This is a genomic window from Reella acinonychis (genome assembly GCF_052828705.1).
In genome coordinates this window covers 1,555,452-1,613,122 of record NZ_CM128256.1, presented here as the reverse complement: position 1 = coordinate 1,613,122, position 57,671 = coordinate 1,555,452, and the positions used below count along the sequence as shown (strand labels likewise).

The window sequence follows — 57,671 nt, the reverse complement described above, 5'->3', positions numbered from 1 at the left end:
AGATGGCCAGCTTGATCATAGTTATGCTCTAATTCCAATCCATCAAGCGCAGCAATATCTGGGCTATAATGATCAGCAAGTGTCCGGTATAGAAATGAAAGTTGATACTCCTTTCAATATGAATAATCTTGATTTCTCCGCACTCTATGATTATCCGCAGCGACTTAATCTACAAACCTGGATGAGTAAATTTGGCTATATGTATCGTGATATTCAATTAATTCGAACAGTGATGTATATTGCGATGGTGTTAGTGATTGGTGTAGCTTGTTTTAATATTGTCTCAACATTGATTATGGCGGTAAAAGATAAAGCGAGCGATATAGCTATTATGCGAACGCTAGGGGCGAATAATGGTTTTATTAAGCGTATTTTTGTTTGGTATGGATTACAAGCTGGTATGAAAGGCTGTGTGATAGGAATTGCTTTAGGCATTATTTTAGCGCTAAATTTAACCGCACTTATTCAAGGTTTAGAGCAATTATTTGGTTGGAAATTATTATCTGATGGCATTTATTTTGTTGATTTCCTACCGAGCGAATTACATTGGCAAGATGTGCTTCTCGTATTAGTTGCAGCCTTATTGTTAAGCCTAGTAGCAAGTTGGTATCCTGCGAATCGGGCGGCTAAGTTAGATCCTGCTCAAGTATTAAGCAATCATTAAATGAAATAATTGTACTGTTTTACCAGTGCAAAAATATGTGTTAAATTAACCGCACTTTATAAGATTTGTGTGGTTCGTCTTTTGGATAACATCGGGAAGCAAAAAGAGAATTAATATATGACAAAGGCAAAAAGTAAAAATGAAATTCGTATCGCCAATGACGATACGCGTATTGAACGAATTGAACAGTTGTTGCCACCTGTTGCGCTATTAGAAAAATATCCAGCAAGTGAAGTGGCGATAAAAACGGTAAAGAATGCACGCCAGAAAGCGCATGACATTATTCATGGCGTGGATAATCGTTTGTTAGTAATTATTGGACCTTGTTCTATTCATGATCCAAATGCGGCGCTAGATTATGCTAAACGCTTGAAGGCATTGCGTGATAAATATAAGGACAACCTTGAAATTATTATGCGTGTTTATTTTGAAAAACCACGCACTACAGTAGGTTGGAAAGGTTTAATTAACGATCCTTATTTGGATGATACCTATGCATTAAACGACGGTTTACGTATTGCGCGTAAATTATTAGCAGATATTAATGATTTAGGTTTGCCAACTGCGGGGGAATTTCTTGATATGATTACACCGCAGTATTTGGCTGATTTTATGAGTTGGGGTGCTATCGGTGCGAGAACTACTGAATCGCAAGTTCATCGTGAATTAGCTTCAGGTTTATCTTGTCCAGTAGGATTTAAAAATGGCACAAATGGTGGAGTGAAAATTGCACTAGATGCTATTGGTGCTGCAGAAGCATCGCATTATTTTTTATCAGTGACTAAATTTGGTCATTCTGCCATTGTAGCAACAAAGGGTAACCAAGATTGCCATATTATTTTACGTGGTGGCGATAGTGCAACCAATTATGATGCAGAAAGTGTTGCCGAAGTTTGTCAACATATTGAGAAAACAGGGCGTATCGGTCATGTTATGGTGGATTTTAGCCATGCTAATAGCCATAAACAATTTAAACGTCAAATGGATGTGTGCCAGAATGTGTGTACTCAGTTATCTAATGGCTCAAAACAGATTTTTGGAGTGATGGTAGAAAGCCATCTGGTTGAAGGTCGTCAGGATCTTGTGGAAGGTAAAGAACTTGTTTATGGACAAAGTATCACTGATGCATGTATTGGCTGGGAAGATACCGAAAGTTTATTGCAACAACTTTCTGATGCAATTAAACAAAGAAATAATGATTAAAAAACAAAGCCTCATGAAAAATGAGGCTTTGTTGTTATGCAGGATTTGGGATATCAATAAATTCAATATCAAATTGATATTCGGTTTTTAACCATTCTCCTAACGCTTGAATACCACAACGTTCTGTCGCATGATGTCCACAAGCGAAATAATGAATACCTTGTTCTCGAGCGGAATGAGTAGTTTGTTCTGAAATTTCGCCACTGATGAAAGCATCACAGCCCTGTGAAGCTGCTAAATCAATATACCCTTGTCCGCCACCAGTACAAATGCCCACTTTTTGAATAAAGTGCGGTGCATTTTGCGAAAGTTCTGCCGCATTGCAAACGGTAGGTTCGCGACCTAATACATTGCCAATACGTTGCGTAAATTCCTCTAAAGAAATCGGTTGGGATAATTCGCCCCACATTGGAATACTAATACTGCTTTGTTCTAATGGTTGTAAGTTTTGGATACCAAGTAACTTCGCTAATTGTGCATTATTGCCTAATTCAGGATGAATATCTAAAGGCAAATGGTAAGCATATAAATTAATATCATTCACTAATAATTCTTTGATTCGTTTGCCTTTCATTCCTCGAATACAAGGATTTTCACTTTTCCAAAAATAACCATGATGAACCAATATTGCGTCAGCTTGTTGTTTGATCGCATAATCAATTAATGCTTGCGATGCAGTGACGCCAGTGACAATTTTGCGTACTTCCGATTTCCCTTCAACTTGCAATCCGTTAGGTGCATAGTCAGAAATCTCATGGATATTGAGTTTTTGATTGAGAAGCTGCTCGAGCTGAAAATTATTCATTATTTCACCGCACTTTTTAATTTTGAATAGAGTAATGCAAGTGCAAAGAATAATGCTTGTAATAAAATAATACAAGGGCCAATGTCTGCATTGATATGATAACTCAATATTGTGCCGAAGAAATTAGCTAAAACAGAACTGCATATTGCAATAATAATCATCCTTTCAAAACGTTTTGTGAGGAGATAAGCGGTAATGCCGGGTGATATTAACATGGCGACAACCAAAATGACCCCGACTACTTGCATCGCCGCAACGATGGTTAACGAAAGTAAAATGAGCAAACCATAATACAGTTTTTGTGGTGAAAGCCCGACAACTCTTGTATGGCTAGGATCGAAGCAGAAGAGTAATAAATCGCGATGTTTAAGTAAAATTGCTACAAAAACGATGCCAGAAATCACCGCAGTTTGTATAAAATCAGCTTGGCTGATGCCTAATAAATTACCAAATAAGATATGCATTAAATGATGTTCGGTTTCTATTTTAGTGAATAAAACCAAACCGAAAGCGAACATCCCTGAAAAGACAATACCCATAACAGTATCTTCTTTGATTCGGCTATTATTTTTGAGATAGCCCACGCTGAGCGCGCAAAATAAGCCTGAGAAGAATGCACCAATCATTAAGGGTAGATTAATGAGGTAAGCGATGATAATCCCAGGTAAAACCGCATGAGAAATGGCATCACCAATTAATGACCAGCCTTTTAATACTAAATAGCAAGAAAGCAGTGCACAAATAATGGATACAATAATAGCGGTTGTTAATGCTAATTGCATGAAAGGGTATTGGAATGGCTCAGTTATCCAATTCACTAAATTCATAAGTCCGCCTGTAATTTAACGCGTCTTTGCGCAATTAATCCATATTTTGGTGAGAAGATGAATGCCAAAATAAATAATAATGCTTGTAAACAAACGATAATACCGCCCGTTGCACCGTCTAAATAATAGCTTAAATAAGCACCAGTACTGCAAGTAAACATGCCTAAACAGACAGCTATTTTTATTAATGTACTGAATTTATCGGTGAGTAGATAAGCTGTTGCTCCAGGCGTAATGACCATGGCAATCACTAAAATGGCACCGACAGTTTGTAATGCAGCAACAATGCAAGCACTTAATAGGCTAAAAAAGAAAATTTTATATGTTTGTGGAGATAATCCCACTGAAATTGCCTGAATTTCGTCAAAGAAAACTAATAATAAGTTTTTCCACGAAAGAATGAGTAACAAGGCTGAAATCACAATAATAATCGCAATCTGAACAATATCTTCATCACTGATAGCAAGGATATTACCAAAAATAATGCTTTGCACGTCAACAGATGTGGGATTGAGTGAAACGATCAATAGACCCGCAGCAAAGAATGTGGTGAAAATGAAGCCAATAATGGCATCTTCTTTCAGTTGAGTGATAGATTTAACCCATAAAATAGAAAGTGCGGCTAAAATGCCTGAGAAAAAGGCGCCAACAATGTAGGGGAGAGAAAATAAGTAGGCAAGGGCAACACCCGGCACAACAGAGTGTGTCAGTGCATCACCGATTAATGACCAACCTTTGAGCATTAAATAGGTGGATAAGAACGCACAAATACCACCAACTGCAGTACTTACTAAGATGGCTTTTATCATATAATCATAAGTGAAGGGTTCCAATAATATGTCAAACATCATTAGTTCCTTTGCGTGTTAATGATAAATTTTTTGTGCTTGAGGTTGGTGGATCGATTTTACTTTGTCCATAGAATACGGCAGGACGCTCATCATCGGTTAGGACAGTCACCGCACGTTCATCTTCATCATTATGCAGTTCCATACCTGATAATTTGATATGACGTAATACCCCACCAAAAAGTTGCTCTAAATTATGTTGATTGAAGGTATTTATGGTTTCGCCTGAAGCTATGATTTTACGATTAATCATTACCACATGATCACAAAAATCAGGCACAGAACCTAAGTTGTGAGTGGAAACGAGAATAAGATGTCCTTGTTCTCTCAATTGGGTGAGCAATTCAATAATCGCGTTCTCTGTTTTTACATCAACGCCTGTAAAAGGTTCATCCAATAAAATAATTTTACTTTGTTGTGCTAAAGCGCGGGCAAGAAAAACACGTTTTTTCTGACCACCAGATAATTCGCCGATTTGACGTTCAGCTAAATGTTCAATATCCACACGCTGCATAGCTAATTGAACTTTTTCTTTATCAAGTGCGGTGGGAATTCGGAGAAAATTCATATAGCCATAGCGTCCCTGCATAACAACATCATATACAGAAACAGGGAATTGCCAATCCACATCTTCACTTTGTGGCACATAAGAAATCAGGTTTTGCTTAAGTGCTTTTTGAATAGGTAGATTACAGAGTGAGATTTTCCCTTGTTGCAAGCGAATTAATCCCATTAAACTTTTAAATAGCGTTGATTTTCCGCCACCGTTGACGCCAAGTAAGGCACAAATCATACCGCCTTTGAGATGAAAAGAAACATCTTCAATTGCGGTATGACCATTGTTATACCTTACAGTCGCATTCTCAACTTGAATTGCAGCTGTATGTGTCATGTTATTGTTCAAATCCTTTTACAACAGTAGAAACAGTTGTATTTAATAAATCAATGTAGGTTGGAACTGGGCCGTCTTGTGTCGATAATGAGTCAACATAAAGTACGCCACCGTATTTTGTACCTGTTTCTTTCGCTACTTGCATCATTGGTTTTGGAGAAATGGTGCTTTCACTAAATACCACAGGAATTTTATTCTTTTTAACCGCATCAATGACTTTTTTCACTTGTTTAGGTGTACCTTGTTGTTCAGCGTTCACTGCCCATAAATAAAGTTCATTGAGGTTATAATCTTTTGCTAGGTAGCTGAATGCACCTTCACTTGTTACTAACCAACGTTTATTTTCTGGTAACTGATTTAATTTTTCACGTAATGGTGCATCTAATGCTTTGATTTTTTCAGCATAAACTGCGGCATTTTTTGTGTAAGTTTCTGCATTGCTTGGATCATATTTAATAAAAGCATTTTTGATATTCTCAATATAAATTAATGCATTAGATGTTGACATCCAAGCGTGAGGATTTGGTTTACCTTTATATTCGCCTTCATAAATCGAAATAGGGGTAATACCTTCACTCACTGTTACAGAAGGTACATTCTTCATACTTTGGAAGAATTTTTCAAACCAAAGTTCAAGATTTAGTCCATTCCATAAAATAAGATCGGCAGATTGCGCTTTTACTAAATCCTGTGGTGTTGGCTGATATTCATGAATTTCCGCACCAGGTTTGGTAATGGAATGGACTTCAGCCGCATCGCCAGCCACATTTTGAGCAATGTCTTGAATAATAGTAAAAGTTGTGACGACTTTAAATTTAGCATAGCTTGGTGTCGCTGTAAAACTTAATAATGAAAATAAAATAAGATAGAGTGATTTTTTCATAGACTTTCCTTAATAGTCAATAAAACCATATAAATAGTAAGTCAAATATCATTAGTTGTCAAGTGATAATTATTATTATTTACAAGCATTTTGCAGGTTTGGGTAATCCTGCGAGTTTTGTAGCCTGTTTTGCGGGGCCATCAGGGAATAATCGTTGCAAATATCGGCTATTTCCTTTATCTGCATCGAGTTTCTCTGCCATTGCTTTCACTAACATTCTAATTGCTGGCGAAGTATTATATTCTTTGTAGAATTGACGAACGAAGTAAATGACTTCCCAATGCGCTTCTGTTAAATGGATATTCTCTTGTTCTGCAATAGCCAAAGCAATTTCTTCATTCCATTGATTTGAATCTAGAAGATAGCCAAAAGCGTCGGTTTCGATAACCACATTATTAATTTCAAGCATAGGTAAATTTTTCTAAATTGAATGTGGGACAAGTATAACAAAAAACGCCCCATTAGGGGCGTTCTTTACAGAGAATGGGCTATTTAGTCATCACCACGGAATAAACCAAGGATATTCAACAAGCTAATAAATAAGTTGTAGATAGATACAAACAAGCTGACTGTTGCACGAATATAGTTGGTTTCACCATTGTGAATAATATTGCTGGTTTCAAATAGAATACCTGCTGCAGAGAAGATCACAAATAATGCGCTCATTGCGATGTGAATTGCTGGCATGTTTAAGAAGATGTTTGCGATCATACCCACTAATAACACGATAAACAGTGCGAATAGCATACCAGAAAGGAAAGACATATCCTTTTTAGTGGTTAATACATAAGCTGAACAAGCGAAGAATACCGCAGCTGTTCCGCCTAATGCCAACACAACAGTATCACTTAAGCCTGCACCAACATATAGATTAAGAATTGGACCAACGGTATAACCTAAAAATCCTGTAAAAGCGAATACCGCTAAAATACCTGCTGCACTATTAGCTAATGCATTTGTTAAAAAGAGTAAGCCATAGAAACCCACTAACATCACAATAATATTTGGACGCGGCAAGTTCAATGACATTGAAATATAAGCCACAATAGCAGAGAACGCTAAGGTTAAACCCAATAAGAAATAAGTATTACGTAATACTTTATGGGTTTGCAGTAGTGAAGTCGAATGTTCACGAGAGTCGAAAACAATACGAGATTGTTGCATAGTTTTTCCTTCTATTTAAATGAAAACATTATGGTTAAATATATGTTAAATTAATGGAAAGTCAAAGTATTTTTAACTAATTTGTATTTATAATAAGCAACTTGGGCGAAATATCGTCTTCCAATTGTAAATAGTGAGAATCTAGTTTACTCAATATAAAAACTATATTATATTTAACCGCACTTATCCGGAGGAATGGTCGAGTGGTTGAAGGCACCGGTCTTGAAAACCGGCGAGGGTTTACGCCCTCCGTGAGTTCGAATCTCACTTCCTCCGCCATCAAATTTTTAAGCCGTAAGTTTCCATTTGAAAATGGGGCAATTTACGGCTTTTTAGTACTTTTAAATACCCCGTCTAATTTTTCATTTGCATTATCGTAGGGCTTTATATTGTCATTTATTTAATAACCAATAAAAAACGAACTTCTTTTGAGAAGTTCGTTTTTCATCAAGCAATTAATCCGTTGTTGATTTTAGTTATGGCTATCTATCTGGATTCTCAACTGCAGGTGGTTCTTCATCATCTTCCCCTACCTGCTGATCTCCTGAACCACCACATGCACCGCAAGGTTCTCCTGCCGTATTTCCTCCTGTGCCAGGTTGTTCAGTGCCAGGTTGTTCAGTGCCAGGTTGTTCAGTGCCAGGTTGTTCAGTGCCAGGTTGTTCAGTGCCAGGTTGTTCAGTGCCAGGTTGTTCAGTGCCAGGTTGTTCAGTGCCAGGTTGTTCAGTACCAGGTTGTGTCGCAATATCTCCCCCTGTAGCGCCTCCTGTAGCACTGCCGCCCCCATCATTACCACCATCTTCGGTAGTCGTGCCTTGGTTTTCAGTTGGGGTGTTACTAGCCCCATCATTACCACCACCTTCGGTAGTCGTGCCTTGGTTTTCAGTTGGGGTGTCACTAGCCCCATCATTACCACTTACTTCGGTAGTAGTGCCTTGGTTTTCAGTTGGGGTGTTACTAGCCCCATCATTACCACTTACTTCGGTAGTAGTGCCTTGACTTTCTGTTGGAGTATTTGTAGGATTATTACCTCCATCATTACCACCTACGGTAGTAACTTGGTTTTCAGTTGGAGTGGTCGTAGTATTTCCATTTCCTATATCTGTATTTGGTGTATTAGTAGGGGTGGTATTGATATTCACTCCTAATAATCCTGTAGAACTATCTTGATCATTTTTATACCAATCGCTCACACATTCGCCACCATGTCTGTGCTTATATTCTTCTGTGTTTTTAAAACGGTAGTCATCACAATCATCACGATGTTTTGTTGGTGTTTGGCAAGCGACTAAGAAAGCCGAAACCGCAACAGCTAATGTTGTTTTTACTAAATATTTTATTGTTTATCCTCAATAAAAAATAATCTACTTTGTGTAGATCTAAACTACATAGGTTAAATTTAGTACAGCGGATGGATTTTAAATGATATAAACCCAAATGAAAAGTGCTTTATTGTAAAAAAATGTAAAGAAATGCTCAAGAGTGGAAGATGTATTGCTAATTGTTTTAGACATAAAAAAGCCGCTTAAAGCGACTATCTTATTGATTTGATTATGTGTTTTAAATGGTGCCCGAGGCCAGACTTGAACTGGCACGCCTCGAAAGGCGAGGGATTTTAAATCCCTTGCGTCTACCGATTCCGCCACTCGGGCACAACGCATTTAAAATGGAGCGGGAAACGAGGCTCGAACTCGCGACCCCGACCTTGGCAAGGTCGTGCTCTACCAACTGAGCTATTCCCGCATTGTTTACAGCAACGCTGTCAACGGATGTGCATTTTACGGATTTAATAACGTTAGTCAAATATTATTTTAATAAAAAAAGTTAAGCGTTTAAAAATAAGTCGATTTGCTAGCTTTGTAAGCAAAGTGCGGTGTTTTTTTACAAAGTTTCATCCAATAATGGACCTTTGGCGGCTTTTAAATATTGCATCATTGACCAAATCGTTAAAATTGCTGCTATGTAGAGTAGGATAATCGCAGCTGTTTCCATTAAACTGTTATAACGCCATAAAAGTCCACCAAGAGCAAACATTTGCGCAGTTGTTTTTACCTTACCAACCCAAGAAACTGCGACTTTTGTGCGGCTGCCCAATTCCGCCATCCATTCACGCAAGGCAGAAATAATAATTTCGCGTGCGATCATAATAATAGCAGGAATGGTGATCCAAAAAGCGTGATAATATTCCACCACAAGCACGAGGGCGACAGCCACAATCACTTTATCTGCAACGGGATCTAAAAATGCGCCAAAAGGAGTGGTTTGTTTTAATTTTCTAGCTAAATAGCCATCAAACCAATCTGTTACAGAAGCGATAAAAAAAATCGCGGTGGCAGCAAAAGGCGACCAACTGACAGGCAGATAAAAAGCAATAATAAAGAATGGAATTAATACCACTCGGAACAGCGTAAGAAAGATTGGTAGATTTAGTTTCATAAAACGAGAAATGAATAAAGAATATGCGTTATTTTAAAATATATTCGGACATTTGGGAACGTGAAAAATGCATATTCTGTGATTTTCCTAATAAAATTATGGGTAATAAAAAAGCTAGGTGTTATTCCTAGCTTTTATTTCATTTATTCCACAATTTCAATTTTCACACCACTATGTAAACCGCGTGGTAGAGAAGAACCTTTACGACCTCGTTCTGCGCGGAATTTTTGCAGTTCATCGGTTTTTAAGGTGATTTTACGTTTTCCTGAATGGAAGACCAAATGTGCATTTTCGTTTATCAAGAATAAGTTAACGATATAATCAGTGCGTGCTTTGGCTTCTGTAGCTGAAATATTGATGATCTTATTGCCTTTCCCTTTGCTTAAACTTGGCAAATCTTGCACAGGGAACATGAGCATACGCCCAGCTTGTGTTAATGCGACCAAAAGCGCGGTGGAATTTTGGATAGTTTTAGGCGGTAGTACCTGTGCATTATCTGGCAAGCTTATCAAGGCTTTACCCGCTTTATTGCGAGAGATTAAATCTTCAAATTTACAAATAAAACCATAGCCAGCATCGGATGCCATCAGCAAGCTTTGATCTTCATTTTCCATTAATACATGTTCAATAGTGGCGCCAGCTGGTAAGTTCAGTTTGCCGGTTAATGGTTCGCCTTGTGAACGAGCAGAAGGCAGACTTAATGGCTCTAAGGCATAGCTTCGTCCTGTGCTGTCAATAAAGACGACTGCTTGATTACTTTTCCCATAAGCATGTGCTTTGTAGCTATCGCCAGCTTTATAGCTTAAACCTTGCACATCAATATCATGACCTTTGGCGCAGCGAACCCAACCCATTTTAGACAGAATAACGGTAACAGGTTCTGCTGGCAGCATTTCTGTTTCAGAAATGGCTTTGGCTTCTGCACGTTCCACTAATGGTGATCGTCTTGGGCTTGCATAGGTTTTAGCATCTTGCTGGATTTCTTTTTTTATTAGCGTATTTAAACGTCGTTCAGAATTGAGTAAAGCTTCTAGTGTTTGACGTTCTTCTTCTAATTTAGCTTGTTCTGCTTGTAATTCATGTTCTTCTAATTTTGCGAGATGGCGTAAACGTAAATTTAAAATAGCTTCAGCTTGTTCATCACTCAGATTAAAACGAGCCATTAATACTGCTTTCGGTTCATCCTCATTGCGAATAATGTCGATGACTTCATCAATATTCAGAAAAGCAATCATTAAGCCAGCTAAAATATGTAAGCGAGATAATACCTTATCTAAACGGTAATTCAGGCGTCGTGTCACTGTTGTGCGACGGAATTGCAACCATTCATTGAGAATTTGCAATAAGTTTTTTACAGCGGGTTTATGATCAAGCCCGATCATATTCATATTTACACGATAGCTTTTTTCTAAATCGGTGGTGGCAAATAAATGTGCCATTAAGGCATCCACATCAACACGATTTGAACGAGGCACAATCACTAAGCGAACTGGATTATCTTGATCGGCTTCATCTCGGACATCTTCTACCATTGGCAATTTTTTCGCAGTCATTTGATCTGCGATTTGTGTCATAATTTTGCTTGGTGAAGCCTGATGAGGAACAGCGCTAATAATAATTTCGCCATCTTCTTTTTTCCAAATCGCGCGCATTTTGATTGAGCCGCGACCTTGTTCATAAATTTTACGAATATCCGCTTTTGGCGTAATAATCTCGGCTTCTGTTGGATAATCAGGACCTTGCACAACAGTTAGAATATCGTCCAAGCTGGCTTGTGGATTATCTAACAACATCACTGCTGCATCGGCGATTTCATTAATATTATGAGGTGGAATGTCCGTTGCCATACCAACAGCAATCCCAGTGGTGCTATTTAATAAGATATGCGGTAGGCGAGCAGGCAGATATTGCGGCTCTTCGATTGTGCCGTCAAAGTTAGGTTGATAATCCACCGTTCCTTGCCCTAATTCACTTAACAAAATCTCGGCAATTTTGGATAAGCGAGATTCCGTATAACGCATAGCTGCAAAGGATTTTGGATTGTCCGGATCGCCCCAGTTACCTTGACCATCGACCAACGGATAGCGATAAGAGAAAGGTTGTGCCATTAATACCATAGCTTCATAGCAAGCAGAATCGCCATGAGGATGAAATTTACCTAACACATCCCCCACTGTGCGCGCAGATTTTTTGTATTTTGCTGCTGCATTGAGTCCCAGTTCGGACATAGCATAAATGATACGTCGCTGTACGGGTTTCAAACCATCGCCAATAAAAGGCAACGCACGATCCATAATTACATACATGGAATAGTTGAGGTAAGCCTTTTCACTAAAGGTGCCAATCGGCATTTGTTCAATGCCTTCGTAGTTAATTGTACTCATTTTTCTGTTTGTTTATTGAATTTAAAATAATGTTGGATGAGATATAACAAGTTAAACGGAGAGTTCAACTAAATCACCATTTGTTTGTAACCAATTTTTACGATCTTCTGCTCGTTTTTTGTTTAATAACATATCCATGAGTTCAAAAGTCGCATTTTCTTCTTCATTTTCCACCGCACTTTCTTCTGGTGTTTCATAAGTAAGTTGCACTAAACGACGAGTATTTGGATCCATGGTGGTTTCTCGCAACTGGCTTGGATTCATTTCACCTAACCCTTTGAAGCGTTGAACATTTGCTGTACCACGTTTATGTTTTAAACGATCTAAAACAGCTTCTTTTTCACTTTCATCTAAGGCGTAATAAATTTCTTTTCCTAAATCAATACGATAGAGTGGTGGCATTGCTACATAAACATGTCCATTTTGGACTAATTTAGGGAAGTGTCGCAAAAATAATGCGCAGAGTAGTGTGGCAATATGTAAACCATCACTATCCGCATCGGCAAGAATACAAACTTTCCCGTAGCGGAGCTGGCTTAAGTCATCGCTATTGGGATCAATACCTAAAGCAACTGCAATATTGTGGGCTTCTTCAGAAGCAAGTACGCGATCTGATGATTCTTCCCAAGTGTTTAGAATTTTACCACGCAAAGGCAGAATTGCTTGGTATTCGCGATTGCGTGCTTGTTTGGCAGAACCGCCAGCGGAATCGCCTTCCACTAAAAACAATTCTGTTTTGTCTAAATCTTGTGAGCTACAATCAGCTAATTTACCAGGAAGTGCAGGACCGCTCACTAATTTCTTACGCACGACTTTTTTCGCTGCATTGAGACGACGTTGTGCGGAATTAATCGCCATTTCAGCTAATAATTTCGCTTGTTCAATATGTTGATTGAGCCACAAGCTAAACGCGTCTTTTAAAACGCCGCTAATAAAGACCGCACTTTGACGTGAAGACAAGCGCTCTTTGGTTTGGCCTGCAAATTGTGGATCTTGCATTTTAAAAGAAAGAACGTAGGCGCAACGATCCCAAAGATCATCTGCAGTAAGTTTAACATTGCGAGGCAATAGATTATGAAATTCACAAAATTCACGCATTGCATCCAGTAAGCCTTGTCTTAATCCATTGACGTGGGTACCGCCTTGAATGGTAGGGATGAGGTTTACATAGCTTTCACCTAATAATTCACCACCTTCTGGTAGCCATAATAATGCCCAGTCAACCGCCTCCGTATTGCCGCTAAATTGTCCGACAAAAGGTTTTTCTGGCAAGGTTGCGAAACCATTTACTGCTTCACTTAAATAATCAGCTAAGCCATCTTGATATAACCAAATATCTTCGGTGCCATTGATTTTATCAATAAATTTAATTTCTAAGCCTGAACAAAGGACGGCTTTTGCACGCAATAAATGGCGTAAACGGCTGACAGAAAATTTATCACTATCAAAATATTTTGCATTCGGCTTGAAATGTACAGTGGTACCTGTTGTGCGGCGACCACAAGAACCAATAACTTCTAATTCTTTGACTTTTTTACCATTTTCAAAGGCGATATGATGTACATTGCCATCACGTTTTACAGTGACATCAACGCGTTCAGAAAGAGCATTAACTACAGAAATACCTACGCCATGTAAACCACCGGAAAAAGCATAATTTTTATTTGAGAATTTCCCGCCTGCATGTAACTTGGTCATAATGACTTCTATACCAGACACTTTTTCCACCGGATGAATATCCACTGGCATGCCTCGACCATTATCAATGACTTCAAGAGATTGATCTTTGTGTAAAATGACTTCGATTTTACTAGCGTATCCAGCTAAGGCTTCATCGACACTGTTATCAATAACCTCTTGTCCCAAGTGGTTTGGACGAGTCGTATCTGTGTACATGCCTGGACGGGTTTGTACAGGCTCAAGATCTTTTAATACAGTAATTTCCTGTGCGGAATAATTGGTTGACATAATGGTTATTTCTCAACTATTAATGTTTTTCTTTTCTTCTAATTCTTCCCAACGCAAAAAGGCAGCTTCAAGCTCTGCTTCTGTATCTGCAAGGGTTTGCAATTGTTTTGCCGTATAGTCGTGAGGTTGTTGGAAAAAGGCAGGATCACTCATTTCGGTTTGAAGTGCGGTGATTTTTTGCTCTAATTCTTCCAATAATTGTGGTAGCTGTTCAAGTTCTCGTTGTTCTTTATATGAGAGTTTTACCGTTTTATTTTTGTTAGGTGTAGAAACTTGCGGATTTTTTACCGCACTTTCAGCATTCGACGAGGCTTTTTTCTGTTTTTCTTGTTCTAGCGCAGCTTTTTGTGCAAATACATTGGCTTGTTGCTGTTTCGCATCAAAAAATCCGCCAACATATTTATTTAGTACGCCATTTCCTTCAAAAATATAACATTCTGTGGCGATATTATCGATAAATTGACGGTCGTGGCTAACAACAATTAAGGTACCTTGATAATCAGATAAAATTTCTTCTAATAATTCAAGGGTTTCAATATCAAGATCATTCGTTGGTTCATCCAAAATCAATAGATTGTTGGGTTTGAGCAACAATTTTGCCAATAATAAACGATTTCGTTCGCCACCAGATAGAGCTTTAACTGGGGTCATTGCACGTTTCGGTGGAAATAAGAAATCTTGTAAGTAGCCTAGAACATGGCGTTTAACACCATTTACTTCAATATCTTGTTTACCATCCGCTACATTATCCATGACGGTTTTTTCGGGATCTAAATCAATGCGATATTGATCAAAATAGGCAATCTCTAATTTTGTACCACAACGAATTGATCCAGAAGTGGCTTGTAATTGATCAAGCAATAATTTGATAAAAGTGGTTTTGCCACAACCATTTGGACCGACTAAAGCAATTTTGTCGCCACGCAGAATGGTTGTGCTAAAATTCGTTAATAATTTTTTACCCTCTATTTCATAGCTGGCATTTTCCATTTCGAATACAATTTTGCCTGAACGACTTGAATTATCCAGCTGTAACTTGGCAGTCCCCATCACTTCTCGGCGTTGGCGGCGTTCTTCTCGTAAGGCTTTTAGGGCTCTTACGCGACCTTCATTTCTAGTACGACGGGCTTTGATACCTTGACGAATCCAAACTTCTTCTTGTGCCAGTTTTTTATCAAATAATTCATTTTGTAACGCTTCAACACGTAGGTTTTCTTCTTTGGTGCTGAGATAGGTATCGTAATTTCCTGAATAAGAAACAAGCTGACCGCGATCTAAATCAACAATGCGCGTTGCCATTTTACGAATAAATGAGCGGTCGTGCGAAATAAAGACAATGCTACCCGTAAAGTTGAGTAAAAAATCTTCTAGCCATTCAATCGCATCAACATCTAAATGGTTGGTTGGTTCATCTAAGAGTAAAATATCCGGATTGCATACCAAAGCGCGCGCTAATGCGGCTTTGCGTTGCCAACCACCAGATAAGTCGGATAATAATGTGTTGGGATTGAGTTCTAATTTAATTAAAACTTCTTTGATTTTATTTTCAAATTGCCAGCCGTTAGCATGCTCAAGTTGGCTTTGAACTTGTGATAATTGGTTAAGTAGGCTATCAGAATAATCATTTTCTAGTTGAGTAGAAATATGATGATATTTTTTTAATAAATCTGCTAAGTGACCAATTCCTTCTGCCACATAGTCAAACACATTGCCTTTAGCATTACGAGGCGGATCTTGCTCTAAACGAGAAATCACTAAATCTTGGCTGAATTGCAACTTGCCATCATCTAAAGGCATTTCTCCAGATAAAATTTTGAGTAATGTGGATTTACCTGCGCCGTTACGCCCCACTAAACAGACGCGTTCATTGGGTTCAATATGTAATTCTGTGTGATCTAATAAGGGATGATCGCTAAAGGAAAGATAACCGTTGGTTAAACTAATTAATGCCATGTTTTATTTAATGTTATTGCATAAAATGCGGTGATTTTATCAGATTTATCCCTTTTTTTATAGAATAAACTCTTTTTTAGCAATAAAGTGCGGTGCATTTTTGCGAAGTTTTATAATGCTTAAAAAAAAATGCAACCCGAGGGTTGCATTTTCATTAGTAGGTTTAGGATATTATGAATAAAATTTTCACTTAACTTTGGAATCATAACTAAGTGAAGTATCAAAAGCATTAGGGACGCTTAAGATGGATGCAATATACCATTTTCTTTTATAAATTACAAATAATCATTTGGTGATTTTCAAAATATTTGAACATATTTCTAATATCACCCAGACTAGGTATTACAAGAGTTGGCGCTATTTCATACAAAGGTACAATAACAAATTCTCTGTTATGCATATCATAATGAGGAATAGTTAAGCGTTCCGTTTGCATAATAAGTTGATCATAAAGCAATATATCTAAATCTAAGGTGCGTTCACCCCAACGACGTAAGCGTACGCGTCCTTGAGCATTTTCAATGTGTTGCAAACTATCCAATAAATCAATTGGTGTTAATTCGGTATTTAATTCAACAACTGCATTCACATAATCAGGTTGATCCTGTGGGCCGAGCGGTTTACTTTGATAGAAGGAACTGGTTGCCACGACCTGAGTATTGGGTAATGCCGCTAATGCTTTTATGGCTGAATTTAATTGCTCAATAGGTTGTGCTAAATTGCTACCTAATGCGATATATGCCGTTGCCATTTGTTTTCCTTAATGACTGCTTTTTTTCTTACGAGGTCGGTAATAGCGTTTTTTGCTTTTTGGCGCATTTTTAGTTTGTTCTTTTACTAAAGAATTTCGCTGTTCTTGAGTGCTGAACTGATATTCATGCCACCATTTTGCTAACTCGATAGCTTCGCCACCTTCAATTTCAGCACGCATTGCCAGTAAATCATAGGCTGCGCGGAATTTCGTATGTGCCATGGTTTTTTCTGGTGCTTTACCAACACGTTTCATCAATTGTAATTGTAAAAACCAAATATCACGAATCACCCCCGTATGGCGACGAGGTGCTGCAAGTGTGGTGCAAAGTAGGTCCATAATTTCATTGCCCGCTAAAGCATGGGCATCATGGTTATTCAATCCACCTTCATTTTTGAGAATTTCCACTTTTTCACGTAATGGATACCAAAAAAATGCAGCAAATAAGAAAGCAGGATTAATACGTAGATTATCTGCAATGCGTTCATCAGTGGATCTGAGCGCTTGCACAATCATACGTTCTGCAAAGCTATCGCCTTTTTCAGTGAAATAGGGCATTAGCGCTGGGAAAAGTTGTTCAAATAAACCATACTGACATAGTAATTGATAGTTTTTTTCCCCCACACCAGTTTGCAAGAGTTTTAAGCTTTCATCAAATAAACGAGCTGGTGGAATATTTTTGAGTAGAGGCGCGAGTTCTCTAATTGGCGTTTCACTGGCTTTATCCAAGAACATATCAAGTTTCGCCATAAAGCGAATTGCGCGTAGCATACGAACAGGATCTTCTTGATAACGAACAACAGGATCGCCGATTAAACGTAATTTACCTGCTTTGAGATCTTCAATGCCCTGATAATAGTCTAATAAGGTGTTGTTTTTAGGATTGTAATATAGGGCATTGACAGTGAAGTCTCTGCGTTCTGCATCTTGCTCTAAATTACCGTACACATTATCTCTCAATAACATACCATCTTCATTTTTCTTCGCTTGACCTTCGGACAAACTATTTTGATGGCCTGCTCGGAAAGTCGCAACTTCAATAATATCGCGACCAAACATAATATGCGCTAATCTAAAGCGTCGTCCAACTAAACGACATTGACGCTGAAATAATGCTTGAATTTGCTCTGGACGCGCATTGGTGGCAACATCAAAATCTTTTGGTTGCTTACCCAGTAAAAGATCACGCAAACATCCCCCAACAATATAGGCCTCATAACCATTACGTTGCAGTTTCTCTACAATATAAAGGGCATTTTTACTAAATTGACGAGGATTAATGCCAACCAAGTTTGCTTTGATTGCTTGCTTATGCTGGTTAGAAACCTGTTCTGAGTTTTTAATAGGTTGTGACTGTTTGACAACGCGATTAAGATTAGGCGCTGTTCTTTCAGCTTGTTGAGATTGAGGCTGTTGGTGCTTTTGATTAAACAGCTTTTTTATATAGTTTAAAATAATAAACTCCACAAATAAAACAAGGGACGCATTTAAAAATGCGCCCAACTTTATTATTTACTTGATTATTGTTTAGGGGAAATTAGAAACCCATTTGTTTTTCACGTACTTCCGCTAAGGTTTTGCAATCAATACAAAGATCCGCAGTTGGACGCGCTTCTAAACGGCGAATACCAATTTCCACTCCACAAGAATCACAATAACCGAAGTCTTCGGTATCCAATTTCTTTAATGTATTTTCGATTTTTTTCATTAATTTACGTTCACGATCACGCGCACGTAATTCAAGGCTAAATTCTTCTTCCTGCGTCGCACGATCTGCTGGATCGGGGAAATTTGCCGCTTCATCTTGCATATAAGCAACAGTGCGACTTGCTTCATCCACAATTTGATCGTGCCAAGCTTGCAGGATTTTACGGAAATGAGCGATTTGATTTTCGTTCATGTATTCTTCGCCTTCTTGTTCCTGATATGGCGAAACACCTGCTAACGCTAAAAGGCTTAACGAGGATTTATTTGTGGTCGTCATTTTGTTCTCCAATTCATATTATGCTTGCTTGTGTTTTGTTCCATTCACATCAAACAGGATAAAAAAATGCCCTAATAAATTAGGGGGGAAATTTTGAAGGCGTATAAATATCAGAAGTTGAAACAATAAGCAAATGAAATCGTATAATTTTACATTTTCTTTACTTATTTTGTGATCTTAGTTCCAAAAAACGTGGACTAAATTTGCAGTGACCGATTTTCTATCATTAATTTACCCAAGATAGTTATCAAAAGTGCGGTGGAAAATGGCAAAGTTTTGGTTTGGGCGAATTTTTATTAATCATATTCAAAATTTGATTAACATTGATTGGCTGGTTTATAGCCTAATTCTGTCTGCTATTTCATTGTATTATTTGCCCGAAACTTATTTGCTCTATTGGTGGCAAGCATTAGCATCTGCATTGTTATTTGGCGCTTGTTCTTATTGTTTTAACAAGTGGACGAGAATAAAAAAAGTTGTTCATTTTTTATGTTTATTTTCTCTTACATTAGGTTATTTCCATTTTCATGCTTTATCGTTATTAGCACAGGCGAACTTTACGCCTTATCACCTCAAAGCAAATTTCAAAATTTTAAAAATCCAGCAGCAAAAAGATTATCAAACCTTAATCATTGAATTAAAACAGCCTGATTCGAATTCTCCTCAACGTTTATATACCAATTGGCAAGTAAAGGAAATGCCTAAAATGGGCGAGGTTTGGCAAGGGAATTTGCATATTCGCCCCATTTCTTCCAGATTAAATCAAGGTGGTTTTGATCGACAAGCGTGGTATTTGTCGCAAGGTATTACTGCAACAGCAAGGATAAAAAGTGCGGTGAAAATATCGCAAGATTTTTCTTGGCGAGAAAAATTGTTTGAATCCGTTTTAAAAAAAACGCAAGGTCTAAAACAACAAGGATTATTGCTAGCATTGGGATTTGGCGAGCGTGCCTGGTTAGAGGAAGAAACGAAACAACTTTACCAAAATAGTAATACTGCACATTTGATGGCGATTTCGGGCTTACATATTGGTTTAGCCATGGCGATAGGATTTTGGCTTGGGCGAATAGGGCAGTATTTTTTGCCAACCCATTGGATTACACCGACATTTCCTATTTTGGCAGGATTATTATGCGCTATCATTTATGCTCAATTGGCAGGTTTTGCTGTCCCTACCTTCAGAGCCATTGTCGCACTCTGTTTATTGTCTTTATTTCGGTTGAATAGGGGATATCATCATCTTTGGCAATTGTTTTTTGCGGGTACTGCTTTGTTGTTATGTTGCGATCCCATGATGATTTTATCCACGAGTTTTTATTTATCTGTCGGTGCTGTTGGCAGCCTGTTACTATGGTATCAACTTGTGCCTTTTTCTGTATTCAGTTGGCAAGGCAAAGTATTACCCGCTAAAGTGCGGTGGATTTTTGCTTTGTTTCATTTGCAATGCGGTTTATTTCTCTTTTTTGCCCCCATTCAAGTTGCACTATTTGGCGCTTTTTCTTGGCAATCTTTATTCGCCAATTTATTAATTGTGCCTTTATTTAGCTTTGTTTTAGTACCTATCGTGTTGCTTTCTATTTTGATGCAGGGCGCATTTGAAAGTTGGCAATTTGCGAATTTTATTGCAGAAAAAATAACCTCATTACTCATTTATTTTCAGCAAGGTTGGATCTATTTATCTAATCTACAAATCATGTTTATTACGTTTATTATCTGCGCATGTTGTCTGTTGTGGCTTATTTTGGTTTGTTATCAAGCTAAGCCATTTTATTGGCTACGAAATGGGATGGCGATATTATGCAGCATTTTGTTGGTGAAAATCGCAACAACAATGTGTTTACAACCTGATTGGCGAGTGGAAATGTTGGATGTAGGGCAAGGTTTATCTGTCTTAATTGTCAAAAATCAACGGGGAATTTTATATGATACAGGCGCGAGTTGGGGCAATTCTTCTATGGCGGAGGTGGAAATTTTGCCTTATTTGCGCCGAGAGGGGATTGATTTAGATTATGTTGTGGTGAGCCATGATGACAACGACCATTCTGGTGGTGCGAGGAAAATTCTGCAAGCCTATCCAAATGCGATGTTAATTAGCGCTTCTCAACAAAACTATCAAGAAAAACACCGCACTTTTTGCCAAAAAGATCAAATTTGGCAATGGCAAGGGTTGAAGATTGAAGCGCTTTCACCAACACATGTAGTTGAAAAAGCAAGAAATGCAGATTCCTGTGTATTATTGATTTCTGATCAGAAACATCGTCTTTTATTATTGGGCGATGCGGATACCATAGTCGAACAGCAAATTCTTGCCCGATTTGGTGAGCAATTAGGGGAAATTGATATTTTGCAAGTGGGGCATCATGGCAGTAAAACTTCCACAAGCCAAGCGTTGATAAAGCGAATTGATCCTCAAATTTCATTAATTTCAACCAGTCGTTGGAACCCTTGGCAATTTCCACATTCAGTCGTGTTGCAACGGCTTAAGCAGGCAAAAAGTGCGGTGTATAATAGCGCAGTTTCTGGGCAAGTTTCGCTGCAAATTACGCAAGATGATATAAAAATTAAAACAGCACGTAATAGCTTGAGTCCATGGTATCAACAAATAATAGGGCAAACACAAAGGGATTAATGGGGTTTAATTTGGCTAATTGCGCAAATAATTGTACAATGCGTACAATTTATAACTACAGATCAGATTATGAAAGAAAAAGATATTTCTGTATTTAAAACCTTCAAACGTTTATGGCCTGAAATTGCACCTTTCAAAGCAGGATTGCTCGCCGCAGCAATCACTTTGGTATTAAATGCACTCATTGATTCAGGGTTGATTTATTTATTAAAACCGCTTTTAGATCAAGGCTTTGGACAAGCAGATCATGCTTTCTTAAAGCTGATGTCTTTGTTGATTGTGGTGTTTATATTATTCCGCGGTCTGACCAATTATGTTTCTACTTATTGTTTAGCTTGGGTGTCAGGCAAAGTCGTGATGAATTTACGTCGTCGCTTATTTAAACATTTAATGTTTATGCCAGTGCCTTACTTCGATCAACATCCAACAGGACGTTTATTATCTCGTGTCACCTACGATACAGAAATGGTGGCGAGTTCCTCTTCTAGTGCCTTGGTCACAATTGTTCGTGAAGGTGTCTATTTAATTTCATTATTTGTGGTTATGATCTACACCAGTTGGCAACTCTCCGTCGTGTTATTTGTGGTTGCACCTGTTATCGGCGTGTTAATTGGATTTGTATCGAAAAAATTCCGCCAACTTAGCCGTAATATTCAAGACAGTATGGGCGCCTTGACCATTACCACCGAACAAATGTTAAAAGGGCATAAAGTCGTATTGTCTTTTGGTGGGCAAAAAGTCGAAGAAGCGCGCTTTAACGAAGTGAGTAATGATATGCGTCGTAAAGGCATGAAAATTGTTTCTGCTGACGGTATTTCAGATGGTTTAGTTCAACTCATTGCCTCTTTGGCTCTTTCTGCGGTGCTTTATGTGGCAACTTTTCCTGATGTCATGAGTGAAAATTTGACCGCAGGTTCTTTTACTGTGGTGTTTTCTTCCATGATGGCGATGATGCGTCCGCTAAAATCATTAACCAATGTCAATTCACAATTCCAGCGTGGAATGGCGGCTTGCCAAACCCTATTTGAGTTTTTGGATTTAGAAGAAGAAAAAGATCATGGCACTTATGAAGCAGAGCGTGTGAAAGGTGATGTTCAGTTCAATAATGTCGCTTTTGCTTATCAAGGCAAAGATGAACTCGCGTTAAATCACCTTTCTTTTGATATTCCAGCTGGTAAAACGGTGGCATTGGTGGGGCGTTCAGGTTCAGGCAAATCCACAATTGCTAATTTATTAACTCGTTTTTATGATATCAATCAAGGCGAAATTTTACTTGATGGTGTTAACATCCAAGATTATCGCTTAGCGAATTTGCGTCAACAATGCTCGGTTGTATCGCAACAAGTGCATTTATTTAATGATACCGTTGCCAATAATATTGCTTATGCTGCAACAGATAAATACAGTCGCGAACAAATTATTGAAGCAGCTCGTGCGGCTCATGCGTTGGAATTTATTGAAAAGCTCGACAATGGATTTGATACAGTAATTGGCGAAAATGGGGCGAGTTTATCTGGCGGTCAACGTCAACGTTTAGCCATTGCTCGTGCATTGTTGCGCAACTCGCCGGTTCTCATTTTGGATGAAGCCACTTCTGCGTTAGATACCGAATCAGAACGCGCAATTCAAGCTGCTTTAGATGAGCTTCAAAAAGATCGAACCGTTTTAGTGATTGCACATCGTTTGTCCACAATTGAAAAAGCCGATGAAATAATTGTCATTGAACATGGTGAAATTAAAGAGCGAGGAAGTCATCAAGCATTGTTAGCGCAAAATGGTGCTTATAAGCAATTACATTCAATGCAATTTTCAGGCTAAATAGCCGCTAATATAGGGCGAGGTTAAAACTCGCCCATGGAGCAATAATGAAATTTTGGTATTCTCACTCCTTCATTTCTTACTTACTTTTACCCTTTTCACTGATTTTCTTTATTATCAGTAAGTTACGTCGTTTTTTATTTCAATCTGGCATACTTAAATCCTATAAAGCCCCTGTTCCTGTTATTGTTGTAGGCAATTTATCTGTGGGTGGAAATGGCAAAACGCCAGTCACCATTTGGTTAGTGCAGCAATTGCAACAAAAAGGCATAAAGTGCGGTGTTATTTCACGAGGTTATGGTAGTCAATCTACAACCTATCCATTATTAGTCGATGGAAAAACTGATCCTATTCTGGGGGGCGATGAACCTGTATTAATAGCCAAACGGACGGGTGTTCCTGTTTGTATTTCGCCGAATCGCCAACAGGCAATTGAATTACTGTTACAGCATTTTGATTGTGATCTGATTATTAGTGATGATGGCTTGCAACATTATAAATTACAACGAGATATGGAAATTGTGGTGATGGACGCCAAACGCGGTTTAGGCAATGGATTTATGTTACCAGCGGGTCCGTTACGGGAATTAGCAAGCCGATTAGATGAAGTGGATTTCGTTATTGGCAATGGTGGTGAGAACCAATATACCCACGCGGTTATGCAGCTTGTGCCAGAATATGCGGTTAACTTAGTGACGCAAGAAAAACGATTGTTGTCAGAATTTAATCAAGTTGCAGCTATCGCAGGAATCGGTCATCCGCAGCGTTTCTTTGATATGTTACAAGCCTTAAACATCCATATTATTCAAGCAAAAGCTTTTCAAGATCATCAAAAATTCAGTATGGATTTATTCCAAGAATTTGAAGGCAGCAAGCCATTATTAATGACAGAAAAAGATGCGGTAAAATGTGCTAAATTTGCGCAAGATAATTGGTGGTTTGTTCCAGTAGAAGCAAAAATTTCTGGGCAGAAATTGACCGCGCTTTTAGATAAAATAGTTGAAAAAACTCAAGGATAACAATATGACTCAGTTTACTGTAATTATTCCCGCTCGTTTTTCTTCCACTCGTTTACCAGGCAAACCCTTGGCAGATATCGCAGGCAAACCTATGATTCAACATGTATGGGAAAAGGCCAAGTTATCAGGGGCTAATCGTGTGATTGTAGCGACGGATAATGAAAAGGTACGTGATACAGTAGTGGCTTTTGGTGGCGAAGTTTGTATGACTTCTCCAACGCATAATTCAGGAACGGAACGTTTAGCTGAAGTGGTCGAAAAGCTGGCGATTCCATCGGATGAAATCATTGTAAATATTCAAGGTGATGAGCCATTAATTCCGCCAGTAATCGTCAGCCAAGTGGCAGAAAATTTAGCTAAATATCAAGTCAATATGGCAAGCTTATCAGTGAAATTTGAGAGTGCAGAAGAATTATTTAACCCTAATGCGGTGAAAGTGATTACTGATAAATCAGGCTATGTGTTGTATTTCTCCAGAGCGGTTATTCCTTGGAATCGCGATAAATTCGCCAATTTAAATCAACTGAATTTGAATGAACTTCCATTAGAAGATAATTATTTCCGCCATATTGGCATTTATGCTTATCGCGCAGGCTTTATTCGACAATATGTGCAATGGCAACCAACAGCGTTAGAACAAATAGAAAGCCTCGAACAATTGCGTGTGCTGTGGAATGGTGAAAAAATCCATGTGGAACTCGCAAAAGAAGTACCAGCTGTAGGCGTTGATACACCAGAAGATTTGGAAAAAGTGCGGTCTATTTTGGCTTAGTTTTTCGTAATGAATAAAAAAGGAGCAATAGCTTCTTTTTTATTTGTGAAAAATTAACCGCGCTTTATTGAGTAAAATCAATGATTATATTTCCCTTTACAAGTTATAAATTATCTTTTAATATTTATCTTGTTTTATATTAAAAAATAAGTGGAGATTTTATGAAAAAGGCTTTTTTAGCAACATTATTATGTTCTGTAGCAGCTTCGGTGCAAGCACATCGTGTGTGGATGCAAGCTGATCATACTCATGAAAATGAGATTTTAAAAGCAGATTTAGGCTATGGAGAATTTCCTCATTTAGAGCAAATTCCAGAAAAACGCTTACATTTTTTTGAGCGTGGTGTGACTTTATTTGGTGCTGATGGCAAACAAAAATTGGTGCAAAAAAGCGATAAAAACTATCATTTTGAAACTGCACAGCCAGTAAAAGAAGGAAGCTATATTTTAGCCGGTGAATATAAACCAACATTTTGGTCTAAAAATGCAGAGGGTTGGAAACAGGCTGATATGAAAAATATGGATAAACCAACTTACTGTGAATTGACCTCAATGTATGGCAAAAATATTGTGAATGTAGGCCATGAAAGTGCGGGTAAAGATGTCATTAGTAAGCCAATTGGTCACCAATTAGAAATCGTACCATTAGATAATCCAGCCAATATTAATGTTAGTGATTTATTTAAAGTAAAAGTACTTTATCGTGGTGAGCCATTACCAAATGTGACTTTAACTGCAACCTTTGATGGCTTTGATACAGCAGATCACAGTAAAACTCATAAAGTTGAAGCACAAGCATTCTCAGATGTGACTGCAGACGATGGCACAGTAAATATTATTCCATTACGTCAAGGTTTTTGGAAAGCACAAGTGACTTATGAAGTGCCGTTTAAAGATCCTGCACAATGCCAAGTAGAGAAACATTACGCGACATTAACTTTTGATATTGGTAGAACATATCACTAATTGCCTAAGTTGAAATCAATTCATCAATTTGGCATAATTACTCGGAGAGCAAGCCTGATAAACCCTTGTGAATAGACAAGGGTTTTCTTTATTTAGTGAATACTATGTTCGATTATAAACCCTTCTTAAAAAATGTGCCTCATCACCCTGGTGTTTATCGAATGTTCGATAAAAGCGATACAGTGATTTATGTTGGCAAAGCAAAAGATCTGAAAAAACGTTTATCGAGCTATTTTCGTACAACATTAAGTAGTAAAAAAACAGAAGCCTTAGTGGCAGCAATTGAACGAATTGAAACCACGATAACCAGTTCAGAAACAGAAGCCTTATTATTAGAACATAATTACATTAAAACCTATCAACCTCGTTATAACGTCTTATTACGAGATGATAAATCCTATCCTTATATTCTATTAACTCAAGAACGACATCCTCGTATCACTGCTTATCGTGGTGCCAAAAAAATTAAAGGCGAATATTTTGGGCCTTATCCCCATGCAAGTGCGGTGCGAGAAACTCTTTCTTTGTTACAAAAACTGTTTCCCATTCGTCAATGTGAAAATTCAGTGTATAAAAATCGTTCTCGCCCTTGTTTACAATATCAAATTGGACGTTGCTTGGCTCCTTGTGTCTCTGGCATTGTGAGTGATGAGGATTATGAGCAGCAAGTGGAATATGCGCGTTTATTTCTACAGGGCAAAGATCAGCAAGTTTTGGATCATTTAATCAAAAAAATGGAGCAGGCGAGCGTAGAGCTTGATTTTGAAAATGCCGCTCGCTTTCGAGATCAAATCCAATCTGTGCGTTCCGTTATTGAAAAGCAATTTGTGAGCAATGAAGGATTGGATGATATGGATATTATCGCGATCGCTTATCAATCGGGCATAGCTTGTGTTCAAGTGTTATTTATTCGACAAGGCAAGATTTTAGGTAATCGTAGCTATTTCCCTAAGGTGCCAGCAAATACGGATTTGACAGAATTGATCACTACTTTTGTCGGTCAGTTCTATTTACAAGCTCATCAAGGAAGAACTGTTCCGAATAGTATTGTGATAGACAATAAAATTGAAGAAAAACATGAGTTAGCTACTTTGTTATCTGAACAAGCAGGGCGAAAAGTGGCTATCCAAGATAACGTAAAAGGGCAGAAAAGCAAATATGTGCAGTTGGCGCAAATGAATGCCAAAGCAGCATTAAATCTAAAACTCAAAGAAAGTAGTTTAATCAGCGAACGTTATCAAGCCTTGCAGAATTTATTACAGATTGACGAAATTCGACGGATGGAATGTTTTGATATTAGTCATACCATGGGAGAACAAACCATTGCTTCTTGCGTTGTTTTTAATCAAGATGGGGCAATGAAATCGGATTATCGTCGCTTTAATATTGAGGGGATTACTGGTGGGGATGATTATGCTGCAATGGAAATGGCATTGAAGAAACGCTATGACCGAGATTTAGAAGAAGATAAAGTGCCTGATGTTATTTTTATTGATGGTGGTAAAGGGCAACTTAATCGAGCATTACAGGTTTTTGAACAGCTTCAAGTAAAATGGGATAAAAATAGACCGCACTTAATTGGTGTAGCAAAAGGTGTGGATCGACGAGCGGGGCAGGAAACCTTAATTTTGAGCAAACAAGGCAAAGAAATTCATTTGGATCCTGATGATTTAGCATTGCATTTAATTCAATATATTCGTGATGAAAGCCATAACCATGCCATTACAGGACATCGCAAGAAACGCCAAAAAGCCTTCACGCAAAGTGGGTTAGAAACTATAGCAGGCGTAGGAGCAAAACGCCGCCAAGCATTATTGAAATATTTAGGTGGTATGCAAGGGGTGAAAAATGCGAGCCTTGATGAAATCGAGTCTGTGCCAGGGATTTCTAAAACGCTGGCGGAAACCATTTTTGAAACCTTGCAAAATTGATATGAGGTAATGATGACAGACATTGAAATTCATCCTTTTGAGCCGATTTTGCCTCGAAAAGCGAAAGTCATGATGATGGGGACTTTTCCGCCACCGCCAGATAAATGGAGTATGAATTTTTATTATCCTAATTTCCAAAATGATATGTGGCGTATTTATGGTTTGGTGTTTTTTAATGACAAGCAATATTTTCAAGTTGAAGGTGAAAAGCGTTTTGATGCGGAAAGGATAAGGGCTTTTTTATATGATAAAGCGATAGCTTCTTGCCCAGCAGTATGGAAAGCTATTCGAGAGCAAGGCAATGCTTCGGATAAATTTTTGAAAATTGTTGAGCCAATCGATTTAGCTTGGGTATTAGAACAGGTTCCTGAATGTGAATGGATTTTTACAACAGGTGGTAAAGCAACGGAAGCTTTGTTTCATTTAACACCAGAGAAATTAAAAGAACCTAAAACGAATGAATTTATTGATTTTCCTTTTGCGGATCGAACGTTAAAATTATATCGAGTCCCCTCTAGTTCAAGGGCTTATCCTTTAAGTTTAGAGAAAAAAGCGGCAGCTTATCGTCAATTTTTTCAATTGGCAGGCGTGTTATAAGGAATAAACTATGTTAGATCAAGAATTATTAGGCTTAACTCATGAGCAACAACAGGCTGCTGTGGAGAAAATCCAGCAGCTTAGTGAACAAGGTGTTCCCATTGGGCAAGCGATTAAAATGGTGGCAGATGAATTACGCCAACAATATCAGCAACAAAAATAAGCATTTTGCTTAATTGATTTGAGCAGATTACAATAATCCCATCTTGCAAAGATGAATGAATTTTTAGAGGGAAAAATGGATAAAAAATTAACCGCACTTCAAACAGAGAGCATTAGTTGCCAGATTGATGATGTGCGATTGACACAATATAGTCATGGGGCTGGTTGAGGCTGTAAAATTTCTCCTAAGGTGTTAGGGACAATTTTACAAACGCAATTAGAGCCTTTTATCGATCCGAATTTATTAGTGGGACATGATACTGCAGATGACGCGGCTGTATATGATATTGGCAACGGGGTTGGCATTATTAGTACCACAGATTTTTTTATGCCAATAGTTGATGACCCTTTTGATTTTGGCCGCATTGCAGCAACTAATTCTATTAGCGATATTTATGCGATGGGCGGGAAACCCATTATGGCAATTGCGATTTTAGGATTTCCAATAAAATCATTGCCTGCTGAAGTGGCGCAACAAATTATTGAAGGTGGTCGTTTTGCTTGCAGAGAAGCGGGTATCGCTTTAGCAGGTGGACATTCTATCGATGCACCAGAGCCTATTTTCGGTTTGGCTGTAACGGGCACAATTGCCACCGAAAAAGTGAAGAAAAATGCTTCTGCGCAAGCCGGTTGTTCTCTTTATTTAAGTAAACCCTTGGGTATTGGTATTTTAACGACGGCAGAAAAGAAAGGGAAATTATTGGCTGAACACAAAAATGTCGCCACTGAAGCCATGTGCCAACTCAATAAAATCGGCTCATTATTAGCTGATATTCCGGGTGTTGAAGCCATGACCGATGTAACAGGTTTTGGTTTGTTGGGGCATTTGATCGAAATGTGCGAGGGAGCTGATTTAAACGCGGAAATTCAATTTAGCCAAATTAAAACCCTTGAAGGCACATTGGATTATATTGAACAAGGTTGTATTCCAGGAGGAACAAGTCGTAATTTTGACAGCTATGGAACAAAGGTATCTGCTTTAACTGACGTGCAAAAAGCGATTTTATGTGATCCTCAAACCTCAGGAGGTTTACTTGTTGCGATTCAACCAGAAGGAGAAGCGCAAGCTTTACAAGCTGCACAACAACTCGGTATTGAATTAACAAAAATCGGACATTTATTTAAGGATCCAAAAAGCGCGGTGCAAATTTCTGTTGTTTCTTAATTTAAGCATAAAAAAACCGCTATCTAAATCAGATAGCGGCGAACTTTATAAAAAATTCTGAAAAAGACGACTGACATATAGAGAATCAAGATATGCAGTGCACTAGCAATTACTCAGACTCACAATTTTTCAAATAGTTCAGATTTTTTTCATATTTTGTAAAAAATTTTCAATTTGTTGTTCAATCCCTTCAGAATCAAGCTGTAATTCAGCTAGCATTTCTTGTTGTGTACCTTGCGGAATGAAGAAATCAGGCAAACCAAGCTGTAAAAGTGCGGTGGATTTTTGCAAACTATTTAAGGTTTCTGCAACAGCACTACCTGCACCACCTTGAATTGCATTTTCTTCTAAGGTAACAATGAGATTGTGTGATTGAGCTATTTCCTCAATGCGCGCGATATCCAATGGTTTCACAAAACGCATATCAATGACGGTTGCATTTAATTTATCTGCCACTTCTTTGGCGTAAGGCAATAGAGTACCAAAATTCAGGATGGCGATATTTTCGCCTTGACGAATTAATTTGGATTGACCAATCTTGAGCCGTTGTAATGGCTCAAGTTCTACGCCAATGGCATTACCTCTCGGATAACGAACCGCAGCTGGTTTTCCACAACGATAACCCGTATAGAGCATTTGGCGGCATTCATTTTCATCACTTGGCGTCATAATGATCATGTTTGGAATACAACGCATAAAACTGAGATCAAAAGCACCTTGGTGAGTTTGTCCATCAGCCCCTACAATGCCTGCTCGATCAATGGCAAACAACACTGGTAGGTTTTGAATGGCAACATCATGAATAAGCTGATCGTAAGCGCGTTGCAAAAAGGTTGAGTAAATAGCGACCACTGGTTTATAACCGCCAATAGCTAAGCCAGCTGCTAAGGTAACAGAATGTTGTTCAGCAATCGCAACATCGAAATATTGCTCAGGAAAACGCTCCGAAAACTCTACCATGCCAGAACCTTCTCGCATTGCAGGGGTGATACCAATGAGTTTGGGATCCTGTTCAGCCATTTCGCATAACCAATCGCCAAAAATTTTGGAATAAGTTGGTTTACTATTGGATTTAGGCAATTGATTACAAGTTGGATCGAATTTCGGTACGCCATGATAACCAACAGGATCTTCTTCCGCTGGTGCATAGCCTTTTCCTTTTTTAGTTCTAATATGTAAAAACTGCGGTCCTTTCAGTTCACGCATATTAGTGAGTGTTGCCACTAATTCTTCAATATTATGTCCATCAATAGGGCCAATATAGTTAAAACCTAAGGCTTCAAATAAGGTACTTTCAGGCGAGAACACCACACCTTTCATGTGTTCTTCGGTTTTTTTCATGAAATTCTTAATGGTCGGCACTTTATCCAGAATTTTTTTACTGCCATCTCTTACAGTGGAATAAAGTGAACCAGAGAAAATACGAGCTAGGTGGTTGTTTAAGGCGCCGACATTTTTAGAAATAGACATTTCGTTATCATTTAAGATAACCAGCATGTCTGTATGTAGTGCGCCTGCATGGTTTAAAGCTTCAAATGCCATGCCGGCTGTAATCGCGCCATCGCCAATCACACAAACGGTTTTACGCCCCGCATTTTCTTTTTCTGCTGCAATAGCAACACCTAAACCTGCACTAATTGAGGTGGATGAATGACCTACGCTTAATACATCAAATTCACTTTCTTCACGCCATGGAAAAGGATGAATTCCTCCTTTCTGACGAATAGAAGGCATTTGTTCACGACGACCGGTGAGAATTTTATGTGGATAGGCTTGATGACCCACATCCCAAATTAATTGATCAAAAGGCGTTTTATAAACATAGTGCAGTGCAACGGTGAGTTCAACACAGCCTAAGCCAGATGCGAGATGTCCGCTGCTTTGGCTAACGCTTTCGAGTAAATATTGTCTTAATTCATCGCAAACTTGAGGAAGTTCATCTTTAGTTAATGTGCGTAAATCATCTGGAGAGTCAATTTTTGAAAGTAGGCTGTAATTTGTCATAAGTTACGAATAATAAAATGATTTTTTAGCTAGGAGCCATTCTACTTTATTTTTCAAGGAATGTTAAAAATTTTTCCCAAAAATGAAGGGGGAGTGTCCCCCATTAATGATTGTTTGATTTGAAAAGTGCGGTTAATTTCGACGATGAATGATAAATTCCGCCAATGCTCTTAATGCACTGGTATCAAAGGGAATTTCATCTAAATTTTGCACCGCAGTTTGATAGAGTTCTAGCGTTTTTTGTTTTGCGCCATCAAGTCCGAGCAGTTTAGGATAGGTGCTTTTGTCTAAATCCAAATCAGAACCCACCGGTTTACCAATTTCTGCTTGGTTACCTTCAATATCTAAAATGTCATCTTGCACCTGAAACGCCAATCCAATTGCAGCAGAGTAGCGATTGAGTTTTTCCGCTAATTGATCATCCTCAAAATGAGGGGAGCAAATAAAGCCCATGGTCATTGCTGCCGATAATAATGCCCCTGTTTTGTTGCGGTGGATGGTTTCTAATTCAGGTAAGGAAACCTGTTTGTGTTCGGCAAGTAAGTCTAAACTTTGCCCTAAACACATGCCTTTTACACCCGAGGCTTGGCTTAATACTTGCACTAAACGCAACTTTTGTTGTGCGGAAAGTGCGGTGGATTTTGTGATAATTTCAAACGCAAAAGCTTGTAAGGCATCGCCAGCTAAAATTGCAGTAGCATGATCAAAGGCAATGTGGCAAGTAGGTTGACCACGACGGAGTTCGTCATTGTCCATGGCAGGTAAATCGTCATGAATTAACGAATAGGCATGGATACATTCAATTGCCGCTGCTGCATAATCAAGCTGTGACATTTCTGCCCCTAGCATACGTCCTGTAGCATAAACTAAAAATGGGCGGATTCGCTTTCCACCCAATAATAAACCATATTTCATAGCATCTGCCAAAGGCGATGAATGGCTATCAATATCAGCAAATTGCGTCAGCATAAAGTCGTTAATACGCTGTTGAATTTGTTGTAAATCTTGTTGAAATTGATACATATTTCACCGCACTTTTATTGTTCAGGCTCGTAATCTGCAAGCTCAGCTTGATCATTCTTCTGTAACAAAATTTGAATTCGTTGCTCTGCTTGTTGCAAACGTTGTTGTCCTAATTTTGCTAACTGAATCCCTTCTTCAAAGGCTTTTAACGCATCTTCAAGGGGCAAATCGCCACTTTCTAATTGCGTCACGACGGTTTCTAATTTGGCAACTGTCGTTTCAAAATCAAGATTTTCTGCTTTACGAGCCATGCTGTTATCCTTTGCTATTCAATAGGTTTGCGTATTTTACAATAATGTCTTGCCTTAGCCAATCACTTCAGGCAACCATCCTTGTTGAATTAAGAAAGGAACGATAACAATAAAGACACCAATCACTAAAGCAAGAATTAATGCAGTATAGCCACCTTTTACGCGATAAGGCAGTCTAGGCATAGTTGCACGCAATTTCCATACCATTGCGATAGGTAATACGATAGCGTAGAACGCAAACATTTGTCCTGCATAACCTAGTGCAGTAACGAAGCCTTTTGGATAGAAAAAGGCGAATAACATAGGAGGAATAAAGGTTAATAAGCCTAAAGAAATACGGTTAGTTGGAAGATGTATGCGTTTAAATAAATCTTCGATACTTTCTAATAAACCAAGGGCAACACCAAGGAACGAAGTAATCAATGCCAATGCCGAGAATAAACGTACCATACCACTGATCATATTGCTGCCTGTCATTTGGCGAACAGCTTCGGCTAAACCATTAAGTGTAGGATCTTTGGCTAAAATTTGTAGGAATTCTGTTTGGCTAAGCACACCATGGGTTGCTAGTTGCCATAAAATGTAAGCCACTAATGGAATAGCTGTACCAATTAAGATGGAAATACGAAGTGCTTTGACATTACCTTCTAAGTATTTATTCAGGCTTGGGATGGAACCATGAAAACCGAATGCGGTAAAGAAGATTGGGCTAGCGGAGATTAATAGCGCATTATCAATCGGCATTTCGGTCAGATTTTCTAAACGAATGTTAGGTAAGAGTAAAAACAATACCAAAATAAAGGCTGCGATTTTACTCATAAATAAAATGCGATTAGCGATATCGACACTACCTGTACCAATCACGACGAAAGTCCCGAAAACAACAGTAAAAATCACACCTGCGATACGAGAAGTAGTTTCGGCATCACCAATTGTTGGCATCACGCCTGCAAGGATTGCACTACCGCCAGAAACATAAGCGGACAAAATCGCATATAAGAATACCATTAGTACTGTGGTTGAAAGCACGCGCCCAAAGGTGCCGTAATATTTTTCTGCAAGGGTGCCAAGTCCAGCATCGCTGTCAACTGTTTGATACACCTCGACAAATAATAATGCACTGAACGCCAATAATGCCCATAATGCAATTAAAAGAACGACAGTAAAGCCGAAACCAATACCAGCGGAAGTTAATGGCATGGCTAACATTCCACCACCAATAGTTGTTCCCGCAACAATTAATGTACTACCTAATGTTTTATTTTTCATAAAAACTCCGTTTATAACAATAATGTGCGTACTTTATCATAAATAAAAATAAAATGTAACGTATTATTTCCTGTGTAAATTATATTTTACATTAAGTTCTATAGGGAGAGAAACTGGGATTTTTTCCGCTTAATGCGCAAAATTGCGGTATAATGCGCAAAATTTTTTTCTAATTGAGATAAATATGAAATTTATTATTAAACTTTTCCCTGAAATTATGATTAAAAGCGATACGGTTCGTAAGCGCTTTATTAAGATCTTAACGAGTAATATTCGTAATGTGTTGGATAAACATGATGATACGGTGGCAGTGGTGCGCCATTGGGACTACATTGAAGTGCGGTCAAAAAATGAAGAAAATCGACCGCACTTAATTGAATTATTACAGCGTATTCCGGGTATTCACCATTTTTTAGAAGTGGAAGAAACCGAATTTACCGATCTACATCATATTTTTGAGCAAACCTTAGAACGAGTAAAAGACAGTTTAGAAGGAAAAACCTTCTGCGTGAGAGCAAAGCGTAAAGGGCATCATAGTTTTAGTTCATTAGAAGTGGAACGCTATGTGGGCGGTGGCTTAAACCAACATATTGACAGCGCAAAAGTGAAATTAAAAAATCCTGATGTAACGGTGCGTATTGATATCGATCACGATAAGTTGCTTTTTATTAAACAACGTTATGAAGGCTTGGGCGGTTATCCAATTGGCACACAAGAAGATGTGTTGTCCTTAATTTCTGGTGGCTTTGACTCTGGTGTATCAAGCTATATGCTCATCCGTCGTGGTTCTCGCGTGCATTATTGCTTCTTTAATTTAGGGGGGGCAACCCATGAAATTGGTGTGAAGCAAATGGCGTATCATATTTGGCAACGTTATAGCCCTTCTCATAAAGTGCGTTTTATCGCCATTAATTTTGAACAGGTAGTGGGCGAAATTCTTGAAAAAGTAGATAACGGGCAAATGGGCGTGGTGCTCAAACGCATGATGGTGCGAGCGGCGAGTCTTATTGCACAACGTTTTGCTATTGAAGCTATTGTGACTGGCGAAGCGTTAGGACAAGTATCTAGTCAAACACTCACCAACTTACGCTTAATTGATGAGGCGGCAAGTGCTTTAGTTTTGCGTCCGTTAATTACTCATGATAAAGAGCAAATTATTGCGATGGCAAAAGAAATTGGCACTGATGATATTGCTAAATCTATGCCAGAATTTTGTGGCGTGATTTCTAAAAATCCAACGGTGAAAGCGATCAGAGAAAAAATTGAAACAGAAGAAGGCCATTTTGATTTTTCAATTTTAGAAAGTGCGGTGCAAAATGCACAAATTTTGGATATTCGTCAAATTGCAGAGCAAACAGAAAAAGAAGTGGTAACAGTAGATACTGTTTCTGTATTAGCTGAAAACGATGTGATTTTGGATATTCGCAGTCCAGAAGAAACGGAAGAAAATCCTTTGTTATTAGCGGACCGAGAAATTCAATTAATGCCGTTTTATAAATTAGCTTCACAATTTGCGAGTCTAGATCAAAGCAAAAATTATGTGTTGTACTGCGAACGTGGTGTGATGAGTAAATTACAGGCGCTATATTTAAAAGAAAATGGCTTTAATAATGTCACTGTATTTAAAATGAAAGCCTAGTTAATATTCAGAGGAAATAAAAAGTGCGGTAGAAAATACCGCACTTTTTTTATGAAGAAAATTATTTACGTTTTTTACCCGCTTGGCGTGCTTTAAAACGTGGGTTTTCTTTATTGATCACATAAATTACACCATGACGGCGTACCACTTTACAGCCAGGATGACGTGTTTTAGCACTTTTTAATGAAGCAAGAACTTGCATGGTTTGTTATCCTTTTATTTTGTTTTTAATGAACCAAATGATGAATAGCGTTGTGCGAAGTCGCTTGCTTTGCCTTCATTATTAATTTGACGTGTTTTACCTGTGTAGAATGGGTGTGAAGCTGAGGAAGTATCACACATAAACACTGGGTATTCGTTACCATCTTCCCATTTCATTGTTGAAGTTGTTCTTGCGCAAGAACGGATTAAAAAGCCTTGCTTTGCATTGCTATCATAAAATAGTACGGTACGATAATTTTCTGGATGAATCCCTTTTTTCATAAAATCCTCTTGTTATTTTTTAATGATAAATAAGTGGGTGAATTATACAAAAAGAAAGCGATTTGGCAAGTGTTATTTTTCAATAAAAAATAAGATTGGGATTTATTTGCTTGAAAAAAAGGCCTCAATAGGCTGATCTTCAAATAAAGGAATAGGTTTGAATGGCATTTTTTGTGGTTGTAATGTGAGAGGATAAGTGCGTTTTCGTGCAACAACAACGGTTAATGGTGCAGTACAACAATTGCCAATATGCTGTTTTTGTAAGATGTCAAAATTCAGTAATTCTAACCAATCGATAATTCGAAAAAGAAAAAATTTACGGAACATAAAAGAATCAGTCTTATCTTTGGCGAGGTTCTGTTTAAACAACAATGGACTGCAAGGATTAAATACAGATAAAAAAAGATAACCATCATCGGTGAGAATACGTTGGATTTCCCGTAAAAGTTGATGAGGATCTTGAACAAAATTTAAGGTATTTGCGAGAAGGCAAGCATCAATAGATTGTGATTCAAAAGGGATTTCATCTAGTGTATTTTGTAATAAATAGCCTTGATTTTGTTGAGAAAGTGCGGTGAGTTTTGACGTAATTTCTGGGCTAATAACGGTATGATAAGGTGCAGTCATCTGGCAATCTAATTCTGCGCTTAATCCGCCAATGCGAAGCAATTGTTGTCCTACAATCTTGTGTGCCCAACGGGAAAAATACGCACTCAGTATTGCACAATATTGTTGACCATGCTGTAATTGTTGCCAACTTGTTGGCAATTTAAGTGCTTGCTCAGACTTTGCTTGCCAGTTCATTTTATTTACCTAAAGAGAAAAAATCATGTTAGTACCTATTGCTGCACTTAATGATAACTATATTTGGGTTTACGGACGAGAAAATTTATCCGTAATTGTGATCGATGTACCAGAAATAAACCATTTATTGCCTTTTATTAAACAAAATGGCTATACCATTGAGGCATTATTATTGACTCACAACCACCGTGATCATGTGGGTGGCGTGGCAGATTTTAAGCTAGCTTTTCCTGATGTGGCGATTTATGGCCCTTCAGAATGTGCGGATGTGGGTGTTCATCATATTGTTAATGAAGGACAGATCCAGTTAGCAAATTATCACATTCAGGTTATTCCTACGGGTGGACATACTACGAATCATGTGAGTTATCTTGTAGATCAGCACTTATTTTGCGGCGATACGTTATTTTCAGCAGGCTGTGGACGTGTTTTTACGGGCGATTACGCACAAATGTTTGATTCTATTCAACGTTTAAATCAATTGCCCGATGAGGTTATTATATGCCCGGGACATGAATATACTTTATCTAACCTTGCTTTTGCTGAAACAGTGATAAAAGATAAAAGTGCGGTACAAAAACAACGAGTTTTAGTGGAAAAATTAAGGGCAAACCAGCAAGCCAGTTTGCCCACAACATTGGGTTTAGAGCGGCAAATCAATCCGTTTTTACAAGTAAAAACTTTGCAAGAATTCACCGCACTTCGTCAGGCTAAGGACCATTTTTAACGCTATTATTCCGCATAAAGTGCGTTGTAAAATTGATTTTCAAATTGCACAAGGGGCGCACGTTTGGTTTTGCTTTCCAGCTCTCCAGTTGAGTAACCATTAATAAATTGGACGAAAGCGATTTTCTCGCCTCGAGCATTGGTCATAAAGCCCGCTAAATTATAAACGCCTTTTAACGATCCTGTTTTGGCAATCACATTTTTTACTAATGGCGGTTGAATTAAACCGCCGCGTCCACTAATGGTGCCATCAACACCTGCAATAGGGAAGGTTTCTAATAAATTGAGTTTATCTTCATTTTTCGCAATATATTCTAAAGTTTGCAACAAAATGTTCGGATCCACTAAATTATGGCGGGATAAACCTGAGCCGTCAGCCACAATCGCATTATTAAATTTAATGCCAGCTTTGCTAAGCACTTGTTTCATTGCCATAGTGCCCAATTGGAAACTAGCCGGGCGTTTGTAGGTTTCGTAAGCAATGGTGCGGAATAAAGCATCGGCAATTTGGTTATCCGATTTTTTCATCATTTTTTTTAATAATTGTGGTAAGGGTTTGGATAAATGCTGAGCTAATAAAGTACCTGTTTGTTGCGGTCTATGTGGAATTTGAACCTGACCACTAAATTGAATGCCTAAACGTTTTAATTGGCGTTGAATAATGGCTGCCGCATAAGCATCAGGATCTTGCACCGCGAAACTTAAGCCAAAAGGTTTATTTTGGCGAGCCATACAACCTTTGATTTGATAGCGATTATTATCATGCACAACTGCATCAAGCTGACAATATGCCGCCTCTTTTGCATCCACCACTTTTACTTGCCCAAACACTTGAATAGGGAATTGGGATGGCACATTAAATTTCACATTTTCACCAATGGATAAATTGGCATCTAAATCCACATAAAAGCAGTTATTATCGATATTTGCAGCGGCTGGTGGCGAATTAAAGCACATGGTTAAATCATTCCAAATCCACCCTAAGCCGCGATCATGACTGGCAAAAATAGAGGTGTCTAAGATGAGATTGCCGTTAATTTTTTGAATATTTTGTTTTTTTAATTGAGCTAATAAGTTGTAGAGCTCTCCACTAGATAAATCAGGATCGCCAGTAAATTTAACTATTAAGTCACCATTTAATGTGGCATTTTGAATTTTTCCGTTGGTCAGTAAACTGGTGCGAAATTGGAATTGATCGCTAAGACTGAGTTTAGCAGCAAGTGCGGTAAATACTTTCTGCGTGCTGGCTGGCAACATAAAGGTATCGGCATTATAGCTTGCAATAATGTTATTTTGATTAAGATTTTTTGCCACAACACCTAAACTCGCGCCCTGTGGTAAATGTTGAGCAATTTGAGCAACATCCACTTGAGCAATAACATTAGCCGAAAATAAAAGACTGGAAAAAAGCCATTTTTTAGTAAGATTTAACATAGTAAATTGTGCTTAATAGTTGCTATTTTTTTTTAGACGAACAATAATAGATCCCGAATGAAATTGAGTAAATCAATTTCTTTATATTTACGATTTATTTTGCTAACTACGACATTGTTTTGCAATGCCGTAGTTTTGTTTTTATCTAAAAAGGATGATTATGAAACAAATTCCAATGACAGTTCGTGGCGCTGAGCTACTAAGAGAAGAATTGGATTTCTTAAAAAATACCCGCAGACCAGAGATTATTAAAGCAATTGCTGAAGCACGCGAACATGGTGATTTAAAAGAAAATGCAGAATATCATGCAGCTCGTGAGCAGCAAGGTTTTTGTGAAGGGCGTATTCAGGAAATCGAAGGTAAATTAGCCAATAGCCAAGTAATTGATGTCACCAAAATTCCAAATAATGGCAAAGTTATTTTCGGTGCTACCGTTGTGTTAGTAAATGTGGCAACGGAAGAAGAGGTAACTTATCGTATTGTGGGTGATGATGAAGCGGATATTAAATCGGGATTAATTTCAGTAAATTCACCGATTGCGCGCGGTTTAGTTGGTAAAGAAATTGACGATGCAGTGAGTATCACAACTCCAGGTGGCGTCGTTGAATTTGAAATTATTGAAGTGGATTATGTATAACAATTATCCCCTGCAAGCAGGGGATAATAAAAAGTGCGGTTAAAAATTCATTATTTTTTAGGGAGTGAAATTTTAGTTTCTTCACTTGGACGATAAAGCACTAAAATATGTCCAATGGCTTGCACTGACGCAGCACCCGTTTCTCTGCAAATTGCATCGATGATTAATTGTTTAGTTTCACGATCTGAACCTGCAATTTTTACTTTAATTAATTCGTGGTGGTTGAGTGCGTTATCAATTTCAGCTAACACACCTTCAGTTAAGCCGTTTCCGCCGAGCATAACAACGGGATTTAAATGATGTGCTAATCCCTTTAAAAATTGTTTTTGTTTAGTTGATAATGTAATTGACATAAATAATCCTAAAAAAGTCATGTAATTTGTCATGAAATTGCTGACAAATGGTTGAATTGCATAATTCTAACCTCATATTAAGAAAAATGCCAAAAGTTTATAACAATGGGAAGAAAAAGATCGGCAAGTTCAAGCCGTTGGTTAAATGAACATTTTAAAGATCAATTTGTGCAAAAAGCACATAAACAAAAGCTGCGTTCTCGTGCTTATTTCAAATTAGATGAAATTCAACAAACAGATAAGTTGTTTAAGCATGGAATGACTGTGGTCGATTTAGGCGCTGCGCCAGGCGGTTGGTCACAATATGTGGTTACGCAAATTGGTGGTAAAGGACGAGTGATTGCTTGTGATATTTTAGAAATGGACCCTATTGTTGGGGTTGATTTCTTGCAAGGCGATTTTCGTGATGAAAATGTGTTGGCTGCATTATTAGAACGTGTTGGTGAAGAGAAAGTGGATGTGGTGATGTCGGATATGGCACCAAATTTTAGTGGTATGCCATCTGTTGATATTCCACGAGCGATGTATCTTGTTGAACTTGCGTTAGATATGTGTAAACAAGTACTTGCACCAAAAGGCAGTTTTGTGGTCAAAGTATTCCAGGGAGAAGGATTTGATGAATATTTGCGTGAAATTCGTTCTCTGTTTAGCGTAGTGAAAGTGCGTAAACCCGAAGCATCTCGTGATCGTTCACGAGAGGTTTATATTGTCGCTACTGGTTATAAGCATTAAATGAATTATTGTTTTTATAAACGATGAGTTTATAGTAAGCTAGTAACAATTTATTAACTTTTTAAATAACGAGGTCAACCCTTGAAAGATATGGTGAAAAATATTGCCCTATGGGTAGTTGTTGCGGTTGTAATGATAACAGCCTATCAAGGTTTCAATTCTTCTGATTCAGGCAATCGTATTGACTATACGACATTTATGACAGATGTTGAAAACCAACAAATTTCTCAAACCAAATTTAATGAAATTGGTGAGATTTTTGTGACGAAGAAAGATGGAACACGTTATACAACCGTTCTACCAACACCATTAGAAGATCGTCAGATTTTAAATGACTTATTGAAACAAAAAGTCAAAGTGGAAGGGGCATTACCAGAACAACGTGGTCTTTTATCACAGATTTTAATTTCTTGGTTCCCAATGCTATTTTTAGTGGGTGTTTGGATTTTCTTTATGCGTCAAATGCAAGGTGGTGGCGGTAAAGCGATGAGCTTTGGTAAAAGCCGCGCTAAAATGTTGACCAAAGAGCAAATCAATACCACATTTGCCGATGTTGCAGGCTGCGATGAAGCAAAAGAAGAAGTCGCGGAAATTGTTGATTTCTTACGTGACCCTAGCAAATTCCAAAAACTAGGTGGGAAAATTCCTAAAGGCGTATTAATGGTTGGGCCTCCAGGTACGGGTAAAACCTTGATTGCTAAGGCAATTGCTGGTGAAGCAAAAGTACCATTTTTTACTATTTCAGGATCTGATTTCGTAGAAATGTTTGTGGGGGTTGGTGCTTCTCGTGTACGTGATATGTTTGAACAAGCGAAGAAAAATGCACCTTGCTTAATTTTTATTGATGAAATTGATGCTGTTGGTCGCCAACGTGGCGCGGGTTTAGGTGGTGGTCATGATGAACGTGAACAAACCCTCAACCAAATGCTCGTTGAAATGGATGGTTTTGAAGGCAAAGAAGGCATTATCGTTATTGCCGCTACAAACCGACCAGATGTATTAGACCCTGCACTTGTGCGTCCAGGACGTTTTGACCGTCAAGTTACTGTTGGTTTACCTGATGTTCGTGGTCGTGAACAAATCTTAAAAGTGCATATGCGTAAAGTTCCTTTAGCAGAGGATGTGGATGCCATGACTCTAGCTCGTGGAACTCCTGGTTATTCTGGTGCAGACTTAGCGAATTTAGTCAATGAAGCGGCATTATTTGCTGCGCGTACTAATAAACGTGTTGTGAGTATGCTTGAGTTTGAAAAAGCGAAAGATAAGATCAATATGGGACCTGAGCGTCGTACTATGATCATGACAGAAAAAGAAAAAGAAGCCACTGCCTATCATGAGGCAGGACATGCTATTGTGGCTTATTTAGTACCAGAACATGATCCTGTGCATAAAGTCACTATCATTCCACGTGGTCGGGCATTAGGTGTGACCTTCTATTTACCAAAAGGTGATCAAGTGAGTTTCAGCCAAAAACAATTGGAAAGTAGACTTTCTAGTCTTTATGCTGGTCGTTTAGCAGAAGAACTGATTTATGGTGAAGAAAACATTTCTACTGGTGCTTCCAATGATATTAAAGTGGCAACAAATATTGCGCGTAATATGGTTACCCAATGGGGATTCTCTGAAAATCTAGGGCCAATTCTTTATACAGAAGATGAAGGCGAAGTCTTCTTAGGTCGTTCAATGGCAAAAGCTAAACATATGTCTGATGAAACGGCTCATACGATTGATGAAGAAGTGCGTGCAATAGTGGCGCGTAACTACGAACGAGCAAGACAAATTTTGCTTGATAATATGGATATTTTACATGCAATGAAAGATGCATTAATGAAATATGAAACCATAGAAGAAGAGCAAATTAAGCAGTTGATGAATAGAGAAACAGTCACTGCACCTGCTGGTTGGCAAGAGCAAGAAATTGCTACCCCTGAAGTACCACCAACAAAAAGTGCGGTGGAAAAACCAGCATTTTTAGATGAAGATAAAGAATAACTATTATTCAATACTATTTTAGGACGCCATTGGCGTCCTTATTTTTTAGCTATGCCATATGAAATATATTGCTTAAACATAAAATATGTATAATAGGTTTATTCTTTTCAGACATAGTCATTTTTATCCATATTGATATGCAGAGCGAACAATTTCAAAATATCTTAGCATTATCCGCTAAGGCTGAAAGCCTGACTGAGCAACTTACGGTGTTACAAGCTTATGATCGCTTTATTCAAAATTATCCAGACAGTGCTGCTGCTTACCAAAATCGCTCCGATTTATTGCAAAAACTCGGTTTATATCAGCTTGCATGGCAAGACGCAGAAAAAGTGACAGAACTTGCTCCCGATTTTGCTCTTGGACATTGCAACAAAGCCTTTTTACTTAATTTATTTGGTCATTATGAGCAGGGATGGGCTGAGTATGAATGGCGATTTAAAACAGATATTCCCACTTTTAAGGATCCGGGTTGGCCAATTTCTCGTTGGCAAGGTGAAACAATAGAACAGGGGAAATTATTGTTGATTCATGCTGAACAGGGACTAGGGGATAATATTCAGTTTGTCCGTTTGGCTATTTTAGCAAAGCAACGTGGCCTGCCTGTTGTTGTGGTTAATCATTCTCCTGTAGAAAATTTGCTCAATCACAATTTGGCGTTACATGATGTAGATTATGCTTCCAATGGAAGTGCTATTGCCGATCTTGCTTGTTATTGTTCAATGATGAGCTTGCCACATTACCTTGATTTACGACTCGATAATATTCCTTTTTCTGACGGTTATCTACAAGCAGAACCCCTGTTCTTTGCTAAATGGCAAGAAAAATTGAGAAGTGGTAGCAAGCGAACACGCCTTAAAATCGGTGTAGTTTGGTCTGGATCTGCAAAGCATAATCGTAATAAAACTCGTAGTTTACAGTTTGCACAGTTTAGTCAATTATTTGGTTTGGACGCCGATTTTCATTGCCTACAAAAAGAAGTGAGTGAGGTGGATTTAGCTTGTTCACAAGGAATTGACAATCTTCATTTTTGGCATAATGAAATCAATGATTTTTCTGATACGGCGGGTTTAGTAGCACAGATGGATCTTGTGATTAGTGTTGATACATCTGTAGCACATTTAGCTGCAGCAATGGGTAAACCAACTTGGATTATGATTAGTTATCATCCAGATTTTCGTTGGTTATTAAATCGAAATGATAGTCCATGGTATCGTAGTGTGCAGCTTTTTCGCCAAGATAACGATCAAAATTGGTTGAAGGTTGTGCAAAATATCTATAAACAGCTTGAGAAAGAAATTGGATTAATACAAAGTAGCTGATAAGTACTGCAAAATTTCGTTATAATTGACCGCACTTTTTATCTTTGGAGCCTAATATGACAGCTCAAATGCTTTATGCAAATGGCAAAAAACTTGATATAACCATCCCTCAAATAATGGGGATTCTTAATTTTACCCCTGATTCCTTTTCTGATAGTGGGCAATTTTTTCAATTAGATAAAGCCTTATTTCAAGTAGAAAAAATGTTAGCAGCAGGCGCGGCCATTATTGATATTGGTGGAGAGTCGACCCGTCCAAATGCGGAGGAAGTAAGTCTTGATGAAGAGCTAAATCGCGTTGTTCCTGTGGTTGAGGCTGTTCATCAACGTTTTGATTGCTGGATTTCTGTAGATAGTTCAAAAGCATTGGTAATGAAAGAAGCCGCGAAAGCAGGGATGGATATGATTAATGATATCCGCGCATTACAAGAACCTGATGCTTTGCAAACTGCGGCGAAATTGGATTTACCAACTTGCATTATGCATATGCAAGGGCAGCCGCGTACTATGCAAACCAATCCACATTATCAAGATGTGGTGCAAGATGTGATGGAATTTCTGCAAAAACGCACCGCACTTTGTCTGCAAGCTGGGATGAAAAAAGAAAATATTATTTGGGATGTGGGTTTTGGTTTTGGTAAAAGTGTTGAACATAATTATCAGCTATTGCAGCAACTATCCAAATTTTGTGAGCAATATCCAGTGTTAGCTGGGCTTTCTCGTAAATCGATGTTAGGCGCTGTCTTGGATAAACCTGTCGGACAACGTATAATTGGCAGCGTAGCTGGCGCATTAATTGCAGCAATGAATGGCGCAAAAATTATTCGTGTGCATGATGTTGAAGAAACGGCAGATGCGTTTAAAATACTCAATGCAACCTATTATAGATAACAACAAAAGGATTCTTTATGGCAAATCGTAAATATTTTGGCACCGATGGTGTGCGTGGCAAAGTGGGGACTTTCCCAATTACACCTGATTTCGCGCTTAAATTAGGCTGGGCTGCGGGTAAAGTATTAGCAACTCAAGGCTCTAAAAAAGTATTAATTGGTAAAGATACGCGTATTTCAGGCTATATGTTAGAGTCAGCGTTAGAAGCTGGCTTAACAGCAGCAGGCTTATCAGCAGTTTTCGTTGGTCCCATGCCTACGCCAGCAGTAGCTTATTTAACCCGTACTTTCCGCGCTGAAGCAGGAGTGGTGATTTCTGCTTCCCATAATCCTTATGATGATAATGGTATTAAATTTTTCTCTTCACAAGGCACCAAATTACCCGATGATGTAGAAGAAGCCATTGAAGCTATGTTAGATCAGCCAATTGATTGTGTGGAATCTGCTGAGCTAGGTAAGGCGAGTCGTATTAATGATGCAGCAGGGCGTTATATTGAATTTTGTAAGGGAACATTCCCAACCCATTTGAGCTTAGAAGGTTATAAAATTGTGGTCGATTGCGCTCATGGTGCGACTTATCATATTGCGCCGAGTGTTATGCGTGAGCTCGGTGCTGAAGTGATTGAAATCGGTACCGAACCGAATGGTCTTAATATTAATGAGCAATGTGGCGCAACAGATGTAAAAGCCTTACAAGCTAAAGTACTAGAAACTGGTGCGGATATTGGACTTGCTTATGATGGCGATGGTGACCGCATTATGATGGTGGATCATTTAGGTAATAAAGTCGATGGTGACCAAATTCTATTTATTATTGCACGTGAAGCATTGCGTTCTGGTAATTTAGAGGGCGGTGTTGTCGGTACTTTAATGAGTAATATGAGCCTTGAAATTGCACTAAAACAGTTGGGTATTCCATTCTTGCGTGCAAATGTGGGCGACCGCTATGTACTAGAAAAAATGCAAGAGAATAATTGGAAATTCGGTGGTGAGAATTCAGGGCATATTATTATTGCGGATAAAAACACCACAGGGGACGGTATTATTGCTTCATTAGCTGTATTAACTGCGATGGTTCAACATAAATTGAGCTTAAATGAACTGGCTGGTGCAGTGAAATTATTCCCTCAAGTGCTATTGAATGTTCGTTTTGCTGGTGGTGCAAATCCATTAGAGAGTGAAGCAGTGAAAGCTGTTGCTGCAGAGGTAGAAAAACGCTTAATTGGCAAAGGGCGCATTTTGTTACGTAAATCGGGAACAGAACCATTAATTCGCGTCATGGTGGAATGTGAAGATGGTGATTTAGCTCAGAAATGTGCGGAAGAAATCGTTGAAGCGGTAAAAGCAAATTAAATAGCATGCAATAAATAAAGTTCGGTGGATTTTTATGAAGTTTTAAAACTCAATGAAAATTCACCGCACTTTTTCTTAGTAACTAAAATCCACCTTCTATGCAGGTGGATTTTTATATTAATTAACCGGTGTTACGCATACCTGCGGCGATCCCTGTAATCGTAATCATTAATGCTTGTTCCAAATCAGGATTTGGATTATCAGGTTGCTGACGAATACGACGTAATAGTTCAACTTGCAATAAGTTGAGCGGGTCAGTATAAACATTGCGCAATGCGATGGATTCTGCAATCCAAGGTAAATCAGACATTAATTGATGCCCTTTGCCTGAAAGCTCCAGTACAGTTTTGATATCTGCACTTAATTGTTCACGTAAGGATTGACCTAAATGCCAAAGCTCTTTTTTCACTAAGAATTGATCATAATGTTCAGATAACCAAGCGTCTGTTTTACTGAATACCATTTCCAACATACCAATTCTTGTATTAAAGAATGGCCAATGTTGACACATTTCTTCTAAGGTTGCTCGTTCATTTTGTTCAATCACCTGTTGTAAAGCAGCCCCAGCACCTAGCCATGCAGGTAACATAAGACGGTTTTGCATCCAAGCAAAGATCCAAGGGATTGCGCGTAAACTTTCAACGCCACCGTTTGGATTACGTTTTGCGGGACGAGATCCTAAAGGTAATTTACCTAATTCTTGCTCAGGCGTTGCGCTGCGGAAGTAAGGTACGAAATCAGGGTTGCCACGTACAACTGAACGGTAGATTTCACAAGATGAGGCGGAGAGTTTGTCCATAATATCTCGCCATTTTGCTTTTGGTTCAGGTGGTGGTAATAAATTCGCTTCTAAAATAGCACTTGCGTAGAGATCGAGCGTTTCAATCGCCACTGCAGGTAAACCTAATTTGAAGCGGATCATTTCGCCTTGTTCAGTTACACGTAAACCATTTTTCAATGAACGAGGTGGTTGGGATAATAAAGCCGCATGTGCTGGTGCACCGCCACGACCAATTGTGCCACCGCGACCATGGAATAAGGTCAATTCAACACCTAATTGTTCACAGAGATTAACCAGGCTTTCTTGTGCACGATATTGTGCCCAAGAAGCAGCGATCATGCCGGCATCTTTCGCACTGTCAGAATAGCCGATCATAACCATTTGTTTATTATTGATGACGCCGCGATACCAACCGATATTAAATAGTTGTCTCATTACTTCTTCTGAAGCGTTTAAGTCATCCAAGGTTTCAAACAGAGGAACAACAGGTAAGTGATAAGGGACTCCAGCTTCTTTTAATAATAAATGAACACCTAATACATCAGATGCGGTACGCGCCATTGAAATAATATAGCAAGAGATAACACCTTCTGGTTGTTCAGCAATCACGCGACAAGTGTCTAATATTTCTTTGGTTGTATCAGAAGGTGTCCAATCACGAGGTAATAATGGGCGGCGAGAGCTTAATTCACGAATTAAAAATGCCTGTTTATCATCTTCCGTCCAATGTGAATAATCGCCTAAACCAATGTAGCGTGTGATTTCTGCAATTGCATCGGTATGGCGCGTGCTTTCTTGACGAATATCTAAATGTAATAAGGTCACGCCAAAGCAAGTAACACGACGCAAACAATCCAACAATAAACCATTGGCAATAATGCGCATGCCACAAGTTGTCAAAGATTGATAACTATCATTTAACGGTTCCCACAATTGCTCATTACAAGTAATAATGTCTTGTTCATTGTAAATAGGTTTACGACCCGCTAATAAATCATTGTGGTAGGCAAGGGTATTGGTTAATTTTGTACGTAATTCCTTCATTACCATACGATATGGCTCAAGGTGATCGCCATATTTCGCACGATATTCTTCCGTACATTGTGCAATAGATAATTCACTGACGAGTTCTTGAATATCCGCTAAAAATAAGTCCGCCGCTTTCCAACGAGCTAAGTAGAGCACTTCTTGCGTGATTTTGGCAGTAACAAATGGGTTTCCGTCGCGATCGCCTCCCATCCATGAGGAAAAACGAAGTGGGATTAAATCGACTGGCAATTCATAGCCTAAATAGGTTTTGGCATTATCATTTAATTGACGGAGAAACGCGGGTACTGCTTGCCATAAACTATTTTCAATAACAGCAAATCCCCATTTGGCTTCTTCAAATGGTGTTGGACGTTGAGTACGAATTTCATTGGTGTGCCACGCTTGCGCGATAAGTTGTAATAAACGACGTTCAATACTTTTACGTTCTGCATCAGTTAAATCATCATGTTCTAATTTGCTTAAACATTTGTTGATTTCCACCTGTTTATGCACTAAAGAACGACGAGTAACCTCTGTTGGATGAGCAGTGAGCACTAATTCAATTAGTAACTTCTCAATTGTTTTAATTACTTTCTCTTTTGGTACATCTTGTTCTTTGAGGCGTTTAAATAATGACTCAATTGAACGAGAAGAAGACACTTCATCATGATGATGGCGCGAAATAGTTTGATATTGTTCCGCAACATTGGTGAGGTTTAAAAATTGGCTAAAAGCACGAGCAACAGGAATGATATTTTCTGTCGTAATTGTCGAAAGAAGATCTAATAATTCTTGTCTCGCTTTATCATCGCCTGAACGAGAGTCACGAGATAATACACGAATTTTCTCGATTAACTCGAGAATATCACTTCCTTGTGCTTCATTAATTGTTTCGCCTAAAAAATGCCCTAACATATTGATGTTATTACGCATTATTGAATACTCTTCAGTCATAAAAATACTCTCTTAAAAATTAAAAATAATGATATAGATATAACGAAAAAAATAAGTGAAATCAAATTTAATGGAAAAATTTATGTATTAGATCAATAAATGTAAATCTGTTTTATATTTTGTTTTAGTATTTCACTTTTTTATTAGAATATTTCTAATTTTGTTAGCTGTTTTGAATTGGCGTGCTGATTTATGAAGAAGGGAGATTGTCAAAAGTGCGGTGGAATTCACCGCACTTTTAGGACAAATTAATTTAATTTTTTGACAGATTTACGGATGACTAATTCTGGATAGGTATCAATCACTTTACGTTCCGTTGATTTAATTTGTATGCGTTCAAATAATAAGCTAATTGCTTGCTGTCCTAAGCGCGATTTAGATTGATGAATGGTTGTGAGTGGTGGTGCATAAAAACGCGAAGCATGGATATTATCATAACCAATGATAGAAATATCTTCAGGCACATTTAAGCCTCGTTCGATGATTGCAGAAATTGCACCCAAAGCCATTACATCGTTACAACAGAAAATGGCACTCGGTATTTTTTCTTGATTGAGAATTTTATTCATACATTCGTAACCATCTTCAGGCTCGAAGAAACCTTCTTGAATCCAATCAGGATTGATATGGAGATTGGCTTCTTTCATTGCTTGTTCGAAACCTTGATAACGATTTTTTGAAATGGTTTTGCATAATTCACCTGCAATAATGCCAATTTCTTTATGCCCATTTTCAATAAGGTGTTTTGTGGCCAAATATCCACCAATCAGGCTGTTGTCTTGAATACGGTCATTATTTTCACTGGCGATCCCCCAGTCCATAATCACCATAGGTACATCATTGAAATTATTAAAGAATTCTAAACTGTCTTGTGCATATTCTGAACACATAATAAGAATGCCATCAACGCGTTTTTTAGCGAGCATTTCTAAGTGATTTTTAATTTTTTCAGGATCATTCTGCGTATTACATAAAAAAAGAGAATAGCCTTGTTTATAGCAATGTTCTTCCACTGCATGAATGATTTCTGCGAAATAAGGGGATTCACTGGTTGTAACAATCATGCCAATGGATTTTGTCGTATTTACTTTTAAGCTACGTGCGACCGCACTCGGCGAATAATTTAGTTGTTGGATTGCATTTAATACAGATTGCTTGGTTTCTTCAGCGACGTGTCTTGTTTTATTTATAACATGGGAAACAGTAGTGGTGGATACACCTGCCATCTTCGCCACATCTTTAATTGTTGCCATAATTCTCTCCTAATTCGTTTTGGCTATTATAGTTTGAAATGCCTGAAAAATGTATGAAAAAATCTATGGGAATAGTAGAACCTTAAGCAATTTTCTCCATTGAGTGAATTATTTGTTAACAGTTATATATTTAAGTGATGACATTATAAACTATTTATAAAAACTCTATCTATAAATGCTACATTGACAGTGATATTGAGTGAAGATTAGAATTTTTAACACATTCCGACCCTAAACCTTTATAGGAGATTGATATGACTATCTATGTATCTAATATATCTGAATTACAAACTGCTTTGTCTTCATCTGACAAAGAAATTGTATTAAAGCACTCAATTATTATTCCTAATGAATTGCACTTGCCAAATGGTTTCTCTCTAAACGCAGATCCAGCTGATCACATCCTTATTGGTTTTGGTAATGGTGGTGGTTTAAAACTAACGGGAAATAATACGGTTAGCAATATTGCTATTCAAACAACGCCCACTGAACGAGCAATTTATATTGATTCCTCCGAAGTCGATTTAGGCAAAATTGCTTTAGAAAATTTGACGGTTACAGGTCAAGTTCAGCTCTTATTAAGAAGACCTAATAGCAAACTCGATCTCTACGTGAATAATTTAGATATTGTTGCCAGTGATAGCCGTAACCGTTCAGAGAAACCTTTAAAATACGGTGTGGTAGTTCATCAGGGTGCATTCACTTTGTATAACTACAATAGCGATAAAGATAGTTTAGTGACTGCAACAATCGAAAATATCCGTATTGGTCGTAAAAATGCTCCTGTGTTAGGAAGTGGTGTCTTTATTGGTGGGTTTAACGATGATGGCGGTAAAGTTATTGTTGAAAAATTAGTCACCGATGAAATTTACTCTAATGGAATGATTCCTTTCGGTCAACCAAATATTATTACTGGTGGTATCTTTATTTTATCAGGCGCTCATGCGAAAGAAATTGATAGCAAAGGCACAGTAACGACCTATGGTGTAAACGATATGGTGCTTGATGTATGGGGCAGCGTTGATAACTGGGTATGTCATAAAGAAATTACCTCTTACGGTACCAGTGGCATTGGCTTTGTGAATTTTGGTATCGTCAAAAATTTTGATGCAAAAGCACCAATTAGAACCTTCGGTAGCGGTGCTCGCGCATTCAACCAATATGATGGTACGATTGAAAGAGCGCGATTCCACAGTTTAACCACTTTTGGCGATGGTTCTATCGGTATCCAAGTAAGTAAGCCTGTGGGAACAATTCACATCAAGCATGACATTCAAACAAATGGTTCTGTTGGTGAATCTTTAGTGAAAGGACAAATTATGACTCTCGCTGCGACAGGGTTAAGTATCCAAGAAGGCGGTGAGATCCAGTCTTTAGTTGTTGGTGGTAACATTGAAACAAAAGGCGATAAAGTGACCACTTTAGAAATCAATAAAGGTAAACTTCTCAAATGCCAAATTGATGGAACAATCCAAGCTCTTGGCGAAAATGCAAAAACCTTAAATGTGACAGCAGAAAGCCTTGATAAGAAAATCCTAACGGAATTAGAAAGCAAAATTGCTTAATGAATCACATACAAAAAAGACCGCATTTGCGGTCTTTTTTTACATCATTATTTTAAAGTGCGGTGCATTTTTGCCTAAATTCGTTGCATTAATCTATTGAAATAACCCATTGGTTTGTTTACTAATTGTTGGAAAGAACCTTGTTCTACAATGCAAGCATTATCAACCACAACAATTTGATCAAATTGTTCTATTGCAGTTAAGCGATGTGTAACCATAATTAAGGTTTTGTCATGGCAATGTTGAAGAATTAATTCAATCACTTGGCGTTCTGTTTCGCGATCTAAACCTTCTGTAGGTTCATCCAGTAATAAAATTGGTGCATCGTTTAATAAAATACGCGCTAATCCTAAACGGCGTTGTTCTCCTCCTGATAATGGGCGACCGCCATCACCTAACCATTGCTCTAATCCTTGCTCCAATAAGGAAGATAAGCCTACCGCATGAAGTACTTCAACCATTTTTTCATCGGTAATTTGTTGTGCGTTCGCAATTTGTAAATTATTGCGTAAGGTATCGCTAAAAACATGCACACGTTGGGTTAAGAAACAAAATTGTTCACGTAAACAGGCTTCAGTATAATCTGCGAGCAAATGTTGTCCTAACCAAATATGCCCCTCATTAGCATCATAATTTCTTACTAATAATTGTAATAATGTAGATTTTCCACTCCCAGTTTTGCCTAAAATCGCGGTTTTAGAACCTGTAGGAATTTGCATATTGATCTGTTTTAATGCAATTTCTTCTCGTTGAGGATAATAAAAACTGACATTTTCAATATTGAGTAAAATAGCCGATTTTTGCACCGCACTTTGTTGCCCATTGAACTGCACTAAAGGCGATTGTTCTGTAATTTCTGTTACGCGCTCAGCACTGGCAACTACTTGTCCAATGTGAAGGAAAGCAGCGCCTAATGGCATCAGAATTTCAAAGGCAGCAAGGGTAGCGGTGGTAAATAACGCGATAAAGGCAAAGCGATAGGTATCAGAACCAAAGTCCATTTCTGAGGCAAGCCATAGGGTTAGCACCACTAATAATCCATTGGAAAATAAAGAAAGTGCGGTGGATAATCCGGATAAATTGCTTTCCCGCTGTTGATAATCTTGCCACTGTTGTTCCGTTGTATTCAGTTGTTGCTTTAACTTCGCTTCCGCATCAAATAATAATAATTCTGCCTGCGCTTGAATAAACTCAATAAATTGAACGCGGTATGCTGAACGGGATTGGGTTAATTTCACACCAAATTGTTTGCCCAAATGGTAAAAAATGGTAGGAATGATTAACAGCAAAATGAATAAGATTGCACCAATTAATAGGGCTAGTGACACATTAAATAAACTCAAACCGATAGTCATAAATAGAATGACCACAATCGCGCTGATAAAAGGCGCGATGAGGCGTAAATAAAGGCTATCTAATGTATCAATATCGGCCACTAAACGGTTGAGTAAATCGCTGTTACGATAGCGATTTAATACGGCTGGCGAAAGCGGAATGATTTTACTGAAAACCTGCACGCGTAGTTTGGCAAGTACACGAAAAGTCGCGTCATGGGTCACTAATTTTTCAAAATAGCGCGCTGCCGTTCGACCAATGGCTAATCCTCGCACGCTAGCGGACGGATAGAAAAAGTTAAATAGCGTACCTGCTCCAGCAATCGCAGTGGCAGCAAGAAACCAGCCTGATACACTTAATAATCCAATGCTGGCAGCCAATCCAGTAATCATTAACACTAAGCCTAAAAATAATGGCCATTTATTGTGTTTGAATAAGGGTAAAAAAGGGAGTAGTGAACGCATATTTTTATATTTTCCAAAACAGATAAATTTTACACCGCACTTTACTGCACATCTTGCTTGCGCTGCGCTAATAATGTTGCAAAATAGCCTTGATCTTTAAGTTGATCATAATGCCCTTGTTGTACGATTTCGCCTTGTTGCATGACGAAAATTTGATCGCATTGTTTGAGGTCTTCAATACGGTGAGTAATCATCAATGTTGTTTGTTGTTGGCTAATTTGTGCAAGGGTCGTTAGAATTTGATTTTCTGATTGCGCATCTAGGCTTGCAGTGGGTTCATCAAGTAATAATAAATTTCCTTTTCTCAATAGTGCGCGCGTAATGGCAAGGCGTTGTGCCTGACCAACAGATAATCCCACGCCACCTTCTTTAATCTCCGTATTTAATCCGATGCGATCAGTAAATTCTTTTGCATTTGCTTGTTCTAATGCAGTTTCAATTTCTTGTGGTAGCGCTTGAATGTCGCCTAATAATAGGTTTTCTTTAATGCTACCTTGTAGCAACAATGGGTTTTGTCCTACCCAAGCAATTTGTTTGCGCCATTGAGTGAGATCGCATTGATTTAATTCAACATGATTGATTTTTAGGCTGCCTTGATAAGGTAAAAAACCGAGTAACACATTGATGAGAGAGGTTTTCCCTGCGCCACTTTGTCCCACTAAAGCGATATGAGCTTTGGCAGGGATCTTGAAATTCAGTGGTTGAGTTAGAGCTTTACCTTCAGGCGAAAGCACCACTAAATTTTCTGCTTGAATTTCCACCGCACTTTGATGAGGAATTTGTTGTTGAGCCTGTGATTGAGCCGTTTGGTAATCGCTTTCTAAAAATGTCACAATGGCATCTGCTGCACCAATACCCGCAGAACGATCATGATAATAGGTGCCGAGATCGCGCAATGGTTGATAAAATTCAGGCGCTAAGATTAAGCAGAAAAAGCCGGTGAACAAGCTGATTGAGGTGCCCATTGAGCCAAATTCAATTTGCCCTAAATAACTAAAGCCAAAATAAACCGCCATGATAGCAATGGAAATAGAGGTGAAAAACTCCAGTACAGAAGAGGATAAGAATGCGAGTTTTAACACATCCATAGTGGTTTTGCGGAAATCTTCCGTTGATTTTTCAATATGTTTAGTTTGATCTAAAGTGCGGTTAAAAAGTCGTAAAGTTTCTAAACCTCGTAATCGGTCCAGAAATTGTGCACTTAATTTAGCCAGCGTATCCATATTTTGCTGGCTTTTATCCGCAGCGGCTAAACCTACAATAATCATAAAAAGAGGGATCAAGGGGGCTGTTAGCAACATAATTAACCCGGCAACCCAATTGAGAGGAAAGATAGCGATCAGGATAACCACGGGTACAATAACGGAAAGCATTTGTTGAGGCAAATAACGTGCGTAGAAATTGTGTAGATTTTCTACTTGTTCCAGCATAAGACTTGCCCAACTGCCAGCTGGTTTGCCATTGATCGTGGCGGGTCCCACTTGATGAATTTTATCTAAAATTTGTTGGCGAATATGATTACGTAATTGTTGACCGCATTTAAAACCAATTTTTTCGCGCCAATAAAGGATGGCAGCGCGAATCGCAAAGCAACAGAGCAATGTGATAAATTGGGGGATTAAGGTGTTGCGATCGGTGCGTAATATCACAAAATGTTGTAATAAATTTGCTAACAGCCAGGTTTGTCCAATTAAGAATAATGATGATAGCGTTGCTAATCCTACATTAAGATTTAATAATTTTTTGACAGGTTGTTGCTGTGCTCGCAACCATTTAAACAAATATTTCTGACGCTGTTTTTCCATGTTTTTATTACAACAAATTTAAAGAAGGAATTGTAAAATTACCCCAAATAAAGTGCGGTGCATTTTTATTAAGTTTTGGAAGTTAGGATTCTACAAGAAATCTAACCTAAACGCATTACTTTATCTGGGGTGATTTTGTACTCAATTTAAGGTATTTTTCTATGCGAAATACCTTGATTGGTATTAATTTTGTGCATCTAAGAAACGCTCTGCATCCAATGCTGCCATACAGCCTGTGCCAGCAGAAGTAATGGCTTGACGATAGTTGTGATCCATTACATCGCCTGCCGCAAAGACGCCTTCAACAGAGGTGGCAGTGGCGTTGCCTTCTAAGCCTGATTTCACCACAATATAGCCATTGTTTAACGCTAATTGGTTTTGGAAAATCTCCGTATTTGGCGCGTGACCGATAGCAACAAAAACACCATCTAATTTTAATTCTTCAGTCGTATCAGATTGCGTATCTTTTAAGCGTAATCCTGTGACGCCCATATTGTCGCCTAAGACTTCATCTAAAGTGCGGTTGGTATGAAGAATAATTTTGCCTTCTTCCACTTTTTTCATTAAACGATCAACTAAGATCTTTTCTGCACGAAAACTATCGCGACGGTGAATTAAATGTACTTCTGAGGCAATATTGGCTAAATATAATGCTTCTTCCACCGCAGTATTACCGCCACCAATGACAGCAACAGGTTTATTGCGATAGAAAAAACCATCGCAAGTGGCACAAGCGGACACTCCACGACCTTTGAACGCTTCTTCTGAAGGCAAACCAATGTAGCGAGCAGAGGCGCCTGTTGCGATAATTAATGCATCGCAAGTGAAGGTTTGCATATCGCCATATAATGTAAATGGGCGACTAGAAAGATCCACTTTATGAATGTGATCAAAGACAATTTCGGTATCGAATTTTTCCGCATGTTGTAGCATGCGTTGCATTAATTCTGGGCCTGTAGTTTCTGCAAAATCGCCTGGCCAGTTTTCAATTTCAGTGGTGGTAGTAAGCTGTCCACCTTGTTGTAATCCTGTCACTAAAACAGGTTTTAAATTTGCACGAGCCGCATAAATAGCTGCAGTATAGCCTGCTGGGCCTGAACCTAAAATTAATAATTTACAATGTTTGGTATCTGACATAAAAAATCCTTATTTAAACAAATTAATATAATAATGAATATAATGAACGACGATATTTATTGGCAATTGGATCTGTGCCTAAGGCGGAAATAATGGCAAGGAATTGCTGTTTCACTTCGCCATTTTGGGCAGATAAATCTTGCTTCAAAATATCAAATAATAGGCTTAACGCTTCCTCATTTCTATTAGCTTGGTTTAATTGAACCGCTAATTTTAATGCGATTTCAGGGGTTGGATTCTTTTTATAATCCGCTTCTAATTGCTGAATTTCTGGCGTATCCGCTGCTTTAATTAATAACTCAATTTCTGATTGCAAACTATGCCAACGACTATCACGATCTTGCAATGGAATTTGATTTAAAATCTCCAACGCCGGCTCTGTTTTCTTCATCGCAACATAGGTTTCGGCATAAATTAACGCGATATCACTATTTTTTTGATCAGAGAGTAACCATGCCTCTTTTAATAATGGCAAAGCGGCGTCGTAATTTTCTGCCTCTAAATAATCAAGGGCTAAATTATATTTAATTTCTTCCTCTTTCGGTAGAATTTGGCTAAGACGTTGTTTTAATTGTTCTTCTGGCAACGCCATTTGGAACGCATCGACCGCTTGTGCT

The 57,671-nt window shown here is 38.3% G+C and carries 50 protein-coding genes and 3 tRNA genes (2 of these 53 cut by a window edge); 21 read left to right on the top strand and 32 right to left on the bottom strand.

Features of this window, described 5'->3' with window-relative positions:
- A protein-coding gene (lolE, locus tag ACUXZ4_RS07950) for a lipoprotein-releasing ABC transporter permease subunit LolE (protein WP_464972671.1) crosses the window boundary here: on the top strand, window positions 1-664 show its 3' portion. The gene continues 572 nt to the left of window position 1, outside the view; only the last 664 of its 1,236 coding nucleotides appear in the window; its start codon lies off the left edge, out of view; it ends in the stop codon at window positions 662-664.
- A 117-nt stretch (window positions 665-781) separates the two neighbouring features.
- A complete protein-coding gene (aroG, locus tag ACUXZ4_RS07945; protein WP_464972670.1) occupies window positions 782-1,867 on the top strand; it encodes a 3-deoxy-7-phosphoheptulonate synthase AroG in 1,086 nt (361 codons plus the stop codon).
- Window positions 1,868-1,901: 34 nt separating this feature from the next.
- On the opposite strand, the gene ACUXZ4_RS07940 is transcribed toward aroG, so the two are convergent.
- From ACUXZ4_RS07940 to ACUXZ4_RS07910, 7 genes are all read right to left on the bottom strand, one after another.
- Window positions 1,902-2,672: a Nif3-like dinuclear metal center hexameric protein gene (locus ACUXZ4_RS07940; RefSeq protein ID WP_464972669.1), complete on the bottom strand. Its 771-nt coding sequence runs from the start codon at window positions 2,670-2,672 to the stop codon at window positions 1,902-1,904.
- Complete coding sequence (locus tag ACUXZ4_RS07935; protein ID WP_464972668.1) at window positions 2,672-3,499, bottom strand: metal ABC transporter permease; 828 nt, start codon at window positions 3,497-3,499, stop codon at window positions 2,672-2,674. The genes ACUXZ4_RS07940 and ACUXZ4_RS07935 overlap by 1 nt, the downstream gene beginning before the upstream one ends.
- Complete coding sequence (locus ACUXZ4_RS07930) at window positions 3,496-4,347, bottom strand: metal ABC transporter permease (protein ID WP_464974019.1); 852 nt, start codon at window positions 4,345-4,347, stop codon at window positions 3,496-3,498. The genes ACUXZ4_RS07935 and ACUXZ4_RS07930 overlap by 4 nt, the downstream gene beginning before the upstream one ends.
- Complete coding sequence (locus ACUXZ4_RS07925) at window positions 4,340-5,239, bottom strand: ATP-binding cassette domain-containing protein (protein WP_464972667.1); 900 nt, start codon at window positions 5,237-5,239, stop codon at window positions 4,340-4,342. The genes ACUXZ4_RS07930 and ACUXZ4_RS07925 overlap by 8 nt, the downstream gene beginning before the upstream one ends.
- A 1-nt stretch (window position 5,240) precedes the next feature.
- The gene (locus ACUXZ4_RS07920) at window positions 5,241-6,122 is read right to left on the bottom strand and encodes a metal ABC transporter substrate-binding protein (protein ID WP_464972666.1); all 882 of its coding nucleotides are present in this window, start codon (window positions 6,120-6,122) and stop codon (window positions 5,241-5,243) included.
- 79 nt (window positions 6,123-6,201) lie between these two features.
- Window positions 6,202-6,531, bottom strand: coding sequence for a TusE/DsrC/DsvC family sulfur relay protein (locus ACUXZ4_RS07915; protein ID WP_464972665.1), 330 nt, complete (start codon window positions 6,529-6,531; stop codon window positions 6,202-6,204).
- Between the two features lie 83 nt (window positions 6,532-6,614).
- On the bottom strand, window positions 6,615-7,286 hold the full coding sequence (locus ACUXZ4_RS07910) for a Bax inhibitor-1 family protein (protein WP_464972664.1): 672 nt from the start codon (window positions 7,284-7,286) through the stop codon (window positions 6,615-6,617).
- Between the two features lie 189 nt (window positions 7,287-7,475).
- Between ACUXZ4_RS07910 and ACUXZ4_RS07905 the strand changes: the two genes are divergently transcribed.
- Window positions 7,476-7,565, top strand: a tRNA-Ser gene (locus ACUXZ4_RS07905).
- Window positions 7,566-7,768: 203 nt separating this feature from the next.
- Here ACUXZ4_RS07905 and ACUXZ4_RS07900 read toward each other — a convergent pair.
- From ACUXZ4_RS07900 to dksA, 10 genes are all read right to left on the bottom strand, one after another.
- Window positions 7,769-8,479, bottom strand: a complete 711-nt coding sequence (locus ACUXZ4_RS07900) for a hypothetical protein (protein ID WP_464972663.1) — start codon at window positions 8,477-8,479, stop codon at window positions 7,769-7,771.
- A gap of 372 nt (window positions 8,480-8,851) precedes the next feature.
- Window positions 8,852-8,938, bottom strand: a tRNA-Leu gene (locus tag ACUXZ4_RS07895).
- Window positions 8,939-8,953: 15 nt separating this feature from the next.
- A tRNA-Gly gene (locus ACUXZ4_RS07890) sits at window positions 8,954-9,029 on the bottom strand.
- A 138-nt stretch (window positions 9,030-9,167) separates the two neighbouring features.
- On the bottom strand, window positions 9,168-9,722 hold the full coding sequence (gene pgsA / locus ACUXZ4_RS07885; protein ID WP_464972662.1) for a CDP-diacylglycerol--glycerol-3-phosphate 3-phosphatidyltransferase: 555 nt from the start codon (window positions 9,720-9,722) through the stop codon (window positions 9,168-9,170).
- A gap of 143 nt (window positions 9,723-9,865) precedes the next feature.
- The gene (gene parC, locus ACUXZ4_RS07880; RefSeq protein WP_464972661.1) at window positions 9,866-12,106 is read right to left on the bottom strand and encodes a DNA topoisomerase IV subunit A; all 2,241 of its coding nucleotides are present in this window, start codon (window positions 12,104-12,106) and stop codon (window positions 9,866-9,868) included.
- Window positions 12,107-12,157: 51 nt separating this feature from the next.
- On the bottom strand, window positions 12,158-14,074 hold the full coding sequence (parE, locus tag ACUXZ4_RS07875) for a DNA topoisomerase IV subunit B (protein ID WP_464972660.1): 1,917 nt from the start codon (window positions 14,072-14,074) through the stop codon (window positions 12,158-12,160).
- Between the two features lie 12 nt (window positions 14,075-14,086).
- Window positions 14,087-16,027 (bottom strand): ABC transporter ATP-binding protein, encoded by a 1,941-nt coding sequence (locus ACUXZ4_RS07870; protein ID WP_464972659.1) that lies wholly within the window; start codon window positions 16,025-16,027, stop codon window positions 14,087-14,089.
- Window positions 16,028-16,295: 268 nt separating this feature from the next.
- A complete protein-coding gene (gene folK / locus ACUXZ4_RS07865) occupies window positions 16,296-16,778 on the bottom strand; it encodes a 2-amino-4-hydroxy-6-hydroxymethyldihydropteridine diphosphokinase (protein WP_464972658.1) in 483 nt (160 codons plus the stop codon).
- A 9-nt stretch (window positions 16,779-16,787) separates the two neighbouring features.
- Window positions 16,788-18,122, bottom strand: coding sequence for a polynucleotide adenylyltransferase PcnB (gene pcnB, locus ACUXZ4_RS07860; RefSeq protein WP_464974018.1), 1,335 nt, complete (start codon window positions 18,120-18,122; stop codon window positions 16,788-16,790).
- A gap of 193 nt (window positions 18,123-18,315) precedes the next feature.
- Window positions 18,316-18,762 carry an RNA polymerase-binding protein DksA gene (dksA, locus tag ACUXZ4_RS07855; protein ID WP_464972657.1) on the bottom strand — a complete coding sequence of 149 codons (447 nt, stop codon included), beginning with the start codon at window positions 18,760-18,762 and terminating at the stop codon, window positions 18,316-18,318.
- 265 nt (window positions 18,763-19,027) lie between these two features.
- On the opposite strand from dksA, the gene ACUXZ4_RS07850 reads away from it, so the two are divergent.
- The 9 genes from ACUXZ4_RS07850 (at window position 19,028) to selD (ending at window position 29,820) form a co-directional block, all read left to right on the top strand.
- On the top strand, window positions 19,028-21,391 hold the full coding sequence (locus tag ACUXZ4_RS07850; RefSeq protein WP_464972656.1) for a DNA internalization-related competence protein ComEC/Rec2: 2,364 nt from the start codon (window positions 19,028-19,030) through the stop codon (window positions 21,389-21,391).
- Between the two features lie 69 nt (window positions 21,392-21,460).
- Window positions 21,461-23,209: a lipid A ABC transporter ATP-binding protein/permease MsbA gene (msbA, locus tag ACUXZ4_RS07845; protein ID WP_464972655.1), complete on the top strand. Its 1,749-nt coding sequence runs from the start codon at window positions 21,461-21,463 to the stop codon at window positions 23,207-23,209.
- A gap of 47 nt (window positions 23,210-23,256) precedes the next feature.
- Entirely contained in the window at window positions 23,257-24,228 is a 972-nt protein-coding gene (gene lpxK / locus ACUXZ4_RS07840) for a tetraacyldisaccharide 4'-kinase (protein ID WP_464972654.1), read from the top strand.
- A gap of 4 nt (window positions 24,229-24,232) precedes the next feature.
- Window positions 24,233-25,000 carry a 3-deoxy-manno-octulosonate cytidylyltransferase gene (gene kdsB / locus ACUXZ4_RS07835; RefSeq protein WP_464972653.1) on the top strand — a complete coding sequence of 256 codons (768 nt, stop codon included), beginning with the start codon at window positions 24,233-24,235 and terminating at the stop codon, window positions 24,998-25,000.
- A 161-nt stretch (window positions 25,001-25,161) separates the two neighbouring features.
- Window positions 25,162-25,965 (top strand): DUF4198 domain-containing protein, encoded by an 804-nt coding sequence (locus ACUXZ4_RS07830; RefSeq protein WP_464972652.1) that lies wholly within the window; start codon window positions 25,162-25,164, stop codon window positions 25,963-25,965.
- A 104-nt stretch (window positions 25,966-26,069) separates the two neighbouring features.
- Window positions 26,070-27,896: an excinuclease ABC subunit UvrC gene (gene uvrC, locus ACUXZ4_RS07825; RefSeq protein ID WP_464972651.1), complete on the top strand. Its 1,827-nt coding sequence runs from the start codon at window positions 26,070-26,072 to the stop codon at window positions 27,894-27,896.
- A gap of 9 nt (window positions 27,897-27,905) precedes the next feature.
- Window positions 27,906-28,493 (top strand): DNA glycosylase, encoded by a 588-nt coding sequence (locus tag ACUXZ4_RS07820; RefSeq protein ID WP_464972650.1) that lies wholly within the window; start codon window positions 27,906-27,908, stop codon window positions 28,491-28,493.
- A 10-nt stretch (window positions 28,494-28,503) separates the two neighbouring features.
- Complete coding sequence (locus ACUXZ4_RS07815) at window positions 28,504-28,656, top strand: YoaH family protein (protein WP_464972649.1); 153 nt, start codon at window positions 28,504-28,506, stop codon at window positions 28,654-28,656.
- Window positions 28,657-28,731: 75 nt separating this feature from the next.
- Window positions 28,732-29,820, top strand: coding sequence for a selenide, water dikinase SelD (selD, locus tag ACUXZ4_RS07810; protein ID WP_464972648.1), 1,089 nt, complete (start codon window positions 28,732-28,734; stop codon window positions 29,818-29,820).
- Window positions 29,821-29,958: 138 nt separating this feature from the next.
- Here selD and dxs read toward each other — a convergent pair whose 3' ends face one another.
- The 4 genes from dxs to ACUXZ4_RS07790 form a co-directional block, all read right to left on the bottom strand.
- Entirely contained in the window at window positions 29,959-31,824 is a 1,866-nt protein-coding gene (dxs, locus tag ACUXZ4_RS07805; protein ID WP_464972647.1) for a 1-deoxy-D-xylulose-5-phosphate synthase, read from the bottom strand.
- A gap of 132 nt (window positions 31,825-31,956) precedes the next feature.
- Window positions 31,957-32,847, bottom strand: coding sequence for a (2E,6E)-farnesyl diphosphate synthase (gene ispA / locus ACUXZ4_RS07800; RefSeq protein WP_464972646.1), 891 nt, complete (start codon window positions 32,845-32,847; stop codon window positions 31,957-31,959).
- Between the two features lie 14 nt (window positions 32,848-32,861).
- Window positions 32,862-33,098, bottom strand: a complete 237-nt coding sequence (gene xseB / locus ACUXZ4_RS07795) for an exodeoxyribonuclease VII small subunit (RefSeq protein WP_464972645.1) — start codon at window positions 33,096-33,098, stop codon at window positions 32,862-32,864.
- A 54-nt stretch (window positions 33,099-33,152) separates the two neighbouring features.
- The gene (locus tag ACUXZ4_RS07790) at window positions 33,153-34,367 is read right to left on the bottom strand and encodes an aromatic amino acid transport family protein (protein ID WP_464972644.1); all 1,215 of its coding nucleotides are present in this window, start codon (window positions 34,365-34,367) and stop codon (window positions 33,153-33,155) included.
- 184 nt (window positions 34,368-34,551) lie between these two features.
- Between ACUXZ4_RS07790 and thiI the strand changes: the two genes are divergently transcribed.
- Window positions 34,552-36,006: a tRNA uracil 4-sulfurtransferase ThiI gene (gene thiI, locus ACUXZ4_RS07785; RefSeq protein ID WP_464972643.1), complete on the top strand. Its 1,455-nt coding sequence runs from the start codon at window positions 34,552-34,554 to the stop codon at window positions 36,004-36,006.
- A 61-nt stretch (window positions 36,007-36,067) separates the two neighbouring features.
- On the opposite strand, the gene ykgO is transcribed toward thiI, so the two are convergent.
- The 3 genes from ykgO to ACUXZ4_RS07770 form a co-directional block, all read right to left on the bottom strand.
- Window positions 36,068-36,208, bottom strand: a complete 141-nt coding sequence (gene ykgO, locus ACUXZ4_RS07780) for a type B 50S ribosomal protein L36 (protein ID WP_464972642.1) — start codon at window positions 36,206-36,208, stop codon at window positions 36,068-36,070.
- 14 nt (window positions 36,209-36,222) lie between these two features.
- Window positions 36,223-36,489: a type B 50S ribosomal protein L31 gene (locus ACUXZ4_RS07775; protein ID WP_464972641.1), complete on the bottom strand. Its 267-nt coding sequence runs from the start codon at window positions 36,487-36,489 to the stop codon at window positions 36,223-36,225.
- Between the two features lie 102 nt (window positions 36,490-36,591).
- The gene (locus tag ACUXZ4_RS07770) at window positions 36,592-37,293 is read right to left on the bottom strand and encodes a class I SAM-dependent methyltransferase (protein WP_464972640.1); all 702 of its coding nucleotides are present in this window, start codon (window positions 37,291-37,293) and stop codon (window positions 36,592-36,594) included.
- 25 nt (window positions 37,294-37,318) lie between these two features.
- On the opposite strand from ACUXZ4_RS07770, the gene gloB reads away from it, so the two are divergent.
- Entirely contained in the window at window positions 37,319-38,020 is a 702-nt protein-coding gene (gene gloB, locus ACUXZ4_RS07765) for a hydroxyacylglutathione hydrolase (RefSeq protein ID WP_464972639.1), read from the top strand.
- Between the two features lie 5 nt (window positions 38,021-38,025).
- Here gloB and dacB read toward each other — a convergent pair whose 3' ends face one another.
- Window positions 38,026-39,453, bottom strand: coding sequence for a serine-type D-Ala-D-Ala carboxypeptidase (gene dacB, locus ACUXZ4_RS07760; protein WP_464972638.1), 1,428 nt, complete (start codon window positions 39,451-39,453; stop codon window positions 38,026-38,028).
- Window positions 39,454-39,613: 160 nt separating this feature from the next.
- Here dacB and greA point away from each other — a divergent pair, with 160 nt between their 5' ends.
- Window positions 39,614-40,090 (top strand): transcription elongation factor GreA, encoded by a 477-nt coding sequence (gene greA / locus ACUXZ4_RS07755; RefSeq protein WP_464972637.1) that lies wholly within the window; start codon window positions 39,614-39,616, stop codon window positions 40,088-40,090.
- 50 nt (window positions 40,091-40,140) lie between these two features.
- On the opposite strand, the gene yhbY is transcribed toward greA, so the two are convergent.
- Entirely contained in the window at window positions 40,141-40,443 is a 303-nt protein-coding gene (gene yhbY / locus ACUXZ4_RS07750) for a ribosome assembly RNA-binding protein YhbY (protein ID WP_464972636.1), read from the bottom strand.
- Between the two features lie 105 nt (window positions 40,444-40,548).
- Here yhbY and rlmE point away from each other — a divergent pair, with 105 nt between their 5' ends.
- From rlmE to glmM, 5 genes are all read left to right on the top strand, one after another.
- Entirely contained in the window at window positions 40,549-41,175 is a 627-nt protein-coding gene (rlmE, locus tag ACUXZ4_RS07745) for a 23S rRNA (uridine(2552)-2'-O)-methyltransferase RlmE (RefSeq protein ID WP_464972635.1), read from the top strand.
- A 90-nt stretch (window positions 41,176-41,265) separates the two neighbouring features.
- Entirely contained in the window at window positions 41,266-43,167 is a 1,902-nt protein-coding gene (gene ftsH, locus ACUXZ4_RS07740) for an ATP-dependent zinc metalloprotease FtsH (RefSeq protein WP_464972634.1), read from the top strand.
- Window positions 43,168-43,304: 137 nt separating this feature from the next.
- On the top strand, window positions 43,305-44,489 hold the full coding sequence (locus ACUXZ4_RS07735) for a glycosyltransferase family 9 protein (RefSeq protein ID WP_464972633.1): 1,185 nt from the start codon (window positions 43,305-43,307) through the stop codon (window positions 44,487-44,489).
- Between the two features lie 56 nt (window positions 44,490-44,545).
- On the top strand, window positions 44,546-45,379 hold the full coding sequence (folP, locus tag ACUXZ4_RS07730) for a dihydropteroate synthase (protein WP_464972632.1): 834 nt from the start codon (window positions 44,546-44,548) through the stop codon (window positions 45,377-45,379).
- Window positions 45,380-45,396: 17 nt separating this feature from the next.
- Window positions 45,397-46,731, top strand: coding sequence for a phosphoglucosamine mutase (gene glmM, locus ACUXZ4_RS07725; RefSeq protein WP_464972631.1), 1,335 nt, complete (start codon window positions 45,397-45,399; stop codon window positions 46,729-46,731).
- Between the two features lie 121 nt (window positions 46,732-46,852).
- On the opposite strand, the gene ppc is transcribed toward glmM, so the two are convergent.
- Together ppc and purR are read right to left on the bottom strand one after the other, a co-directional pair.
- Complete coding sequence (gene ppc / locus ACUXZ4_RS07720; protein ID WP_464972630.1) at window positions 46,853-49,495, bottom strand: phosphoenolpyruvate carboxylase; 2,643 nt, start codon at window positions 49,493-49,495, stop codon at window positions 46,853-46,855.
- Window positions 49,496-49,743: 248 nt separating this feature from the next.
- Entirely contained in the window at window positions 49,744-50,748 is a 1,005-nt protein-coding gene (gene purR / locus ACUXZ4_RS07715) for an HTH-type transcriptional repressor PurR (RefSeq protein WP_464972629.1), read from the bottom strand.
- A 254-nt stretch (window positions 50,749-51,002) separates the two neighbouring features.
- On the opposite strand from purR, the gene ACUXZ4_RS07710 reads away from it, so the two are divergent.
- Window positions 51,003-52,313: a hypothetical protein gene (locus tag ACUXZ4_RS07710; protein WP_464972628.1), complete on the top strand. Its 1,311-nt coding sequence runs from the start codon at window positions 51,003-51,005 to the stop codon at window positions 52,311-52,313.
- Window positions 52,314-52,387: 74 nt separating this feature from the next.
- Here the strand turns inward: ACUXZ4_RS07710 and cydC are convergent, their stop codons facing one another.
- The 4 genes from cydC to ACUXZ4_RS07690 all read right to left on the bottom strand — a co-directional run.
- Window positions 52,388-54,112, bottom strand: coding sequence for a heme ABC transporter ATP-binding protein/permease CydC (gene cydC / locus ACUXZ4_RS07705; RefSeq protein ID WP_464972627.1), 1,725 nt, complete (start codon window positions 54,110-54,112; stop codon window positions 52,388-52,390).
- Window positions 54,113-54,153: 41 nt separating this feature from the next.
- Window positions 54,154-55,917 carry a heme ABC transporter permease/ATP-binding protein CydD gene (gene cydD / locus ACUXZ4_RS07700; RefSeq protein ID WP_464972626.1) on the bottom strand — a complete coding sequence of 588 codons (1,764 nt, stop codon included), beginning with the start codon at window positions 55,915-55,917 and terminating at the stop codon, window positions 54,154-54,156.
- 183 nt (window positions 55,918-56,100) lie between these two features.
- On the bottom strand, window positions 56,101-57,054 hold the full coding sequence (gene trxB / locus ACUXZ4_RS07695) for a thioredoxin-disulfide reductase (RefSeq protein ID WP_464972625.1): 954 nt from the start codon (window positions 57,052-57,054) through the stop codon (window positions 56,101-56,103).
- Window positions 57,055-57,076: 22 nt separating this feature from the next.
- Window positions 57,077-57,671, bottom strand: the 3' portion of a protein-coding gene (locus ACUXZ4_RS07690; protein ID WP_464972624.1) for a tetratricopeptide repeat protein. Its footprint extends 260 nt past the window's final position; only the last 595 of its 855 coding nucleotides appear in the window; its start codon lies beyond the right edge, outside the window; its stop codon occupies window positions 57,077-57,079.

What these genes read in the sequence shown, in the direction of transcription:
- ACUXZ4_RS07940 (WP_464972669.1), bottom strand. Translation starts at nt 2,672, where the DNA reads ATGAATAATTTTCAGCTCGAGCAGCTTCTCAATCAAAAACTCAATATC.
- ACUXZ4_RS07830 (WP_464972652.1), top strand. Translation starts at nt 25,162, where the DNA reads ATGAAAAAGGCTTTTTTAGCAACATTATTATGTTCTGTAGCAGCTTCG.
- lpxK (WP_464972654.1), top strand. Translation starts at nt 23,257, where the DNA reads ATGAAATTTTGGTATTCTCACTCCTTCATTTCTTACTTACTTTTACCC.
- thiI (WP_464972643.1), top strand. Translation starts at nt 34,552, where the DNA reads ATGAAATTTATTATTAAACTTTTCCCTGAAATTATGATTAAAAGCGAT.
- xseB (WP_464972645.1), bottom strand. Translation starts at nt 33,098, where the DNA reads ATGGCTCGTAAAGCAGAAAATCTTGATTTTGAAACGACAGTTGCCAAA.
- uvrC (WP_464972651.1), top strand. Translation starts at nt 26,070, where the DNA reads ATGTTCGATTATAAACCCTTCTTAAAAAATGTGCCTCATCACCCTGGT.
- greA (WP_464972637.1), top strand. Translation starts at nt 39,614, where the DNA reads ATGAAACAAATTCCAATGACAGTTCGTGGCGCTGAGCTACTAAGAGAA.
- folP (WP_464972632.1), top strand. Translation starts at nt 44,546, where the DNA reads ATGACAGCTCAAATGCTTTATGCAAATGGCAAAAAACTTGATATAACC.
- ACUXZ4_RS07710 (WP_464972628.1), top strand. Translation starts at nt 51,003, where the DNA reads ATGACTATCTATGTATCTAATATATCTGAATTACAAACTGCTTTGTCT.
- ACUXZ4_RS07790 (WP_464972644.1), bottom strand. Translation starts at nt 34,367, where the DNA reads ATGAAAAATAAAACATTAGGTAGTACATTAATTGTTGCGGGAACAACT.
- ispA (WP_464972646.1), bottom strand. Translation starts at nt 32,847, where the DNA reads ATGTATCAATTTCAACAAGATTTACAACAAATTCAACAGCGTATTAAC.
- ACUXZ4_RS07850 (WP_464972656.1), top strand. Translation starts at nt 19,028, where the DNA reads ATGGCAAAGTTTTGGTTTGGGCGAATTTTTATTAATCATATTCAAAAT.
- ACUXZ4_RS07935 (WP_464972668.1), bottom strand. Translation starts at nt 3,499, where the DNA reads ATGAATTTAGTGAATTGGATAACTGAGCCATTCCAATACCCTTTCATG.
- msbA (WP_464972655.1), top strand. Translation starts at nt 21,461, where the DNA reads ATGAAAGAAAAAGATATTTCTGTATTTAAAACCTTCAAACGTTTATGG.
- trxB (WP_464972625.1), bottom strand. Translation starts at nt 57,054, where the DNA reads ATGTCAGATACCAAACATTGTAAATTATTAATTTTAGGTTCAGGCCCA.
- ACUXZ4_RS07930 (WP_464974019.1), bottom strand. Translation starts at nt 4,347, where the DNA reads ATGTTTGACATATTATTGGAACCCTTCACTTATGATTATATGATAAAA.
- ACUXZ4_RS07820 (WP_464972650.1), top strand. Translation starts at nt 27,906, where the DNA reads ATGATGACAGACATTGAAATTCATCCTTTTGAGCCGATTTTGCCTCGA.
- ACUXZ4_RS07770 (WP_464972640.1), bottom strand. Translation starts at nt 37,293, where the DNA reads ATGAACTGGCAAGCAAAGTCTGAGCAAGCACTTAAATTGCCAACAAGT.
- ACUXZ4_RS07910 (WP_464972664.1), bottom strand. Translation starts at nt 7,286, where the DNA reads ATGCAACAATCTCGTATTGTTTTCGACTCTCGTGAACATTCGACTTCA.
- cydD (WP_464972626.1), bottom strand. Translation starts at nt 55,917, where the DNA reads ATGGAAAAACAGCGTCAGAAATATTTGTTTAAATGGTTGCGAGCACAG.
- ACUXZ4_RS07815 (WP_464972649.1), top strand. Translation starts at nt 28,504, where the DNA reads ATGTTAGATCAAGAATTATTAGGCTTAACTCATGAGCAACAACAGGCT.
- ACUXZ4_RS07925 (WP_464972667.1), bottom strand. Translation starts at nt 5,239, where the DNA reads ATGACACATACAGCTGCAATTCAAGTTGAGAATGCGACTGTAAGGTAT.
- dksA (WP_464972657.1), bottom strand. Translation starts at nt 18,762, where the DNA reads ATGACGACCACAAATAAATCCTCGTTAAGCCTTTTAGCGTTAGCAGGT.
- purR (WP_464972629.1), bottom strand. Translation starts at nt 50,748, where the DNA reads ATGGCAACAATTAAAGATGTGGCGAAGATGGCAGGTGTATCCACCACT.
- cydC (WP_464972627.1), bottom strand. Translation starts at nt 54,112, where the DNA reads ATGCGTTCACTACTCCCTTTTTTACCCTTATTCAAACACAATAAATGG.
- gloB (WP_464972639.1), top strand. Translation starts at nt 37,319, where the DNA reads ATGTTAGTACCTATTGCTGCACTTAATGATAACTATATTTGGGTTTAC.
- folK (WP_464972658.1), bottom strand. Translation starts at nt 16,778, where the DNA reads ATGGCAACGGCATATATCGCATTAGGTAGCAATTTAGCACAACCTATT.
- yhbY (WP_464972636.1), bottom strand. Translation starts at nt 40,443, where the DNA reads ATGTCAATTACATTATCAACTAAACAAAAACAATTTTTAAAGGGATTA.
- rlmE (WP_464972635.1), top strand. Translation starts at nt 40,549, where the DNA reads ATGGGAAGAAAAAGATCGGCAAGTTCAAGCCGTTGGTTAAATGAACAT.
- kdsB (WP_464972653.1), top strand. Translation starts at nt 24,233, where the DNA reads ATGACTCAGTTTACTGTAATTATTCCCGCTCGTTTTTCTTCCACTCGT.
- ykgO (WP_464972642.1), bottom strand. Translation starts at nt 36,208, where the DNA reads ATGCAAGTTCTTGCTTCATTAAAAAGTGCTAAAACACGTCATCCTGGC.
- parC (WP_464972661.1), bottom strand. Translation starts at nt 12,106, where the DNA reads ATGAGTACAATTAACTACGAAGGCATTGAACAAATGCCGATTGGCACC.
- pgsA (WP_464972662.1), bottom strand. Translation starts at nt 9,722, where the DNA reads ATGAAACTAAATCTACCAATCTTTCTTACGCTGTTCCGAGTGGTATTA.
- ACUXZ4_RS07920 (WP_464972666.1), bottom strand. Translation starts at nt 6,122, where the DNA reads ATGAAAAAATCACTCTATCTTATTTTATTTTCATTATTAAGTTTTACA.
- glmM (WP_464972631.1), top strand. Translation starts at nt 45,397, where the DNA reads ATGGCAAATCGTAAATATTTTGGCACCGATGGTGTGCGTGGCAAAGTG.
- ppc (WP_464972630.1), bottom strand. Translation starts at nt 49,495, where the DNA reads ATGACTGAAGAGTATTCAATAATGCGTAATAACATCAATATGTTAGGG.
- ACUXZ4_RS07915 (WP_464972665.1), bottom strand. Translation starts at nt 6,531, where the DNA reads ATGCTTGAAATTAATAATGTGGTTATCGAAACCGACGCTTTTGGCTAT.
- dacB (WP_464972638.1), bottom strand. Translation starts at nt 39,453, where the DNA reads ATGTTAAATCTTACTAAAAAATGGCTTTTTTCCAGTCTTTTATTTTCG.
- ACUXZ4_RS07735 (WP_464972633.1), top strand. Translation starts at nt 43,305, where the DNA reads ATGCAGAGCGAACAATTTCAAAATATCTTAGCATTATCCGCTAAGGCT.
- aroG (WP_464972670.1), top strand. Translation starts at nt 782, where the DNA reads ATGACAAAGGCAAAAAGTAAAAATGAAATTCGTATCGCCAATGACGAT.
- dxs (WP_464972647.1), bottom strand. Translation starts at nt 31,824, where the DNA reads ATGACAAATTACAGCCTACTTTCAAAAATTGACTCTCCAGATGATTTA.
- parE (WP_464972660.1), bottom strand. Translation starts at nt 14,074, where the DNA reads ATGTCAACCAATTATTCCGCACAGGAAATTACTGTATTAAAAGATCTT.
- ACUXZ4_RS07870 (WP_464972659.1), bottom strand. Translation starts at nt 16,027, where the DNA reads ATGGCATTAATTAGTTTAACCAACGGTTATCTTTCCTTTAGCGATCAT.
- ftsH (WP_464972634.1), top strand. Translation starts at nt 41,266, where the DNA reads ATGGTGAAAAATATTGCCCTATGGGTAGTTGTTGCGGTTGTAATGATA.
- ACUXZ4_RS07775 (WP_464972641.1), bottom strand. Translation starts at nt 36,489, where the DNA reads ATGAAAAAAGGGATTCATCCAGAAAATTATCGTACCGTACTATTTTAT.